This window comes from Paenisporosarcina sp. NPDC076907, from assembly GCF_050269735.1.
In the GTDB taxonomy this organism is placed as follows: domain Bacteria; phylum Bacillota; class Bacilli; order Bacillales_A; family Planococcaceae; genus Paenisporosarcina.
This window is the reverse complement of record NZ_JBNNIX010000001.1, coordinates 736,095-793,765: the sequence shown is the minus strand read 5'-3', so window position 1 is coordinate 793,765 and position 57,671 is coordinate 736,095. Positions and strand designations below refer to the sequence as shown.

51 protein-coding genes and 1 pseudogene (1 of these 52 only partly in view) are annotated in these 57,671 nt (G+C 35.3%); 9 read left to right on the top strand and 43 right to left on the bottom strand.

The window, feature by feature from the left end:
* From ACQKEV_RS03875 to ACQKEV_RS03835, 9 genes are all read right to left on the bottom strand, one after another.
* Nucleotides 1-567, bottom strand: partial view of an ADP-ribosylglycohydrolase family protein gene (locus tag ACQKEV_RS03875; protein ID WP_427443540.1) — the 5' end (the start) only. The gene continues 699 nt to the left of window position 1, outside the view; only the first 567 of its 1,266 coding nucleotides appear in the window; its start codon is at nt 565-567; its stop codon lies off the left edge, out of view.
* 26 nt (nt 568-593) lie between these two features.
* Nucleotides 594-1,559, bottom strand: a complete 966-nt coding sequence (locus ACQKEV_RS03870; RefSeq protein ID WP_427457715.1) for a hypothetical protein — start codon at nt 1,557-1,559, stop codon at nt 594-596.
* Nucleotides 1,543-2,934 (bottom strand): SIR2 family NAD-dependent protein deacylase, encoded by a 1,392-nt coding sequence (locus ACQKEV_RS03865; RefSeq protein ID WP_427443536.1) that lies wholly within the window; start codon nt 2,932-2,934, stop codon nt 1,543-1,545. The genes ACQKEV_RS03870 and ACQKEV_RS03865 overlap by 17 nt, the downstream gene beginning before the upstream one ends.
* The gene (locus ACQKEV_RS03860) at nt 2,931-3,173 is read right to left on the bottom strand and encodes a hypothetical protein (protein WP_427443534.1); all 243 of its coding nucleotides are present in this window, start codon (nt 3,171-3,173) and stop codon (nt 2,931-2,933) included. Before ACQKEV_RS03860 ends, ACQKEV_RS03865 begins: the two co-directional genes overlap by 4 nt.
* Before the next feature lie 122 nt (nt 3,174-3,295).
* Nucleotides 3,296-4,738, bottom strand: a complete 1,443-nt coding sequence (locus ACQKEV_RS03855; protein ID WP_427443532.1) for a hypothetical protein — start codon at nt 4,736-4,738, stop codon at nt 3,296-3,298.
* Nucleotides 4,739-4,788: 50 nt separating this feature from the next.
* A complete protein-coding gene (locus ACQKEV_RS03850) occupies nt 4,789-5,070 on the bottom strand; it encodes a hypothetical protein (protein ID WP_427443530.1) in 282 nt (93 codons plus the stop codon).
* Nucleotides 5,070-5,852, bottom strand: coding sequence for a hypothetical protein (locus ACQKEV_RS03845; RefSeq protein ID WP_427443528.1), 783 nt, complete (start codon nt 5,850-5,852; stop codon nt 5,070-5,072). The genes ACQKEV_RS03850 and ACQKEV_RS03845 overlap by 1 nt, the downstream gene beginning before the upstream one ends.
* Before the next feature lie 14 nt (nt 5,853-5,866).
* Entirely contained in the window at nt 5,867-7,090 is a 1,224-nt protein-coding gene (locus tag ACQKEV_RS03840) for a helix-turn-helix transcriptional regulator (protein ID WP_427443526.1), read from the bottom strand.
* Between the two features lie 427 nt (nt 7,091-7,517).
* The gene (locus ACQKEV_RS03835; RefSeq protein WP_427443524.1) at nt 7,518-7,739 is read right to left on the bottom strand and encodes a hypothetical protein; all 222 of its coding nucleotides are present in this window, start codon (nt 7,737-7,739) and stop codon (nt 7,518-7,520) included.
* 427 nt (nt 7,740-8,166) lie between these two features.
* Here ACQKEV_RS03835 and ACQKEV_RS03830 point away from each other — a divergent pair, with 427 nt between their 5' ends.
* Nucleotides 8,167-8,847: a carbonate dehydratase gene (locus ACQKEV_RS03830; RefSeq protein WP_427443522.1), complete on the top strand. Its 681-nt coding sequence runs from the start codon at nt 8,167-8,169 to the stop codon at nt 8,845-8,847.
* A gap of 183 nt (nt 8,848-9,030) precedes the next feature.
* Here ACQKEV_RS03830 and ACQKEV_RS03825 read toward each other — a convergent pair whose 3' ends face one another.
* The 3 genes from ACQKEV_RS03825 to ACQKEV_RS03815 all read right to left on the bottom strand — a co-directional run bounded on the left by ACQKEV_RS03825 (nt 9,031) and on the right by ACQKEV_RS03815 (nt 13,254).
* Complete coding sequence (locus ACQKEV_RS03825) at nt 9,031-10,317, bottom strand: ATP-binding protein (RefSeq protein WP_427457712.1); 1,287 nt, start codon at nt 10,315-10,317, stop codon at nt 9,031-9,033.
* A 609-nt stretch (nt 10,318-10,926) separates the two neighbouring features.
* Nucleotides 10,927-11,136 carry a hypothetical protein gene (locus ACQKEV_RS03820; protein ID WP_427443518.1) on the bottom strand — a complete coding sequence of 70 codons (210 nt, stop codon included), beginning with the start codon at nt 11,134-11,136 and terminating at the stop codon, nt 10,927-10,929.
* 306 nt (nt 11,137-11,442) lie between these two features.
* Nucleotides 11,443-13,254: an SEC-C metal-binding domain-containing protein gene (locus tag ACQKEV_RS03815; protein ID WP_427443516.1), complete on the bottom strand. Its 1,812-nt coding sequence runs from the start codon at nt 13,252-13,254 to the stop codon at nt 11,443-11,445.
* Nucleotides 13,255-14,246: 992 nt separating this feature from the next.
* Here ACQKEV_RS03815 and ACQKEV_RS03810 point away from each other — a divergent pair.
* A complete protein-coding gene (locus tag ACQKEV_RS03810) occupies nt 14,247-14,936 on the top strand; it encodes a hypothetical protein (RefSeq protein WP_427443515.1) in 690 nt (229 codons plus the stop codon).
* 127 nt (nt 14,937-15,063) lie between these two features.
* Here ACQKEV_RS03810 and ACQKEV_RS03805 read toward each other — a convergent pair whose 3' ends face one another.
* The 3 genes from ACQKEV_RS03805 to ACQKEV_RS03795 are packed head-to-tail and all read right to left on the bottom strand — an operon-like array spanning nt 15,064 to nt 17,957.
* On the bottom strand, nt 15,064-15,432 hold the full coding sequence (locus tag ACQKEV_RS03805; protein WP_427443513.1) for a cupin domain-containing protein: 369 nt from the start codon (nt 15,430-15,432) through the stop codon (nt 15,064-15,066).
* Between the two features lie 15 nt (nt 15,433-15,447).
* Nucleotides 15,448-17,013 (bottom strand): autoinducer-2 kinase, encoded by a 1,566-nt coding sequence (gene lsrK / locus ACQKEV_RS03800; RefSeq protein ID WP_427443511.1) that lies wholly within the window; start codon nt 17,011-17,013, stop codon nt 15,448-15,450.
* A gap of 5 nt (nt 17,014-17,018) precedes the next feature.
* On the bottom strand, nt 17,019-17,957 hold the full coding sequence (locus ACQKEV_RS03795) for a sugar-binding transcriptional regulator (RefSeq protein WP_427443509.1): 939 nt from the start codon (nt 17,955-17,957) through the stop codon (nt 17,019-17,021).
* A gap of 252 nt (nt 17,958-18,209) precedes the next feature.
* Here ACQKEV_RS03795 and ACQKEV_RS03790 point away from each other — a divergent pair, with 252 nt between their 5' ends.
* From ACQKEV_RS03790 to ACQKEV_RS03770, 5 genes are all read left to right on the top strand, one after another.
* Nucleotides 18,210-19,736, top strand: coding sequence for a sugar ABC transporter ATP-binding protein (locus ACQKEV_RS03790; RefSeq protein ID WP_427443507.1), 1,527 nt, complete (start codon nt 18,210-18,212; stop codon nt 19,734-19,736).
* Between the two features lie 8 nt (nt 19,737-19,744).
* On the top strand, nt 19,745-20,770 hold the full coding sequence (locus tag ACQKEV_RS03785; RefSeq protein ID WP_427444819.1) for an ABC transporter permease: 1,026 nt from the start codon (nt 19,745-19,747) through the stop codon (nt 20,768-20,770).
* On the top strand, nt 20,742-21,743 hold the full coding sequence (locus tag ACQKEV_RS03780) for an ABC transporter permease (RefSeq protein WP_427443505.1): 1,002 nt from the start codon (nt 20,742-20,744) through the stop codon (nt 21,741-21,743). The genes ACQKEV_RS03785 and ACQKEV_RS03780 overlap by 29 nt, the downstream gene beginning before the upstream one ends.
* 24 nt (nt 21,744-21,767) lie before the next feature.
* Nucleotides 21,768-22,832: an autoinducer 2 ABC transporter substrate-binding protein LsrB gene (lsrB, locus tag ACQKEV_RS03775; RefSeq protein WP_427443503.1), complete on the top strand. Its 1,065-nt coding sequence runs from the start codon at nt 21,768-21,770 to the stop codon at nt 22,830-22,832.
* 100 nt (nt 22,833-22,932) lie between these two features.
* On the top strand, nt 22,933-24,579 hold the full coding sequence (locus tag ACQKEV_RS03770; RefSeq protein WP_427443501.1) for a class II aldolase/adducin family protein: 1,647 nt from the start codon (nt 22,933-22,935) through the stop codon (nt 24,577-24,579).
* Nucleotides 24,580-25,279: 700 nt separating this feature from the next.
* On the opposite strand, the gene ACQKEV_RS03765 is transcribed toward ACQKEV_RS03770, so the two are convergent.
* The 3 genes and pseudogenes from ACQKEV_RS03765 to ACQKEV_RS03755 form a co-directional block, all read right to left on the bottom strand.
* The gene (locus tag ACQKEV_RS03765; protein WP_427443499.1) at nt 25,280-25,480 is read right to left on the bottom strand and encodes a hypothetical protein; all 201 of its coding nucleotides are present in this window, start codon (nt 25,478-25,480) and stop codon (nt 25,280-25,282) included.
* Complete coding sequence (locus ACQKEV_RS03760) at nt 25,477-25,788, bottom strand: hypothetical protein (protein WP_427443497.1); 312 nt, start codon at nt 25,786-25,788, stop codon at nt 25,477-25,479. The genes ACQKEV_RS03765 and ACQKEV_RS03760 overlap by 4 nt, the downstream gene beginning before the upstream one ends.
* Nucleotides 25,789-26,114: 326 nt before the next feature.
* Nucleotides 26,115-26,390 (bottom strand): annotated as a pseudogene (locus ACQKEV_RS03755) (recombinase family protein); the annotation flags it as partial.
* 268 nt (nt 26,391-26,658) lie between these two features.
* Between ACQKEV_RS03755 and ACQKEV_RS03750 the strand changes: the two are divergent.
* Nucleotides 26,659-27,141 (top strand): hypothetical protein, encoded by a 483-nt coding sequence (locus tag ACQKEV_RS03750; RefSeq protein ID WP_427443496.1) that lies wholly within the window; start codon nt 26,659-26,661, stop codon nt 27,139-27,141.
* 1,031 nt (nt 27,142-28,172) lie between these two features.
* Here ACQKEV_RS03750 and ACQKEV_RS03745 read toward each other — a convergent pair.
* Nucleotides 28,173-28,412: a hypothetical protein gene (locus tag ACQKEV_RS03745; RefSeq protein WP_427443494.1), complete on the bottom strand. Its 240-nt coding sequence runs from the start codon at nt 28,410-28,412 to the stop codon at nt 28,173-28,175.
* A gap of 611 nt (nt 28,413-29,023) precedes the next feature.
* The gene (locus tag ACQKEV_RS03740; RefSeq protein WP_427444816.1) at nt 29,024-34,582 is read right to left on the bottom strand and encodes a pullulanase; all 5,559 of its coding nucleotides are present in this window, start codon (nt 34,580-34,582) and stop codon (nt 29,024-29,026) included.
* Between the two features lie 339 nt (nt 34,583-34,921).
* On the opposite strand from ACQKEV_RS03740, the gene ACQKEV_RS03735 reads away from it, so the two are divergent.
* A complete protein-coding gene (locus ACQKEV_RS03735; protein WP_427443492.1) occupies nt 34,922-35,161 on the top strand; it encodes an IS66 family transposase in 240 nt (79 codons plus the stop codon).
* A gap of 823 nt (nt 35,162-35,984) precedes the next feature.
* On the opposite strand, the gene ACQKEV_RS03730 is transcribed toward ACQKEV_RS03735, so the two are convergent.
* From ACQKEV_RS03730 to ACQKEV_RS03620, 23 genes are all read right to left on the bottom strand, one after another.
* A complete protein-coding gene (locus ACQKEV_RS03730; protein WP_427443490.1) occupies nt 35,985-36,452 on the bottom strand; it encodes a hypothetical protein in 468 nt (155 codons plus the stop codon).
* A gap of 1,053 nt (nt 36,453-37,505) precedes the next feature.
* Nucleotides 37,506-38,315: a DUF4238 domain-containing protein gene (locus ACQKEV_RS03725; protein WP_427443488.1), complete on the bottom strand. Its 810-nt coding sequence runs from the start codon at nt 38,313-38,315 to the stop codon at nt 37,506-37,508.
* Between the two features lie 110 nt (nt 38,316-38,425).
* Entirely contained in the window at nt 38,426-39,391 is a 966-nt protein-coding gene (galE, locus tag ACQKEV_RS03720) for a UDP-glucose 4-epimerase GalE (RefSeq protein ID WP_427443486.1), read from the bottom strand.
* A gap of 407 nt (nt 39,392-39,798) precedes the next feature.
* Nucleotides 39,799-41,004: an O-antigen ligase family protein gene (locus tag ACQKEV_RS03715; RefSeq protein WP_427457709.1), complete on the bottom strand. Its 1,206-nt coding sequence runs from the start codon at nt 41,002-41,004 to the stop codon at nt 39,799-39,801.
* Nucleotides 41,005-41,153: 149 nt separating this feature from the next.
* A complete protein-coding gene (galE, locus tag ACQKEV_RS03710; RefSeq protein ID WP_427443482.1) occupies nt 41,154-42,167 on the bottom strand; it encodes a UDP-glucose 4-epimerase GalE in 1,014 nt (337 codons plus the stop codon).
* 109 nt (nt 42,168-42,276) lie between these two features.
* Nucleotides 42,277-43,398, bottom strand: a complete 1,122-nt coding sequence (locus ACQKEV_RS03705; protein WP_427443480.1) for a glycosyltransferase family 4 protein — start codon at nt 43,396-43,398, stop codon at nt 42,277-42,279.
* 64 nt (nt 43,399-43,462) lie between these two features.
* Complete coding sequence (locus ACQKEV_RS03700; protein ID WP_427443478.1) at nt 43,463-44,053, bottom strand: CatB-related O-acetyltransferase; 591 nt, start codon at nt 44,051-44,053, stop codon at nt 43,463-43,465.
* 16 nt (nt 44,054-44,069) lie between these two features.
* The gene (locus ACQKEV_RS03695) at nt 44,070-44,945 is read right to left on the bottom strand and encodes a glycosyltransferase family 2 protein (protein WP_427443477.1); all 876 of its coding nucleotides are present in this window, start codon (nt 44,943-44,945) and stop codon (nt 44,070-44,072) included.
* Between the two features lie 143 nt (nt 44,946-45,088).
* Nucleotides 45,089-46,216 (bottom strand): glycosyltransferase, encoded by a 1,128-nt coding sequence (locus ACQKEV_RS03690; protein ID WP_427443475.1) that lies wholly within the window; start codon nt 46,214-46,216, stop codon nt 45,089-45,091.
* A 24-nt stretch (nt 46,217-46,240) separates the two neighbouring features.
* Nucleotides 46,241-47,476 carry an oligosaccharide flippase family protein gene (locus tag ACQKEV_RS03685; protein WP_427443473.1) on the bottom strand — a complete coding sequence of 412 codons (1,236 nt, stop codon included), beginning with the start codon at nt 47,474-47,476 and terminating at the stop codon, nt 46,241-46,243.
* Nucleotides 47,477-47,643: 167 nt separating this feature from the next.
* Complete coding sequence (locus tag ACQKEV_RS03680) at nt 47,644-48,501, bottom strand: hypothetical protein (protein WP_427443471.1); 858 nt, start codon at nt 48,499-48,501, stop codon at nt 47,644-47,646.
* Nucleotides 48,502-48,629: 128 nt separating this feature from the next.
* Complete coding sequence (locus tag ACQKEV_RS03675) at nt 48,630-49,169, bottom strand: 4'-phosphopantetheinyl transferase family protein (RefSeq protein ID WP_427443469.1); 540 nt, start codon at nt 49,167-49,169, stop codon at nt 48,630-48,632.
* 66 nt (nt 49,170-49,235) lie between these two features.
* Nucleotides 49,236-49,913, bottom strand: a complete 678-nt coding sequence (locus ACQKEV_RS03670; RefSeq protein WP_427443467.1) for an MBL fold metallo-hydrolase — start codon at nt 49,911-49,913, stop codon at nt 49,236-49,238.
* Complete coding sequence (locus ACQKEV_RS03665) at nt 49,888-50,961, bottom strand: ketoacyl-ACP synthase III (protein ID WP_427443465.1); 1,074 nt, start codon at nt 50,959-50,961, stop codon at nt 49,888-49,890. The genes ACQKEV_RS03670 and ACQKEV_RS03665 overlap by 26 nt, the downstream gene beginning before the upstream one ends.
* On the bottom strand, nt 50,958-51,188 hold the full coding sequence (locus ACQKEV_RS03660; protein WP_427443463.1) for an acyl carrier protein: 231 nt from the start codon (nt 51,186-51,188) through the stop codon (nt 50,958-50,960). Before ACQKEV_RS03660 ends, ACQKEV_RS03665 begins: the two co-directional genes overlap by 4 nt.
* A 2-nt stretch (nt 51,189-51,190) precedes the next feature.
* Nucleotides 51,191-51,997: a GNAT family N-acetyltransferase gene (locus tag ACQKEV_RS03655; RefSeq protein ID WP_427443461.1), complete on the bottom strand. Its 807-nt coding sequence runs from the start codon at nt 51,995-51,997 to the stop codon at nt 51,191-51,193.
* Nucleotides 51,984-53,504 carry an amino acid adenylation domain-containing protein gene (locus tag ACQKEV_RS03650; RefSeq protein ID WP_427443459.1) on the bottom strand — a complete coding sequence of 507 codons (1,521 nt, stop codon included), beginning with the start codon at nt 53,502-53,504 and terminating at the stop codon, nt 51,984-51,986. Before ACQKEV_RS03650 ends, ACQKEV_RS03655 begins: the two co-directional genes overlap by 14 nt.
* Before the next feature lie 57 nt (nt 53,505-53,561).
* Nucleotides 53,562-54,323: an SDR family NAD(P)-dependent oxidoreductase gene (locus tag ACQKEV_RS03645; RefSeq protein ID WP_427443457.1), complete on the bottom strand. Its 762-nt coding sequence runs from the start codon at nt 54,321-54,323 to the stop codon at nt 53,562-53,564.
* Between the two features lie 38 nt (nt 54,324-54,361).
* Nucleotides 54,362-54,583 carry a hypothetical protein gene (locus ACQKEV_RS03640; protein ID WP_427443455.1) on the bottom strand — a complete coding sequence of 74 codons (222 nt, stop codon included), beginning with the start codon at nt 54,581-54,583 and terminating at the stop codon, nt 54,362-54,364.
* Between the two features lie 145 nt (nt 54,584-54,728).
* Complete coding sequence (locus ACQKEV_RS03635; protein ID WP_427443453.1) at nt 54,729-54,950, bottom strand: hypothetical protein; 222 nt, start codon at nt 54,948-54,950, stop codon at nt 54,729-54,731.
* Between the two features lie 28 nt (nt 54,951-54,978).
* Entirely contained in the window at nt 54,979-55,614 is a 636-nt protein-coding gene (locus tag ACQKEV_RS03630) for an acetyltransferase (protein WP_427443452.1), read from the bottom strand.
* Nucleotides 55,615-55,766: 152 nt separating this feature from the next.
* Nucleotides 55,767-56,405 (bottom strand): sugar transferase, encoded by a 639-nt coding sequence (locus ACQKEV_RS03625; RefSeq protein WP_427443451.1) that lies wholly within the window; start codon nt 56,403-56,405, stop codon nt 55,767-55,769.
* A gap of 2 nt (nt 56,406-56,407) precedes the next feature.
* Nucleotides 56,408-57,520, bottom strand: coding sequence for a DegT/DnrJ/EryC1/StrS family aminotransferase (locus ACQKEV_RS03620; protein WP_427443449.1), 1,113 nt, complete (start codon nt 57,518-57,520; stop codon nt 56,408-56,410).
* Nucleotides 57,521-57,671 lie beyond the last annotated feature (151 nt).

Genomic DNA, 57,671 nt, shown 5'->3' with positions numbered 1-57,671 from the left:
TTCCGTTAATATAGAAGTTTTCAGCTCTTCCCCAGCCAAAACCCGACAAGCTATCAGGTTATAAATGACACAAGCTTCTGCTGCTAGATCATCATAATGCGTCATTTTGGATTGCTGGATTGAGAGTTCTTTGATTCTATTCTTATCCGGATAGGCTAGAGCAATTGGCAGACATCTCATCAAACTTCCATTTCCAGCACTCATTCCATTCAGCTGTTGATGGGTGGCCTCTGCTGCTTCAAACCAATTTCCCTGAACTTGATCCAGCACTGTAAGAATGATGATCCCGATATCAACAGGATCAGATTTTCTCCAGTACAAAAATTGGTTGCCAATCTCATCAATTGGCTCTGCAGAGTTAGCCATGATTCCTTTTATCACAGCTATCGTCATCTCGGTATCATCTGTTACTTCACCTGGTTCCAGCTGCCAATACCCACCGCCAATGAAGTCTGTAACTTTTCCGTACTGATCCTGAATTTCATTCTGTGTCATAAATTCTGTTGTTGCTCCAAGTGCATCCCCAATGGCTACACCAAATAATGCCCCTTTGATTTTATTGAGCATCCTCAACTCTCCAATCTATCGTCATGTCATGTGAAATCTTGATTAAATGAATAAAAACCGGATTCAAGTACAGTTTGGATTTCTTGGCTAACTTGCTTCGGCATATGCTCGTTATACAAATCAATGGTTGTTCCAAACTTTCTTTCCAGAGCAGATCCTGATACCAAGATCGTACGATTGGAATAGCTTTGCAGTTTCATGATTTGCTGCATGATGCTTTCCATCCTTTTTCGTCCCTCAAAAATTGGAGGAGTCGTCACAATGGACACAACTTCACAGTTTAGCGAACGTATATGCTTTGCTAACAGAAATGATAGCTTGGATTCATATGGGTCATCAAAGTTTGTATGAAGAATAACCTTCTTAGCCTTTGAAAGCACTTGTAAAAGGGCAAAGCCGTCTTCTTGAGCATAAAGTGGTTCCTTTTGCTCGATCAACAAATTACTCACTGAATCAACAACATTCATTTTCGCCTTTTCGCCGACAAGGATCAGTAGCTCATCCGATTGATGGTCAATGAATTGGATCTTGCTAGTTCTAAGGATGATTTTCAGGAATTCATCTGAAGAGACTTCCGACTTTCCTTCTAACAAAGCCTGGCATGCAGGGCAAGGGATTTGTTGTGGACGATAAAGGATAGTCGCAGAATCTCCACAGTGGCTGCAAATTAATGGATGCAAATAATCTCCTGTCTTAGAATCATAGTAATCTTCTTGGTTATAACCATGTTTACAATGCCGACAAACAAGAAACCCGCTTTGACTGGTGATATGCGCACATGGTAATTCCTCTCTTAATATATTTCGATAGAGTTTTCGCCATGCAGCTTTTGCTGTTGGGTGAACTGCCTCCAATAGTTGCTGCTCAATTTTATCAAGCAAAGGGATTTGAACTCGGAATCCGCCACTCACCCATTGCCCGTTCCATCCACACTCACACTGATAGCTATATTCCCTTATCACAACCACATCACCTTCATTCCTTATGATCAAATCCCCACAACTCTTTTAGCTTGTGGAAGATACTTGGGATTTGCCCATATAGAGCGTAATCAGTCTCCAGATGCTCGATAGGTGAATCATTAATCAACACAACTTTTGCGTGTTCATTTTTCTCTAGAATCAGTTGGTTAAATGGAGCGACTTGCAAAGAAGTTCCTACTACTAAAATGAGATCTGCATTTTTCACTGTGTCCTTCGCCTCATCGTACCCTTGAACCATATCGCCGAAAAACGCAACGTTTGGCCGAAGCACTGCTCCACAATCACAGATAGGTGCCTCATTCTTTTTCAACACATTTACTAATGGGTACAATCGGCTGCATTCAGGACATACACATTCATGAATATTCCCATGCATTTCAATTACCTTTTCGCTGCCTGCTTTTTTATCCAGTCCATCAATATTCTGAGTGATGATGGTGACATCCTTTTGAAGTTCCTGCGCTATCCATGCAAGAAAACGATGGCCAAAACTCGGCTGGAGCGATTGGATCGTTGCGACCAAAGCTTCATGAGTTGGGAATGGTGTTATAGGTTCCAAGGTTTTCTCGATAAGCTCATACATGGCCTTCCAGAAGTCATCAGGATTGCGTTCAAAGCTTGCTTGATTAAGCTTTGACAATACATCCGGATTTTTTCTCCATAAACTTTCTACCGATGAGCGATAATCGGGAATCCCGCTGGCCGTACTTAACCCAGCCCCAGAAAGTACTGCAATCTTCGATAAAGGACGGATTTTGGCAATATCGGAAAGGTCCTCAAAGGAAGGATCCACTGACGATTGTTGTGCCCGCTCCCGCACCAGGCCAGATACAGCATGTCTCATACCATTTTTCAGTTGAGCCAATGCCGCCTTTGTAAAAGGAGCAAAGGGCTCACCCTCGGAATTATAGGCAGGGATTTTCCAATAGCAACTATCTAAAGCAGGAAGGCCATCCACTGTATCGATCAGCTGGGTGTGAAAATTATTCAAATGACTGGACGTGGCCAGAGCATTTCTTGCCCCTTCATGAAAGATGGCATTCCATGCCTGCTGATAAGACATGCCCAATACTTCATTTGAATCATGATTTTTAACAAAGAAACCAATTCCTCTCATCAGATTGCGATAACCTGGGATATGAATGGTGCCCACAATTTCTAAAGGGTTGCCAGCTTTTGGTGCGATGCCGTTCTTCTTGGTCCACTTCGTTTCAGTTCCTTCTTCTTTAGCTGTGTCAAAATACTCACATAAAATAAACGTTCCAAATTCATTTTCATGAGCAAGATCCAGCACCTTCAAACGGCCAACTAATTGACCCATTTCATCTCCCACTCGCAGATCTTTTTTGTAAAAATCATCAGACACCATCAATACATGTTTCATACTTTCATCCCCTTCCACCTATGTTTCCACTGTACACCGTCCCAGCTAAAAGCCCCTTTAACCGCAAAACAAACTCCTTTCAAATAGAAAGGAGTTTGGCGTTCATATTTTGGAAGGTTCCATTCTTCCATACGTGCAATTACTGCACTGGTGTTCTTTTGCTGCACAGGTAAAGCAGATTCTTCTGCCGCATTCGCTGCAAATATACCATCTATAATCTGAGGTGTCCCGGTAACCACATCCGCCTTGGCAGTTCATCCAGATGCTAATATGCTGGCACCTCCTTTTTCTCCAGAAAAAACAAACCGTATATCCGCTAAATGCAAAGGACACACGGTTTTGTATAGTATTCTTACTTTAACTAAATCTGGAATTCTAGAGTTTCTTGTTCACTCACTTTGTAATAAACACGATAAGCTTCTCGAAGGTTTTCTTTCACAAGATTCCAAGTTTCATTGCTTTCATCTTCGGCTAGGTTTTTCAAATAGATAAAAGCTTCATTAGGATATTCATAAATATGATTTACATTTCTATGCTGCTGCTGTTTAAGCTTACGATCAAATTCAAGCTGTTTTACGGCACCTAAATGATCACCCTCCGACTTCTTCCCAAAACGAAGGAGAAGAAAAGGATGATTTTCATTGCATAGTTTTGCGAAGCTAAACATACTTCGGTTCGGTTCAGGGTGATATGCCAAACCTCCTTTAACATTCAACAAGCGATGATTTGGTTCACTCATTCCATTTAAAATAAATTGATCGATTTTCTCCGCAACCTCTGCATATTCGCCGAAACTTTCATACCCATTGTCTATTTTTCGTTTGGGTTCTTTCTTCTTTTTTTCTACTTCATCATGTTTATCCACAATTTCAGTTGCTTGGACCGAATGAGGTGCTTTAAACGCGTTTATGACAGTTGTTACCATTTCCCTGATGTCCTCATAATCGTTCAACTTACCGCCGATTGTTCCCAAAAATTGGTGCAATAGAAGGACTTTTCGGCACTCGCCATTATATTCCCAGACGTAACCTGTATAAGCCTGGTCCCGTTGATCAAGGATTTTAGTAAAGCTGCCCTCAAGCATGTCGTTCTCAATAAATATTTCAAAAACAGCGCTTGCTCCGCTTCCATTTGCAATTAACCAGCCATCTAAGGCAAGATTGCTGGAGATGATTTGAAATAGCTCTGTTAAATAAGGTTTATACTCTCCGATTTCCTGAAATAGCTTCTGTACGGTTGCTTTATTATATGAACCAATTTTGGATGAATGAAGTGGTATGAATTCCCCGACTATAATAGGATCTTTTTCAACGATATTGAGATAAGTTGCCAGCCTCTCTTGAGCATTTCTGCAGCCGCTAACGATTTCATTCCATTTAACTAATTTTCCATTTTTCAAGGATTCCATTACAACGGTAAGTTTTCTATAAAAGCTTCCGATATCAGTACTATTCCTCTGATTGGTTGTATAAGAAACAGCGTACTCTTCCCATGTATTGCCGGCGTGCCGCTTTTCTTCAATTGTCGAGTCATTCTCTAAAAACAACTTTGGATTAAGCCCCATAATTGCAAATGCTAACGGTTTGCCATCATCATTTGTGCTCGCAAACGGAACCGGTGGAATCAAATAGTTCTCATTATCAAACATCATTTCCGTATGAAATTTCTCTTCTAGCCTTTTAATTTTTAATGCCTCATTAAACCGTTTACTTAAGTCATGCAATTTCTCTTGATCGTCAGCTATTAAACGGCTTGGTTCCTGATCAATTAAAATAGAAATCAACTTCAAAAACTCTTTTTCCATCCAAATTCCCCCTGTATATTAAATTTACTCTCCGATTGCAAGAATTACATTTAAAGCATCCGATTTCTCACGTCTTCGATAAACATTTCCTCTGTTTTATCATTGATAGACAGTGTAGCTAGCTTCACAATAATTAATCTAGGACTTAATTGATAATCAGGATTTTGCGACATAAGGTGAGCAACTTTGGTCACCAATACACCGTATGGTTCTGCTCTTCTTTCCATACATTTTTTGCAATACGCACAACTAACTGGAGCAATTCTAGACGCAAACACCCCCAACGCTATATTTTCACAGCAAACACTACAAACCATAGTTGTCTCTTTCATTAACTATTCTCCCAAATACTAGAATCAAAATCCCAAGCTTGATGTAGAGAACTCACCATATCTAGTAGTTGTTCTAATTGTTTATAGCATTCGTCTGGATCTGACTCTTTTAGTTCCAGAATTTCGTGATATTGTTTCAACTGATACTTTCGAACTTCAACTTGGAGGTCAAGATACTTTACGGATTCTTCTAAGTATCCAATTGCCTGAATCATGTCATTGTGACTTTTAGATACAAATGCTAAAAATTGATAGCCGTAATACAGCATACTGTTGGATGTATAATTCGAATTTCTCAAACTAGCCTCAGTAATTTTTTCACGACATACCTTCAACATTGCTTCTTCTCTTCCTAATTTAAGAGAGGATACCCAACGGTTGAACCATAACTGACCACGTACACCGAACGATAAATCACAATCAGCTACTGTCTGAAGCATTTCGATTCCTTTATTTGCAAAATGCAGCGCTTTCTCCATATCTTTTTTATAATTTGCATGCCAAACAGCAAGGTCATTGTATCCCCAAATAACTTGATCAAAATCAATTTTTCCGTCTTCATACTTTTCTTCGAACATTTTTTCAACAGCACCATTCAATAATTGAATAGCATCATCGATAACTTCCGGATGAGACTTATTAAAATGTATGATTAAACATCTTCCTAAAGTTGCGTGACTCCCTGAGTAATCGTAATGTTCATAAGTAAATGTCGGACGACCATTTGGATCATTTTCTTTCAGAAAAGCAACATAGTAATCAAAAGTGTTAATATCTACCACCCGAAATCTCCCCCTTAGTCGGTATAAAGTTTTAACATATCAATCAATAACTGTTTCAATGTTTCTCTAAGACTTATCGGATGAAGTACTTCTACATCAACCTTTTGCGAAAGAATCCAAAAAATAATCCCTTCTGTACCGGCAACTTCCACTTCTGCCACAAATGCATTCTCGTCTTCCCTTATAATTTTGCCCGAAGGAAATCTACGAAAAAAATATGGTCTAATGCCTGACTGAACTTTCAGAGTAACGGTTATAACTTCTCCGATAAACATATTAAATGATTGATTGGCATACTTCCCTGGCTGGAACCTGTCTTTGTCTCTACCGGGAATGAAGGTGTCATTCAATACTCGGATATCAAAGATACGGTCCATTCCAAAGTTGCTCGGAGAATCCTTTCCATTTTCTATTTCTTGTGCAACTAAATAATATGCTTTATCATGCAAAATAATCGTCAATGGTTTTACTTTACGAACTTTATATCTGCCATCATATTTCTTGTAAGTAAATGACACTAATTTATGTTGCTGAATCGCTATAAAAATCCTCTCAATATCTGGAAGAAGATCCCTTGAAACAAACTCGTGGTAGTAATACTCGTAACTCTGAAAAAATGTTCGAAGACGGTATTGCTCAGCATTCGAGAACTGATTGATGATTTTGTTTTGAAGGAGCTTCACTTCTTTTAAATTGAGGCTTTGGTTATGGTAGATCAGCAGTAATAATGCAAACGCATCACCGAAAGAAAACTGGTCAGATGCAGAAATTTCGTACGTGTTCCCTAGGTCGTTTGCCATGATATGGACGAAATCGTCTTCTAAAACTTCTCTCATCAAATAAACATCACTTTTAATCGTTTCTTTGTGTACACCATAATCCCTCATTGCTTGTTGGACATCAATGACTTTTTCTTTTTGCAAATGATAAAATAGGTCAAGAATTCTTAACTGTGAACTATAATGTGTTTTTGCACCGATTAACGATTTCCGGATGTCTTTTTCGAATTTGGTACATAATACCAGTTCAAGCTCATGCCATTTGTTAAAGTGAAGCTTTAACAGTTTTAATAATTCCGGGAATCGACTTACTTTACGAGTGAGGAACGAGGTCTCTCCCGTCACTTCAGATACGAATCCTTCTACGTCCGCATAATATAGGAAATTTTTATTATTAGGCTCGAGATAAATACTAATCACTCCCAAGCCCTTTCTTAATTTCGCTATTAACTCTGGCATTTGATCATCCCACAGTCTCAATTATTTTTTATTCAGTTGTCAAGGAACTATTTACAATATAACTGCCACTAACAGCACAATGTACTGTGGCCAATTATTAAAATTAAAAAAATAATTAAAATGGTTTTTTATGTTCATCCCTCGTCAAAGTTTCAAACAAAGCTACCCAAAGGATTGGATACAAATGAAAACTGCGTTTTCCGAGTATGCCAAACGTGTCTAGGGAAAGGGTATAAACCAACGAGTGTACATTAGGTTATTTCAGAAATTGAGAAGGACCTTGACTTAATGCCCTTTCGTGCTGTTTTTCTGTTTGCAGCAAAATTTCTTCCGATGTAATCTCATTTCCTGCATACCAGTATTGCTGCTTCTTTCGTTAACAACCACTTTGAATGTTCATTATGTATTTCTTTTGCAAGTTCTTCATTTATATTGAACTTAACCCCTTGTTAAAATCTTGTCTTACGGAACAAAACTTCCTATAAATAGCATCCGATATGCCATTTAATCTTCCCTCTTCTTCAAATACTTGTTCGTTAATTCTCATCATTTCATCACATGCATCTCGACTACTCACACTTGGATGCAAGTTTCTCACCGTGTTCAAAATTATTTCATGCCCCTTTGTTCCACTCCATCTTCTCGACATACGAAAACCCTCTTTCATTTTAATAACCATTACTCGGACGCAGACTACTTTTTACTGCAGTTTAAGAAGCACTCTCAATTTTCAGCTACTATTGTATTCATCTTTATACAAAAAAAGAACCCTGCAATTTCACTCAGGATTCTTATAGTTTTATATACTATTGTCTTTTATGCTAAATGGGATTCAATAAACCTTTAATGAAAGAAGTTGAGTTGCAATTCTTAAGCAACTTATTACCATTTGTATATTTGCCAGCCATTTCTTGAACAAAAAGGGTCATACTGAAGGAAAATGAAATTGCATCGTTGAAATTACTTTTCATTTTTATAATGGTCAGCTCTGTATGTCACCCACTGAATTCATTTATTCTATTTCATTTTCTTTCACATAAAATAACTAAATAGTAATCTGTGAAAGCGGTGAAAAATTGAGTAAGAACAACGGTTTTCAACCATTCTCAAATGACTCTTCCAATTGCTTCAAACCATTTATCAGTGCCAATCCCATCACTTCATTTAATCCGGTTCAACGTTATCCACGTATTGATGAAACCGCATTTATTAGTCCATTTTCCAGTGTCATCGGTGATGTTTTCATTAATGATAACGTCTATATTGCTTCAAATGTCAGTATCCGTGCAGATGAAGGAACACCCTTTCATATTGGGTCTAATGTCAATATTCAGGACGGTGTCATTTTACATGGCTTATTAAATAAACGTTATTTGGTGGGAAATCATAGCTATTCAATTTTTATTGGAAATGAAGTGACAATTGCACATGGATCACTTATTCACGGTCCCTGTTTCATAGGAAATCACGTATTTGTCGGATTCAGGGCGATGGTTTATAATGCCATCGTCGAAGATGGCGCATTTATATCTTACGATGCGATTATAACCAACGGTGTAAGAATTCCACCAAATCGATTCGTACCACCCGGAGCACATATTGATACACAAGAAAAAGCAGATATGCTATCGCAAGTACCAAAAGACAGCGAAGAATTTGCAATTGAAGTTCAGCGCGTGAACCAAGAATTCCCGTCCTCTTATCATCTATTATTCGGAACACATCGTTGTTCGTGTGGTCTGGCATTTACCCATTGAGTAACATTGCATTTGGTTATCTGTTTGGTCAACACGTCCCAATAAATAGAAAAAGCGGCCGAATCATTGTCGGCCGTTTTTACTTTCTCCAATATAGTGACGAGCATTAAACGTTCAATTGTCGTGTTTTTTCTGGATTGAAGAGAAGTGCCGACCAAAGAATGAAAGAGCCTAACAAAGTGACTATTTCACTTCGCTAGGCTCTTTTCTGATTGGTAAACTTGCGGTAGGTGTGTGTCCGTCGCTTCCCAGTAATTTTGAACACATCATAGGAAACCGTACGGTCACAGTAGTACCTTGATTCAATGCACTTTGGAACCTAATAGTTCCTTTGTATTTTTCAACAATGTTAAAGCAAATCATGAGTCCGAGTCCGGTCCCTTTACTTTTTAATGAGTAAAATGGCGTACCCAAGGCTTGTACTTGTTCTTCTGACATGCCAAAACCTTCATCGATTACTTTTATAATAATTTCTTTGTTTTTTTGCTCTGCCCTGATGACAACAAAATCTTCATTAGTAGAAACTTCAATGGCATTTTTCACTAAGTTCATGAATAATTGTTTAAATTCAATGGTGTTGGCAGTTATATATAAGTCTTCATCGATCTGCAAGTCAATCTTATTTTGATGGTAAAGTCCATAGGACATGAGCAAACCTGTCACACTTTGCAAGGCATCCCGGACATTTACGGTTTCAAGGTGTTGATGTTCATCCGGTTTTGCGATGGCCAAAAATTGGGATAAGACATGTTCCGCTGTCTTCAGCTCATCAATCATCAATGATAAGTGCGATTTCCCTTCCTTGCTGAATGAATTGTTTGTCTCATAAAACTGCAATAATCCCTTGACTACCGTGAGCGGATTTCGTATTTCATGTGCGAATGCAGCAGCTAATTGGCCCGTTGTTTTCAGTTTCTCGGATTGCTGTAATCTCTCATAATACATTTGCTGTTTTTTGATTCTCTTTGAAGTTAAATGAAAAATGAAATAGAGGATGACTTGGGTCCCCACAAAATTGTTGATATTCCCAAATGCATCCAGCTTGATATGCGCAAAATCATTTCCCTGGTCGAAGAAAATAATAAAAATGAACGTTAACGTAATCAACAGGAAATTGAAGAAAAATGAGAAATAAAACAACTTCGAATCAAAAAACAAGATCGAAAACGCCGGAATAAAACATAGTAACGTAAACGAAGACCATGTATCAGGATACAAAAAGAAAAGCATATAAAAGAAAATAGAGGCGATTGTAATAATGATCTTTCTAAAAAAATGGCTTTCATATTTCGGATAGATAAACAAACTCGATGACAATAATAAGACTAATACACAATGAAACATGTATCCAGGATCTGTTACGCCAGATCTCGGATTGAAGAACAAAACTCCAATCACCATTAGAATGGTGGAAACAAATGCGGTGAGGTAATATAGTTTTTGGTTCTTATGTTGTTTAAAATGCTTCACGAATACACACCTTTTATAGTAATTAATTCTTCAATCAATCTATTATAGTCTTTTTCAAACATTCTGACTATATAGCGATATCAAATATAAAAGGCTTTTAGGTTACCTACTTTCAATCCGTCTCCTCAAATGTAAAAATCTGCCTATGCTGTAATTCTGTTATATAATAGGATGATAACTCTTTCACCCCAATGCACCTTGCCTTCGCTACCCCACGATTCCCATTTATCAACCGGAAAAATTCAGGTCGAATTCGAAATGAACTCTTCATCCAAATTATGCGAATCTGCTCCGGGACTTGGGGGATTCACATGACACATGACAGTAGAAAGCTCTTCATGGTTAAAACTCTCCTCTAACCAAGTAAAAACGCGGTCGAATATTCGGCCGCGTTTTTCATTTCAATTTAATCTGAAATTGTCATGGGTGGCACCACATTAATTATGACAATTTACATGAATGAGAATTTATCCAAACCATTGAATAAGAAATCCCTCACCTATAACCTTCAGGTTTAATTCACATACAATTGTCGTGTATAATCTGAATTGTTTTTTACACAGGTACCCGATTGATTGAACCAACAAAAAAAGCCGACGAAGGTATCCGTCAGCTTTCTAATTTTAACTCCTCAAAGTTCCCTCTGATTCTACTATCATTCTTCAATTCTTTAGACATTCTCGCTTGATTTAACTTATTACTATGCATTTCAATTTTGTTGATAATTTTGATTCTCAGGTCTGGGCAGAGTGCCCCATTTAACAACGCTTTTTGATAACATAAACAACCTCTGTGCCACAACATTACCACTTGCATCATACCCAATCCCCTAACCCATCATATGTCTCTTTATTCCTATACAATGTAAATATCATATCATCCAATGGAAAAAATTATGGAATTATTATGTGGTTATATAGAATCGTTTTTATAGTTTTAAAGTTTGTATTTTGTTTTAGGAAATACGACTAAACAACCTATTCCATGTGTTCACAAAGAATCAAAATGCTACTTGAGTCCTATCTTCCGTGGATCGATGCCGTACCTTTTGCGTTTTCAACTAGGAAGGGTTGCTTATACCAAAAAGAAGTTAAGCGACGTAGTCACTTAACTCCTTTCAATTGTCTATTTTTTTGCCATAACCCAATGGAACAGCCAATGAATCAACTTCGCTTCATCTACATTTCCTGGTTCAATAGTGATCGATCTCGGAAATGGTCCAGGATTTCGATTTTCTGCAAGCAAGGTCTTCACATGACGGTTCAATTTCTCCGCACGTAACCGGGTCGACATATCCACTTCTTTGTATTCCAGTTGGTTAATCAGAATATCCATATAGTCCACTACGGCATTATCTTCTCCTGACGTGATGTTGTGCAACAATTCACGTGCATCATCATAACGGCCTAGCTTCACATACGCGCCTACCAACAACCAACTTGCTCCTTGATGATCACCTGGATTAAGTTCAATGAGATATTCAAATTGGTCCATAGCTTCGACAGCTTTCTGCTGCTGTGTCATCAACCAAGCCCCATAGGCAAAAAGCGCACGCATATATGGACGGTTCAAGACGTAGTTCCAAGGATGTTCATACGATTGTTTAAATTGTTTCCAACCTGAACGAATCGCTTTTAACAGATGTTTTTCAACGACGAGTGGATTCGTTTCTTGTTCAGCCAATAGCAAATGGACATCGGCTGCTTCTGGATTTATATCAGCCGCCATTTTCGTAAGCTTAATGCGCTCTTCTTCTGAATCGGCTTCATAAGCTCGATAGCAAAGTAGCTGAACCTTTTCCTCATCATTTGCCGGCACATAGGCTTCATTCATTTTCCCTTGCATAAACTCGTTAATTTCTTCTGCTGAATCAAACTCCTGGTGCTTAACGCGCATCGCCATTTCCCACATGAATCGCTCTGTTCCACGCGGATCCGTCCCCATGTCCATTAAGATGACTGGCGGTTCGTTTGAATGAGTGGCAGCAGCTTCGACTAAGAAATCTCCGATTTGGTCTCTGTATTTCGAGACGGTAGCGGATGATACGCCAAAATAAGTCGCGAGATCTTTCATCGTTGAGTAAACAGGACTCACCAGCCCGAATTCGTAAGCCACTTGAATGGCTCCAGCAGCCACAGCTTCCGGTTTCTTCGCTTTGACGCCATGTTCCAGCAAAAAGGCACTCAATAGTTTCTCAACCATTTCTTTATCATGACCGTACTGATCCATATATTGCGCAGCCATATGCATGATTCTATTTTGGAAAGGCGTGAATGAAAATTGAGCTTCGACGCGACCGAATGACGTATATAAATCCAGATAGTCTACGTCCTTCGCTGTCATCTTTCCGATTAATTGTTCAACTAATGATGATCTGGTTTTAGGGATGAACACAATACCACTTGTCCCGACCAGACCTCGCTCGCCTTCTCGAGGGTCAAGAAGCACAATGCCAAATAACCATTCTCCTATAACGGACTTCAAATCTCCCCCAGGCATTGTATAGTCTTCATTTCTAAGCTCGTCCCGCACGACCAACCGCTCACCTTGCACACCAGTCACTTTACCAAGCAACAAGAAAGGTTGTCTCCAATCTTTCAACACATTTATGACTTGCTGTCTGCGCTGTTTCGCAATTTGTTTATCTAAGTAGCCAGTCCATATGTCTGCATGCTCCAGATAATAGTAACTATCCATCGAGATCGCTTCGATTAATTCCGGTTCAAATGTAGACCGAAGTTCGGACATCCATTTTCGTACACGTACATCCATTTCACCGTATACACGTGGACTCAGTCCCTCGTTAGCGAAACCTTCCATAATGCGTTCAAGTTCTCCATCGATCACATTTGATAGATTAACAATATTCGTTTTACCACAACACTTTTTATATTTTAACCCGCTCCCACAAGGACAGGCATCATTTCTTCCGACCATAATACGCCACCCTTTTCCTACTTCATTCTATAAATAAGGGTAACATAGGTGCTTGCCCCTAAACAATTTGTTCATTAAAAAAGAAGCGGCCGATGCAATGTCGGCCGCTTTTTGATTTCGTATATAATTTCAATTGGATAGTCAACGTCAAGGTGCCACCCATTGGGAATTTGTAGTTGATATTTGCATGTGCACAACAGGAAAAAACAGAAAAAGGATAAATATCAAAGTTGTTCACCAATAATCTTCTCCAACATTTTCATGGGTGGCACCACTTAAATTATGACAATTTACAAGACTGAGGATTTATTCAGGCGTTCTTTTAAAAACGGCTTGCCTACAACTTTCAGGAAAAATAATATGCAAATTCTCGTTTATAATCTGAATAATTTTTTACGTAGTACCCGTTTTTATTTTTCATTGCTAGTATTACTAGTTGCTTCTTCACTTTCAGAGCAAGCTTATAGTAATTAGAAATAATGCTGTATAATAACAAGATAATTTCTATCTCATTGTAAATCTTCTTTTTTTTGATTCTATTTCTAAATTTTTAACGTAACAATTAATCTACCATATAATTACATCAGTAATTCTTCCTGAAAATACATATATATATATCCTTGTTTCACAATATTTTACTATACCAAATGGACCCCTAGTGAAATTTCCTATTACTTTTCGAACGACTATCTCCTACGTTCTATATTGTGTGTTTTCACCTACCAAGATAAAATAATCTGTGAATTTTAGATTAATTATAATATACTTATATAGTAAAAAAAACATATTATAAGGGAGTAATAAAGACTATGAAATTTTTAAACAAAATTGTTCGTTTTGTTGTGAAATGTCCTGATTGTGACTATCCAAATGGGATTGGTGATTATTATTGTAGTAAATGTGGGTCAAAATTAGATTAATTCTTTGTTGGAAAATTTAATGGATATATTTATAACTTATTTAAGGTTATTTATAAGAGGGAGTTTCAATTAATGTTTGGAAAACTAAAGGCTTTCTTAACAAAAGAGGAACCAAGTATAATTCTACCCTTTGGCTCAAATACAATAGCACAAAATAAAGAAGTAACGGATTCAATGAACGAGACTAACTCAGAAGAACAAATCGATTTCTCAAATTTAATAGATTATGATTATGTCGAATATTTATTTAATATCCGTAATATTCTTAAAGGTGAAACACCCGACACACATCGGTTGCTTGAAATTTCTTTCATTGATTTCTTAGTTGATGAAGGTTATATAAGCGAGCAACAACATCTTATACTTAACCATATTCGTTCAGCAATAAGTAGCGACTCTCTTGTGAATAGATGGGAAAAATACGTAAATTTTCACCTAGATAAAAGAGAATGGGAGAATACTTCAACTTTGTTAACAACTAAGGACATAGTAACTCAATTTGAAGATAGAAAGTTCGGAATTTGGAACAATATAGATAAAAGATATGTACATTACATTTTCAACCAGTTACGTGCTGGTAAGTGGCACGACGATGTGATGATATGTGAGTATGAGCGAGTTGATTTTACTTATATGAAAGGCTTTATATCATCAGAAGAACGAAACCTTAGAAGAATTATTATTAGTTCCGCATTTATAAAAGAGGATAAAGAAGATTACGTAAAATTCGAAGAATATATAAGTAGTCATATGCCGAGCTAAAACCATTTTTGAAATTTTTCGTATCCTTTGATTAATCGAGTAGGAGGGAGTGATTAACTCCCGTCCTCTCACAACACCGTACGTACCGTTCGGTATGCGGCGGTTCAATTAAGATAAATAAAATTCACTACTCCATAACATTTTTAACAACTGGATTTTCAACATTTACTACATCTCGTTCTGAAATATGTGGTGATTTAACAAATAATGCTTTAAAATCGAAAGCCGATGTATTAATCAAATAGTGTGTATCTCCAGGTGAACATTGAAGCATATCACCTGGTCTTACTTCTACTCTTTCATTATTAATATAGAAGTCAATTTCACCTTCCAAAATATAAAAAATTTCTTCACAAGTAGTATGATAATGATTTTGGAAATCTTGACTGGGTTTCAAGACTACAATGCCTACATCTACGTTAGGACCTTTTGTTAAGTACTTTGGACCGTGATCTTTAAAACGATATTCAAAATCGTTTTCATTCACTTTTTTCATTTCTATCATCCCCCCTCAAATATTAAGACCCGGTGCCTTCCACATATGCTCTGTAATATTTTTATCAGCTAATTTTAACTGTTCGATATACACATTACGCCAAGTCTCATATAATTCTTGATACTTTTTATGATGTTCCATGTTAGGTTCATATACTCTTTCCCATTGGACCACTCGTTGAACAGCCTCGGAAATACTCTCAAATACGCCACTAGCTACTCCGGCATATAATGCTGTTCCTAAAGCAGCGGCTTCCTTAATTTCCGGAACTTTCACCTTAATTCCTAGCACATCCGCAAGAATTTGACTCCATAACTCTCCTTTAGAGGCTCCACCTGCAAAAATCACTTCTTTCGGAAAGTATCCAGTGAGTTCTTCAATTATTTTAAAATTCCCCAACGTCACCATTGCGGCATTTTCCTGCAGTGCTCTAAATAACACGTGTTTTCCGGATTTTTTTTGATCCAGACTCAAATTAATAAAGGAAGGTGCAGCGTGTCTCCAAGAAATAAAGTTCATAATATCAGAAAAAATCGGGATGACTCCATATGAACCTACAGGAACATCTTTTGCCTTCTCTTCCATTACTTCATAAAAATCTTTTCCCATTATATTTGCTTCCTCTATTTCTTTGTCACAAAAACTATCTCTAAACCAACGAGTTACAACACCTGGGAAAAAAGCAATTGTTTCAATTTGCCATAAGTTTGGAACTGCATGACAATTAATACGAACTCGACTGTTGGAATCAACAATAGGTACATCGATGTTTACTTCCTGCTGCCAAAAAGAGCCCCCAGAAACAACTGCCTGACCTTTTTCAATCGCACCAACGCCTACTGACGCTAGTTGAGCATCTCCTCCTCCTGCCACAACCAATGTTTCTTCACTTAACCCTGTTGTTTGTGCTACAGAAGAATTAATATTTCCAATTATCGTTCCTGCTTCATTTACATTCGTGAAGATTTTTTTATCGATATCGCAAAATAAGGATATGTCATGGGACCATTTTCTTGATATTAAATCAAACATTCCAGTTGTACATCCATTTGAAGGATCTATTTGAAGTACTCCAGAAAGCTTATATAAGATCCAATCATTTATCATCGTAATGGAACATACTTTCTCAAATATATCGGGTTTATGGTTTTTCAACCACAATAATCTCGGAACAGCGCCTAAAGCAAAAGTCTGGCCTGACAATTTGTATATGTCTCTTTCCAATTGACCATTTTTAAATTTTAGAGTGGCTACCTCTTGATCGGCACGAGCGTCTACATTCGCACATGCCCATAATTCTCGTCCGCTTTTATCGTATAGCACAAATCCTTCTCGCATACTGGTGGAACTAACAGCTTTTATTAATTTTGGATCAATCGCTGCTTTTGTTAACACTTCTGTAATGCACTGAACAATGACATTCCAGTTATTAATATAGTCAAAATCCATTGAACCTGGATAATTCGAATCTGAGAGATGGGTCCATTCTTGCTGTGCCACACAGACTTGTTCTCCGTTGTTGTTATACAAAACAGCCCTAACGCTACCGGTTCCCGCATCAAATGCTAGAAGAAAATCCACTACTTTTATTCCCCCTTTAACGTAATCAATTGAACTGCTGTTTCTTCATCTGTAATTAATGTTGAGATATATCCTCCTTTTAATGCTCCATAAATTGCTAGTACTTTTTCTTGTCCCCCAGCAACTGCAATGACATTCATCTCTTTTAATTTACTAAGATGAGTACCTATTAATCTTTTGTGTAATGGAATATCCAAAAGATTCCCATTTCGATCATAGAACTGTCCTAAGATATCCCCAACACCATTTAGATTTTTTATAGTTGTAACTTCATTAAGTGTCAGCTTATTTTCTTGGAAAATCGTAGCTTCTTGAGATAAACTACCAACTCCAACAATTGCATATTTTGATAGTAAGGCAAGTTCAAGAATTTCTTTAACAGACGGTTCAGTTAAAAACTGCTCAGCGATTTCTTCAGTTGAAGTGATAAATGGAGATGGAATAGCGTAAATAGGGCCATTAAATCCCTGATTAATTCCACTATTACGTTTTTGGATGTAATTATTAACACCTCCTGTTAATGTTACAACCGAAATATTTCTTGATGATTCGATGTTGAGATTGTTTAACGTATGTGAAACAGCTTCTCCCCAACCCATCCCCACAAGTTCATTATCCATAATCATATCTTGAAGCAATTGTGCGGCTGCTTTTGCTAACGTTAATCGAATTTCTTTTTTGTTTTTTGGTGTAGGAACAATTATTGCATCATCTAAATTATATTGTTCAATCAATGACTTCTTACATTCCAAGCAGTTTACTTCAATCCCCTTAATATGAAATTGAACAATATTTTCCATTCTTGCTTTTTCTAATAACCGGACAACTTTAACCCGATTTAATCCCATAATTTCGGCAATTTCTGTTTGTGTCAAATTCTCTTTGTAATAGTACCAAGCCACTTTAGTCGCTAATGAATCAATGTATACTTCTTGAGTTAACATCATGCACCTCCTTTTGAACATTTGATTTTTTTTATTACAAATGATTAATTTTAAAATTTATTCTATTTTTACACATTTGTTAATATGCATAAAAATAAGGATTTCCCCAAATATTTCTTTTGGTTATTTACTTATGTAAGTGTTTTCCAAAACATAAAATTAAATTAACCGAAACAAATGCATACACTAATGACAGAACAAAAGTAATTCGTTTTTATTAAATGTTCAATTTGTGAAAGGAGACGGATTCACTTGGGAAATGAGTGTTTATTAGAAATCAAAGATCTTCATAAACAATTTAACGGCAATCATGTTCTACTCGGCGTTAACTTTGCTTTGAAAAAAGGCGAAATTTACGCGATGGTCGGTGGAAATGGTGCTGGGAAATCAACATTAATGAAAATTATTACTGGTCTTTATAAGGCTGATAGTGGAGAAATGCTGATTAAGGGAAAAGCCGTACGCTTTTCCAATCCAAGTGATGCACATAAACACGGCATTTACTTAGTTCCTCAAGAACCTTTAATTTTTCCAAATATGACGATTGAAGAAAATATCACGATTGGGCTTAAAGGAAAATTAAAAGAACAAAGAACTAAAATATTACAGGTAATCGAAAGGGTTCGGTGGGATATTGACATTAACCAATTAGGGTTATCCTTATCCATTGCAGAACAACAACTGGTTGAAATATTACGTGGACTTGTCCGTGACGCTCAAATATTAATTTTGGACGAACCGACGTCCACATTGACGAACAATGAAATTAATTCTTTGTTTGATAATATAAAGCAACTTTCCGATAACGGCATTGGCATTATTTATATAACACATCGTTTCTCTGAAATCTTTATGTTGTCTCACTCAGTTGCAGTATTAAGAGATGGTAAGATTTCTGCCCAAGGTCCTATTTCAGAGTTTACCTATGAGCGTTTGTTGGATGGTTTAGTCCCCACAAATATGAAACTTAATTTACTTAAGGATAATAAACGAGATAGTTCCACTCTTAATGAGAACAAAAACAGATTTGTAGAACAAATCGGAAAACCAATCTTGAAAGTAGATTCTCTTTGCGGAAAGAAATTTCAACATATCTCATTTTCCGTTCATGAAGGGGAAGTATTGGGAATAGCAGGTGTTGTTGGTGCGGGTAGAACAGAAATAGCTGAAGCAATCTACGGGATCGAACCATACGAATCCGGCACAATTGAATTGAACGGAACAAAAATAAAAAGACTTTCCATAAAAAAAGTAATTAATCTTGGGATGGCTTATGTTCCAGAAGATCGTCATGCTCATGGAATTTTCAGAATTACATCCGTTCGAAAAAATATAACCTCAACACTATTAGATCGGCTACAAGGAATCTTTATTTCATCTAAAGAAGAAGACACAATCACCAAGAAGTATGTTGAAGATCTCAAAATAAAAACAGATGGAACTAAGCAAGAACTGAGCGATTTATCTGGTGGAAACCAGCAAAAAGTAGTACTTGCAAAATACTTAGCCACCGAGCCTAAAGTGATTATTTTGGATGAACCGACACGTGGTATTGACGCTAGTGCAAGAGCGGACATATATGGCATTATCAATCAGTTGAAAGAAAAAGGATTAGCTGTATTGCTAATTTCATCTGACTCAGAAGAAATTGTAGAACTAAGCGACCGAGTACTTGTGATACATGAGGGGTTAATTGAGAAAGAAATTAAGAAAGGACAAATTTCGGTCGACAGCATAACTTCAGCAGCATTTGGAATAAAAAAGGAGTTGCCCTCATGAAGTCAATACTGGCAAAAGCGATTCAAGTGAGAGAATTATCCATCATCATATTAATGGTCATTTACTTTCTTTTTGTTGGATCTATCAATAGCGAATTTACATCCACGGACACGATCGTTTTACTGTTAAATGGAAGTATTATTTTATTGATACTGGCTATAGGGCAGTCTTTCGTCCTTCTCACATCAAATATTGATGTTTCTGTCGGTTCGATTATGGGTTTATCAGCAGCAGTTTGCGGAACTCTTCTTACAAGTGGAGCAAATTTAGGTTTTGTTATATTTATCGTCATTTGCGTTGGTGCAGGTATCGGTCTAATTAATGGAATTGGAGTATCTTATTTGAAAATACCCGCGATCATTATGACTTTAGGAATGTTGGGAATTGTACGCGGCATTATGCTCCTATATACAAAAGGAATGTGGATTGAAGATATACCTAATTACTATAAAAAATTTGCGAGATTAGAAGTATTGAGTATCCCCCTACCCATTTGGATTGGTGCATTATTAATTTTTATTTCGTATCTCTTTTTGTCAAAAACAAAATTCGGTCGATACTTTTATGCAGTTGGTGATAATGCAGATGGTGCAGAATTAGTGGGTTTACCGGTAAACATTGTTAAAGTTCTTGCTTATATTCTATCTGGTATATCAGCATCTCTCGCCAGTCTAATCTATGTAATGAATATTGGTTTCGTTACGAACCAAACTGGTAGTGGTATTGAACTTCAAGTTATTGCGGCGGCTGTGTTAGGAGGAGTTAGTCTATCTGGTGGAATTGGGAGTGTCGTAGGAGCTGGACTAGGAGCCATTTTCTTCACGATCATCAATAGTTCTCTTGTCTATATGAAAATGCCAGCTTATTGGAATAGTGCTATTTCAGGTTTATTACTCCTATTAATCGTCGTGGGAGATTCACAGTTCCAAAAACGACTTAAAAAAGGTACACATAAAAACTTAAAGAATTTGAGTCAAAAGAAAATCACTTTGGAGGAAAGTAAACATGAAAAGCAAACTAAAGCGCTTACTTAAATGGGAGCTTTTCCTGTTTGTGTTTTTAATAGGGGAATTACTTTTTTTCAGCATACTTACTCCAGGTTTCTTAAATTTACAAAACTTATTATTCAGTATGAATGACTTTGCTTATATTGGACTCGCAGCCATTCCTATGACTTTTGTTATTATCACTGGTGGTATCGATGTTTCTGTAGGTTCAATCATGGGGTTGTCCTCAATTACGATTGGCGTTCTTTGGCTGGGGGGTCTCAATGTCTGGATAGCTCTCATCATCGCCATATTTATTTGTGCTTTAGCCGGTTTACTGAATGGTTTAATCGTAGCATTTACCGATGTACAGCCTCTCGTTGTTACATTAGGAACCATGTTTTTGTTCGCAGGAATCGCCCTTGTCATTTCAGGCGGCTCCAGTGCTACAGGATATGAAGGGATTAGTGGATTTCCAACCTCGTTCGTTCAAATCGCGAACGGAATAACATTTGGTCTTCCAAATTCAATGTGGTTAATGCTATTTATCTTACTGTTTTTTGGTGGTTTACTCCACCTTACTAAGTATGGACGCAATGTATATTTAGTCGGCATCAATAGTAAGGCTGCTAAATATAGTGGTATTGCAACCAAATGGATCGTATTAAGCACCTACATTTTAGCAGGTTTAGGAGGTGGTATAAGCGGTGCAATATTAACATCTTATTTCAGTTCTGCAAGATCTGATTTAGGTACGCAAGCCATTTTACCAGTCATTACGGCAGTCGTGCTTGGTGGAACTAGTATTTTAGGAGGACGGGGTACAGTTTTAGGTACAGCAATTGCAAGTATTGTCGTTGGAATGATGAATTACGGTCTTCAACTCTCGGGAATGCCAAGCGAACAAACAACTATTGTTGTTGGAGTAATGCTAATAGTAGCCGTCCTAATGAGACAAATAGACTTAAATTATATTAAACAGCTATTTTACAAAAAAAAGTGCAGAGAACAAAGGAATTAAAAATATAAAGGAGGAAAGCGTTTTATGAAAAGAAATAAATTGCTTTTGATGTTCATCACCGCAATAATGCTGGTCATTATGTCCGGTTGCTTTGGAAATGATGCAACTCCGAAGGAAAATGAAACCATCAAGAAAGAGGATGTTAAATTAGCCTTCATTCCAAAATTAACTGGTGTTGGTTTCTTTACATCTGGTGGTATTGGCGCCAAGGAAATGGCGGATTCTCTAGATGTACAACTAAAATACGACGGTCCTAGTGAAGCATCTGTTGCGGAGCAAGTAAAGTATATTAATAACTTTGTCAATCAAGGTTACAACGCACTAATGATCTCTTCGACTTCTGTCGATGGGTTGAATCAAGCTTTGGACCGTGCAAAAGAACGTGGTGTGAAAGTTATCACTTGGGATTCAGATGTAAATCCTGAGCACAGATCTTTTTATATTAACCAAGGAACTCCTGAGCAATTAGGGGAACTATTAGTGAATATGGGTGCGGATCAATTGAAAAAAGAAAAAGCGAAAGTTGCCTTTTTCTATTCAAGTCCGACTGTTACTGACCAAAATCAGTGGGTTGAAAAAGCGAAGGCTTATATTGCCGAAAAACACCCAGGTTGGGAAATCGTTACGACACAATTTGGTGAAAATGACGCACAAAAATCCCTTACAGTTGGCGAAGGTATCTTGAAAACATATCCTGATATTGATATCGTTTTTGCTCCGGATGCCACTGCATTACCTGCAATGGCACAAGCCGCAGAGAACCTAAGTATGGATGGAAAAGTCATTATCACTGGATTCTCCACTCCCAATGTCATGAGAGACTATGTCAAACGGGATACAGTTAAACAATTTGGCTTATGGGATGTTAAAAAGCAAGGCGCTATTGCTGCTTATACAGCTTACTTAATGACGGTTGAGGGGAAAGAATTAAAAGTAGGAGATACATTTGAAGTGCCTGGTATCGGAGAAGTTACAATTGAGCCGAACTCTATTCAAGGATACGAGTATACCGCTGCTGATAGTGGGATTATTTTATTACCTGAACGCGTTATATTTACGAAGGAAAATGTTGACGATTATGACTTCTAAGTAAACTTGTTCGTAAGAGTAGAAATTTTATTTAATTAAAATTTCTACTCTTATCTTGTTTCAATCCCCTTAAATCAAATTCTATGAAGGAGGAATTTTCATGGGTACACAAGGATTTACGATACCAGGAGAAAATGAAATCAGCAAGTTGGTCAATCGATCAAGATTATTAGGTAGCGATCCAAATCTCGTATTATATGGTGGGGGGAATACCTCCAGCAAGATTATTGAAACAGACCACTTGGGTAAAAAACATACAATTCTACGAATTAAAGGAAGCGGATGTGATCTAAAAAGTATTACCGAACAAGACTTTTCCGGTCTCTATCTGGAAGAATTACTTCCCTTATTAGATCGAGATGATATGTCTGATGAGGAAATGGTGGACTACCTTGCAAAGAGTATGGTAAGCGCTGCTGAACGTAGACCTTCAATTGAAACATTACTTCATGCTTTTATTGAAGCTCTACATATCGACCATGTTCACTCGGATGCAATTTGTACATTAACAAATCACGGGAATGCTGAAGAAGTCATTCATGAAGCTTTAGGAAATGACGTTGCCTTTGTCCCCTATTATCGCCCTGGATTCATGCTTTCAAAGATTGTCCAACAGTTTTCAGATAAATATGCGGTCGTTTTGGAGCATCATGGACTTGTCACTTGGGGTAATACTCATGAAGAATCTTATTTAAAAACGATCGAGTTAGAAAAGAAAGCTCAAGAGTATATAAAGAATCATAAAACAAAAAAAGATACGACTATTCATCTTAAGTTAAAAACTGATCAAATCGAGAAACTTCTACTTCGTTTGCGTGGTCAGCTCTCTCTGAACCAGAAACAAATTATTACGATAGATGAGGAACAATTGAATTTAGCAAACCGAAATGATGTTATACAAATCGCAACCGGTGGAAGATCAACACTGGAACACATTTTAAGAATTGGAAAAGACTCACTTGTTATTTCAGAGGTCGACGATTGTAAAGAAACCATCCAATCCTTTCAAGAGGCGTATAAAAAATACTTTAATAAGTACCTGGAAAGACTCCCAAAAGGGTTTGATATGCATGGAAATATCAATCCAAAGGTGGGTCTAATTCCTGGCCTTGGGTGTTTTGGAGCGGGAATCTCTTTAAAAGAAGCCCAAAGAAATACAGAGATTGCAAAGCACTCTCACGAAGGTGCTGCAAATGTTCTCGACATGTTTAACTCTAGTAGAAACCTTACAGAAGAACAGGCATTCGATATCGACTATTGGCCACTAGAATTATACAAGTTAAGTCTTTCATCCCCTGTTCCAAATTTAGCTGGCTATATCTTGTTCTTTATTGGCGTAAGTGACCAGCAAGAAGAATCAGTGTTAGAGAAAGTGTTAGAAAAAGGTGCCCATGCAATTGTGTTAGCCAATTACACTGAAAGCCTTGGCATTATTCGTGACACATATCGTACTCAACTATTACTAGTCGATCATAATGACAGCATTGAACAATCCATTCAAAAAGCAATCCTGCAATATGGTGGATTAGACGGAGTGATCATGGGAAACAACTCTACTCTATCTAGTAATCAACTAAATAAGTTAAATGAAATATTCGAAATCCAAGAACTTACCGGTTTCGTTATTAAAACAAATGCTAGCAACTTGAATGTTTCTGATGACCTTAAGTTGACTTCTACTTGCATTATGAATGTTTGGTCAGATCAAACCGCATTAAAAGGGATTCTTTCTATCTTGGGCAATTAAGATCTCCCCATACGAAAGTTCTAATGGTCCTGCATAGCAATTGAGTCTTTTGGCTCTGAAATTCGCAATAACAATGGCGATCTAGCTAATCAAACTCTGGGAGGAGTATCAATGAATCTTCTTCTATAAGAATGTGTTCACTATTTGACGCTTACCACCATCCTCATTTAACCGTCAATCTCTGGACAGGCAAGGAATTCAGCAACGTTACATTATGAAACAGCATTAACAGGTTATAAAATGAAAAAATTTTTTACACACCCGATTAAAATCGCAGAAATAGTAAATGCCTTTCTGACAAAAAGTCGGAAAGGCATTTTCTTTGAAAAGAAACAATGTGTTCATTATTTGACGCTAACCATTAAGAAGAAGCGGCAGATGCAATGTCGACCACTTTTTGATTTCGTATATAGCCACTATCAAAGTGCCACCCATTGAGAATTTGTAGGCAATATTTGCATGTTCACAGAAAGAAAGAGCATAAACATGATAAACATCAAAATTGTTCACTAAAAATCTTCTCTGGAATTATCGTAGGTGACACCACTTAAAATATGACAATTTACAAGAATGAGTTTTTATTCAGAAGCTCTTTTAACAAACGCTTTGCTTACAACTTTAAGGGGAAATCATATACATTCGTCGTTAATAATCTGAATTGTTTTTTAAACAGTAACCCGATTTATCAAATGATTGGTAATCAATCTCCAAGTATACTGTCAATTAAACTCTCAGTTATTGTTTCACTGAAGCTTGGAGTTTCATATCCTTCAACATAGGTATCCTCTTGATTCAAATTATTTGCAGTATCTTGGTCGGGGTCAGAACGTTTATAACCTTCGACTCCCCCTCTTCTATATCCTTCTACATATGTACCGTCACTTCTATAGTATCCATTCACATCATGGGGGTCCACATGATGGATATTATAGTCAGATGAATCAGAATCTGAATAGTCTTCAAAATAGTTGTTTCATTCCCTGGACTATAAGGTTCCTGTATTTCATTTTCAGATTGAAAAATAGAATACTTTTTATATCCATCATCTTTAATCATATTTTCATAGAAACCATAAATACAAGCGTAAATTATTAATGACCACCATGAAATGATAATTACTATAGGAATGTATCTCTTAATAAAAAATAAGAACACAATGATTAATATAACGATTATTATTTTGTCTAATAGTTCATTTCCTGTTGTCATAGTGGTAATCCCCTCTTAAAAAACCAAGTGCCCAAAAATCAACTGCTTCTTGTTAGTATCACACTTTTCCTCTTGCATAATCGTATACAATTCGCAACGTTTTGCTGTTCTTCAGCAATTAGTGTGTGTAAGCGTAAATTGACTTTACGGATATCCCAGAATATTTGTTCCGAGTGTTTCGTTGTTGCCATATCATTTAAACCATGTAAATATTTTTTTAGAATTCTTTCTCGTTTCTCATCTGCCCTCCCAGTAAGAATCTATTCATTATGTTTTTTTGTAATGTCCTGCCACTCGTATAGAATCTCTAAACTTATATAATGAGATTACTCACGGCTTTCTGCCACATCTTTGATTGGTGTACCACCATCAATAAGATTTTTCATCATCTCAATATCCTTTAATCCGTATTTGCCTGGACGACCGCCACGTCGTCCCCTGGCTCTTGCTGCCATTCGCCCGGCAGCTGAACGTTCTTGAATAAGATTTCGTTCGAACTCAGCAAACGCAGCAAAGAGATGAAACATAAGTTGACCAGTAGCGTTACTACGATTCATAGTTACATTCTATTGAAGACTGTGAAAACCAATATTTTGATCATTCGTACTTTAACATGTACCTGATTTGTTATTTTGGTTTTATATAGCCAGCTTTACCGGCATGTCACTGAAGAAGACAAGAAACTGGACCTCCTGCTCAGTGACGATGCGTGGTTATAACTCATATCAAGAGGATGGTACATTATGTTTGGGTGGCACCTTTTCCCTTTTTCGACCCTACATTTTTATGAATATTGATCCTTTTACTTTAATTGTTTACTTATAAATCATAGTCTTTTTTAAAAAATCATATTATAAGATGTTCAAAAGTATGAGGAAGGGTAGAGTGATTAAATTGCCAGATTTATATGTATTAATCGGAGAACAAAATACTCGTAAATCGTCAACCATAAGGGCATTAAGTGGATTTCGAGATCGGAGCGGGGGAGGTCTTGCACGACCACATTATATTACTTTTAGCAATGGTCAACAAGAGGCATTTTATATAGAACCAACGTCGTTACAAGAAAAGAAAATTCCTTCAATAAATGTAATAAATGAAGCAAATAACTATGATAATGTCCTACTTGCTCTTAGAGAAAAGTCTATTAATAATTATCCAGACTACTACGAGTATCTTGATGATTTTATTACCGCCGGTTGGAGAATCGTAGGTCTATTAGTACTTGGAACTAACACTTTGCAAAGAGGATTGCCATCAACAATAAGCAACGTTCTTTACGAACCTAATTCAAAAAATAAGTCGAGTAACGCATTGGCCGCTCAACTTCGAAACTCTTGGCAATGGTTATAAAATGATTTACTTTTCAACTATCTCCGAACAGTAGACGCGGTTTTGAGCATACTTTAAACTGAAATCCCTAGAAGCCCCTTCCAAGCCCCTTCCAAGCCCCTTCCAATCTAATTCAGCAGCAGATTGGAGAGGCATCTTTAGGTATTATTTGCATGTGCACAGATTGAAAAAGCAGAAATATGATATACTTCCTAAAAAAACTTCTCTGGAATTGTCGTGGGTGGCACCACTTAAATTATGAAAATTTACAAGAATGAGGATTTATACAGTTGCTCTTTTAAGAGATAGCTTGCCTACAGCTTTCAGGAAAAAACATATGCAATTGTCGTTTATAATCTGAATAGTTTTTTACACAGGGACCTGATCAAATAAATCAACAAACCAACAAAAAAAGCCGACGAAGATATCCGTCAGCTTTCTAATTTCAACTCTTCAAAGTTCCCTCTGATTCTACTATCAATTTTCAATTCTCTAGACATTCTCGCTTGATTTAACTTATTACTATGCATTTCAATTTTATTGATAATCTTGATTCTAAGGTCAGGGCAGAGTGCCCCATTTAACAACGCTTTTTGATAACATAAACATCCTCTGTGCCACAACATTACCACATGCATCATCCCCATTCCCCTAACCCATCATATGCCTCTTTATTCCTATACAATGTAAATATCATATCATCCAATGGAACAAATTATGGAATTATTATGTGGTTATATAGAATCGTTTTTATAGTTTTAAAGTTTGTATTTTGTTTTAGGAAATACGACTAAACAACCTATTCCAAGTGTTGACAAACAATCAAAATGATACTTGAGTCCTATCCTCCCTTGATCGATGCCGTACCTTTGCGTTTTCAACTAGGAAGGGTTGCTTATACTAAAAAGAAGCTAAGCGACGTAGTCACTTAACTCCTTTCAATGATTTATTTTTACGCTTCTACTAACCTTTATAGATAATATACTTCTCCGATCAAATACATTTGGTCTTAAAAACAAAAATGAGTAGATTCATTCCTACTCATTTCCCACTTATCCTAATAAACTTTTTTGTTTCTGTTTGTTTTGGAATTCAATATATCGTTTAAGTGTGAGGCGATAATGAGAGTCTTCTGGATACTCCCTATCAACAGCTGCTGTCAAAGAAGGAGTAACCTCTGTTTCTCCATTATATAAACCTTTGTTAAGGATTCCGTTCCACCGACTAATATAATCTTTTACGGATTTGTCTCCCAAATGATAATTTATTCTTAGAAAATCCCCAAATTCCATACCATATTCCTCCCTCACTATTATTTTCTAATATATCTATTCCCTACCATCTGCTTCTTTTCCTTTTCAAAGGGAGCAGAAAAATCATTAATGAAGAACTTTACTGTGCAGTATCAGTCAACTACGTAATACAAGAGTTAATCTGGACCGTTTGCAGAAGACTGATCTTATTGGAAGTCAATCAATTTTTTATAACATTTTGATGCTCAAAACTATGGTTTTATATCTTTTATCACCAGATAGATTGCAGTGGTAAACAGTCTGTCATTCGGTGGTAAAAACTATGTCAGAGGTGGTACATTTCAATGGCCATAATCAATACCCGCACGCATATAGGGACGGTTCAAGTACCACGCGACGATTAATGCAACCATTTTACACTGAAAAAACGCGGCCGAATATGCTACTTCGGCCGCGTTTTCATTTTTATCTTATCTAATTTGATATTGTCATGGGTGGCACCACAATAATTATGACAATTTACATGAATGAGAATTTATCCAATCCATTGGATAAGAAATCCTTCACCTATAACCTTCAGGTTAATTCACATACAATTGTCGTGTATAATCTGAATTGTTTCTTGCACAGGTACCCGCTTAGGTACCCGCTTACTTTCCTTTCCCACCAACCTTCGGTTTTTTCGGTAATTTTTTATCTAGTTTAATCACCACTGTTGTTAACGGATCAAGTGTTAAAGTCGTTTTCGACAGTGTAAAGCCTGACTTTTTGGATACAAGTTTTGTTCCAGCTTCATCATTGTCTACTACGACAACTCCTTTAGAGAAGTCATAATCTCCTAATGTTAAGGTGCGCGATTTGTTATCGGCATTGACAAATACGTAGTAAGTACCTGTTTGATCTGTCGATACATTTTCGTAGGCAATCACTAAATCTTGATCGTTCATTTCAGGGAAATCTAGTAATGATACGTTTGTATCAACCAGCTCTTTTTCGCCTAAACGGAACGCATTTGTTGATTTTCTTAATTCAATTAATCCTTTTGTGTAAGCACTTGTCGTTGTATTGACGGCAAATGCTTTTTTGTTTGTTGCTTTTTGCCAATCAAATTTATTGATGGCATCTGAGGAGTCATAGGAATCATGGATGAAGTAGCCAAATGACTGACCATCCAGATCTGTTAATTCATGATATTTTTGTTCAGGTACACCTTCGCCGAACCACTGCTTCGTTCTGCCATACTCCTGGCCAGCATGAAGGAAGGCAGTACCTTGAGATGTCAGCACCATAGCGTTACCGATTCGAATTCGTTTATGAATCTCCAGGTTGTTCGCAACAATGGACGGATTCTTTTTAATGGACTGCGCAATGACATCATATAAAGGCAAGTTATCATGTGCTTCAATGTACTGGACCATATCGCCCGGGTCATCGTCAGCCGTGTTCGAAGGCTGCCCTTTAATGTTATTGAAAATCGTTTCGATATTTCGTGCGCCGCCTGTAATGAATCGAGGCTCCCCTTCAGAACCGAAACCAGATTTCAGTTCATTGCGGATTTCGTCAGAGAATACTCCGACATCGTCCGTTTTATCCATCCAGTCTTGGTCAGCACCCATTCCAGCAAGTTCTGGATCAGCTAGATGACCGGCAAATGTTCTCCAGCCTTCGCCAATAAATAGTGCATCTGGATTTACGGAAGCCGCTGCGTTATACGCATTTTGGATGGATGGATACGTTGCGTCACCCATCATATCAAATCGCATGCCATCAATTTTGTATTCTTCAAACCAATATTTTACGGAATCGACCATTAACTTTTCAGCCATCGTGTGGCTTGTCGCCAGGTTGTTGCCAAAGCCGCCAAGGAAGTTGCCTTTAGCATCTTGATACGCGTAGTAATTTGGCACAATGTCATTTAATTGACTGGCTTTTGCCATATGCGTGTATACGACGTCAAACACAACACCCATATCTGCATCATGAATGGCATCGATTAATTCTTTTAATTCTTTTACGCGCAGTTCAGCGTCTTTTGGATTCTCTGAATACGCCCCGTCTGGCGAGAAATAACTGTGCGGGTCGTAACCCCAGTTATATTCATTGCCGCCAGCTGAGTACTCAAGCTCGCGTTCGCCCGCCTTCGTTTCATCGCCATAATACCAAGCCATGACCGGAAGTAATTGAACATGTGTAACCCCTAAAGATTTAATGTAATCGAGCTTGTCGATAAAGCCTTTATACGAGCCCCATCTTGACTTCAAATCCTTTGCAATGGACGGATCAGATGTAAAGTCACGTACGTGAACTTCGTAAATCACCGCATCTTCACGCTTTTCGTAACCATCAATCGAAGCATGACCGAATCCTTTAGGGTTCGTGCCGCTTAAGTCGACAATCGCTGCTTTCCCTACCGTATCTCCGTCAGGACCCGCATTTCCTTCTGTATTCACCGTAAAGGCTGCCATTGACTTCGCATAAGGGTCTAGTACTTTTTTCGTGACGCCGTCATTTGTTACTTCGTATTGATAGTAGTAGCCTTTAAGATCTTTTACACCAAGGTCTTTTGCTTTGATGTTTGCTGACCAGACACCTTGTTCACCACGCGTTAGCTCGACTGTGCCGATTGGTGCAGCTGCATCCTTTTTATCAAAGAAGTTCGCCACTACCTTACTTGCTTTAGGTGCCCATAATTTCAATGTCGCATTGCCTTTTTTGTAAGTTGCACCTAGATCATCACCATCATAAGCGTACATTTTATCAAGCATTCTCCAACCGGAAGATGCTGAAACAGTTCTGCCTGCATACGTAATGGACAATGGAAGTTTGTCTAAGTTCAGTGCTGCTTTTACTTCAACTGTCGTTGCGCCAGTGATTTCGACGCTTTCAACGGCAACATCTGCCCCATCAACATCTTTAATGACCAAATCAGCTTTCAGTTTGTCAGCTGTTAAGCCCTCTGTCATTGTATACCCGAGTAAAATCGTATCTTCTGAAATGACTTCACCTGATACAATGCCAGATGCCACTTCTCCGAACGGGGAAATGTAGACGTTATTGTCCCCTTGTTTAATCCATAAGTGATTGTACTTATCCAATAAATTGAAAGATTTATCGCCTGCATCTTTTTCTTGCGTTTGTTCGTTGACAATCAGGAAACCAATATCCTTCGCGCCTTCTTTTAGTTCGATATCCGCATAAGCGCCATAACGATCTGTGCCGTCGAAATCGACTGCGCCTGTTGGCCAACCGTCAGAAGGTGAAGCGGTATCGCCCCAGTTCCAAATGCCAAGATTGTCGTAGTCCCCATTGTCACGCGTATAGTGAATGCGAACCGTATTTGCTGGTAAATCGACCGGTTCGTACGTATAAACATGATCCGAACCTTGCTTGATCCAAATTTCATTCATTTCTGGTAACGCAATCGTAAAGCCTTTGTCGCCACCATCTTTACCAGCGTCGCCTTTCATGATATCCATCACAAGGAAGCCAATATTTTTCGCACTTTCAATTAGTGGAACGTCAATGTACGCACCATAACTGTCCGTTTTTTCAAACATCGTTGCTCCAACTGGCCAGTTAGCCGAAGGTGAAGCTACGTCATTCCATAACCATGCACCATAGTTGTCGTATACATTGTCGGTTCGGTTATAGTGAATGCGAATGGTGTTCGCTGGAATTGGTTCGACTACGTCTCCAACGTCACCTTTAGCAGCCGCACCTGTTATGTTTCCGCCTTCAACTGTTAGCAAGACAGTACCGCCGTCAGCTAAAGCTGGAAGTGTTACGTTAATTTCTCCTGCATCATTTGCTTCATAAACTTCTCCTGAATAATAATCGGTCACAACTGCCTCTGCCGAATCTACTGTTAACGTCACATCTTTTGCATTTTCCGCAACGTTGAGTCCGACGTAAACCGATTGATCTTGATAGTCACGAGAGAATAAGAGGAACTTATCTTTATCAGACCCACCTACGAATGTTCTTTCCCCTTTTGCAAACACTTTGGAATGCTCGCTTCGGAAGTTAAGAATCTTCGTGTAGTGATCCAATACATCATTAATTTCGACTTGATCCCACGCAAAGTTATAGCGGTTATCATATTGTGGGTAGTTGTTGGCGCCAGATAAGCCAAGTTCTTCCCCGTAATAAATCACAGGCTGTCCTTTTGCAGTTGCCTGCAGGGAAGCGGCAACTTTCAACTTACCTTCATCTCCACCTAATGAATAAAGGAATCCATCTTCATCATGACTGCCTAAAAACTGCCCTAATGTCGCGGCATTATCTATTTTGCCGTTACGATCAACAAGCGCTTCATTCGCCGCTTTCAATTGACCATTCACGAAGTTACGTGCTGTATTTTTAAACTCAAAGTCTAGTAAGGAATCCATCGTTCCTGTGTTTAGGTAACCGAGGGTATTGTTTGCATTTGCCCCCCATGCTTCCCCAATCATCTTAAAGTCAGGCTTTTTCTCAGCTAGCGAAGTTTTGAATTTCATCCACGTCGCATCTTCTACATGCTTCACGGTATCTACACGGAAGTAGTCAATTGTGTTGCCTTTAGCTGTCGTCGCTTCGTCAATCCAGCTTGTTTGCCAGTCAATGATTTGTTGACGAACGGCAGGGTCTTCCGTTTTCAAGTCAGGAAGTCCGGCTAATTCACCAACTACCTCATCCGTTCCAACGTCTGATCCTTGACGGACCGTATCGCTGAATCTAGTACGATCTTCATCTGTCGGGAAACCTGCTGGCTGGTTCGCCAACGTTCCATCGATTTCTTTCAACCCATAGCCGGTATGATTCAAAACAACATCCACCATGATTTTCATATCACGGTCATGTGCGGCATCAATCAGTTCATGGAAATCATCCATCGTTCCGAAGTGCGGATTCAATTTACCGAAATTATTTGCCCAGTAGCCATGATAGCCGTAATAAGGCTCATCCGATGTGCCAGTTTCAACAGAACGGACATCGTATTTGATATTTTCTACAACTGGACTGATCCAGATCGTATTGACACCAAGATTATCAAGATAATCTAGTTTACTCGTAATCCCTTTTAAATCCCCGCCTTGGTACGTCCCACGCTTAGACGTATCATAGTTCAGGTCGTAGGGGTCGTTGTTAGACGAATCTCCATCAAAAAATCTGTCGGTTAACATAAAGTAAATGACTGACTCGTCCCAATCAAAATCTGACGTTCCTGTCGATTGTCTCGTCTTCACTTCTACTTCCGCCGTTCCTGTGTAACTGTTTCCATAAGAATCTACCACTGTTAATGGAATCGTTTTGATGCCAGCAGTTGTGTCATCGTCAACTGCAATGGCAATCTCTTTTAAGGATGGATCAATCTCGAGCTTATCTGACCCACCTAAAGAAGTCGCATCTGCAGTAATTTTGCTGATGGTTACGTCGTCTGTCAGTCCTGCAATATCTACAGACAACACCGCGTTTTGATTATAATCAATTGCTGCCGGTACCACTGATCCAGAAACCGTCAAGTCCGCTTGCTTGAAGTCGATAAATGAAGCCCCATCGGTTGTATTGTAAGGATCTGTTACTTCTGTCGTCACACCATCTTTTGTGACCAGGAAGGTATATGGCGTTTTCCCATTTGGAATGTTTTCATATGCAACTACGAATCTTTCATTGTCTGGCTCATAATTCATTTCAGTCGTTTGTTCATTAAACTTCAACTCTACTTTTTCAATCGTGTCCATATCATCACTCGCGAAAAGAGCTTTGTCCCGGTAATAGAAAGTAGCGTTCCCTTGATCAATAACGGGAGCCGATCCATCTGGTACGATGCGAATTTGCTCAACACCACTTGTGATGTAAGCCTTTGTCAGTGAATCGTTCTTATTGACTTGAATAAAACGATCCCCAAACTCTTTTTGTGCCGTATTCCAGTCTTCCGTGCTGCGAAGAACAAAGCCAAATTGCTCGGTTTCAGGGGCAACTGCAATATGAACGGATGCCACGCCACCTTCATACGATTCAAAGTTGATTTGATCATTCTTCACACCTGTATTCCATGCCCATATATTCCAGGCACCATACGTTTGATCTTCGCGAATATACGTAAAACGAACTTCACGATTCGATGAATCTACTGTTTCATTGACAAATGTTGTATCAGTGGCATTTGCCTGTTGAGCTGGTATGAACGGCGGCCATAGACTCAAAACCAGTATTGAAACAATAAACATGGATATTCTACGTTTAACATCCCTTGCAATTTTCACTCATCATGTCCTCCTTATTCTTTCTTTGTGATTGATGAATAAATTAATGCCAGCACGACTCCCTTTCCTTGGTTAGAATAGAACCAAATGACTTCCTGTGAAACCGTTTGCACAAATAAATAGAAAGCGCTTACATATGCAATCTAAAAAGCTAATCTAGCTGAATGAAACCATAGAATACGATATGTAAGCGGTTGCAATACATGTAAAATTTTACTGTAAATCTATTTTTACAGCAATTAAAAAGTAAGAACATTCAGAAAAACACATCTGAATACCTAGCATTACGTACATAAGATAAAAATGATTGTTAATCTAAGACTCTTTTTGAATCATTATTTTTGGAACAGAATTTCCCTCGTCGCTATGGCAATTTCCTATATGCTGAAACAGTGGCCAAAATTAATTACATTCATGAGGGACGGACGCTTCGAAATCGATAACAACCGAGCTGAGAGATCAGCTATGGCAATTATTGTTATGACAAGAAAAGACCTACAGAAAACTGAGGAATACTTTTACTGGAGTGGTTACAAGAGTTAGTACCCCTTCTCCGAGGAACTAAAGTCTAAAATCTTATGGAGAAGAACCTTATCCGCATGGCTGGAATAAGCAGTATATATATGAAGGTTCCAGAAAAATGATTTTGATTACTTCAAAAATAGATCTAGTTTAATAAATCCATAAAAGATGCCCAACAGTGTATCAATGTGTGTTAATTTGTAGGGCAATTTCATTCGCTGGTAAATTCTTTGGCGAGCAATAGTAAAAAACATGGCACTGGTGGTGAATCACGTGGCCGTAATCACAAGATTCGAAAGATTTGAGAAACACTATGAGAAGGAACTTCACGGCGCAACAAAATTGCCTGTTCCAAAACATTTAATTATACTGGCATATGTTCTATTTTCTTTTGATGAGGAATAAGACCAGAGTACCCTATTTCCTTAAATGCCTGTACATATCTGGGACGTCTTCGGTATAATCACGCCAATGATTATACATATAGGAAGACGTCCTTTTCCTTTTCTAGAGATATTGAGGACATTATATCCGTCAATCTCTGGACAGGCAAGGAATTCAGCACTGATACATTTTCCGAAGTTGTAGTGTAATGTCAGAAATGTTTCTTTGCGTGGCACCCTGAAATTTATGATAACTTAATTATTTACATATTTATACAGAAAAGAATCCAACAATTGCTGAATTCTTGAAATTGCTAATGCAATTGTAGTTAATAATCTGAAGAGTTTTTTACACAGGTACCCGTTTTTCAAGGAAAAATCTTATGCAATTGTCGCTTATAAGCTGAATTGTTTTTCACATAGGTACCTGTTTTATTATGAAAGAACAGAGTAGACGTACTTCAAAATAAGTCATCCATTTTTTTAGCACTTAATAACTTAGCCATGGTCGTCTCGCGATTGACGATAATTCGCGGATGATTGATGTAGTCCTTTGTCAAAGGAAGTGGCTTCTCCAGTTTTACTACTTCAGAAAGAACCACGATCTGATGCTTTTCCCACTCCATAACTTGATCTTTAAAACGAGTATCTGAAATAATTCCCTGAACTTCAGGTATATCAATTAAGTCATTCTTTGTTACATGACGATAGATGTGGGATACCTTGCCGTACCGACTAATGCTTTTGGCAGGTGAACAATCCGAATCTCCGTAGAATAATAAAGAAGACATCGGTGAAACGATTTTGTTTGTGGAAAAAAAATAGATTTTGTACTCATCTAATATTGTCATATACCAAGGGTTTTGAGTAACAACGACTGCTTCCCTTACTTCTTTTTGTAACATCTCACCGACAACTATTTTCTCCATCTGTGTGATCTTCCCTTCAACATGAAGTATGTGTTCATCTAAGATCCTATTAATGTACTCATTTAGACTTTTTTCTTTTACAGACATATTCACCAGTGTTCCGTATTTTTCCGGGGACATTCTTAGTAAGAACTTCTTTTGCATCCTTCCACCAACTTCCATTACATGGAATTAAACCTATTGAAGTGATGATATCATTTACTCAAGCATCCTGCAACAAAAAAGAACAAGGAAGTTACTCCCTGTCCTTACAAGCGATGTAACAATTAGTTTTATACATAGTTGGTATCTTTTAATAGACGGTTCTCAAGCTTCGTATTAGAACACCGTTAATTAATTTACAAAGAAAGCGGCCAATACAATGTCGGCCACTTTTTGATTTCGTATTTAGTTACGATTGGCTAGCCACCATCTTAAGTGCCACCCACTAATAAATTGTAGGCAATAATTGAATGTACACAGAATGAAAAAGCAGAAACATGATATACATCAAAATTGATCACTAAAAATCTTTTCCGGAGTTTTCATGGCTGGCACCAATTAAATTATGACAATTTACAAAAATGAGAATTTATTCAGAAACTGTATTAAAAAACCCACTTCCTACAACTTTCTGGAAAAATCATATGCAATTGTCGTTTATAATCTGAATAGTTTTTTACACAGGTAGGTACCTGATTTTTAAAAAATACATCATAAGCTTGACAGAGTAGCCCGTCAATTTTTTGACATTTCAAGAAGAAATAGAAACAATGTGTTCATTATTTGACGCTTACCTTACACAGTTACCTGATTTAGAAATTAGCCACTTTTAATCTAAGGTGCCACCCATTGATATATGCAATTGTAGTAAATAATTTGAATAGTTTTTTACACAGGTACCCGATTTATGATCGTAGCTACGTCAACGAGGAAAGAAGTCAAAATCGGTTAGGTTATAAGAACACCGAAAGCCTTCTTAGAAGCGCACTTGATGTCTTAAAACTACCATTTTAACTATGTCAGAAAAAAAGGGGTTAAACCACTCACACTATATAAGATGGACTCGAATTTTTAACACAGTGGTGCGTTTACGTCTTCTTCCCAGATTGTTTGAAATTCACATTGTTCTTCTTGAAGTCGGTTATAGTATTTGACAGAATCTCTATCGATCATTGATTCTAGTGTTAAGTCCTCTTCAATATTATTTTCATTAAAAATTGAATTACTTATTACAATTAGATATTTGCTGCTAAATGGAAAGGCTATTTCTCCATTCTCTGCTACTACAACAGGATTATCTGATGTTTTAAAAGGAATTGATGTTTCATTAACATAAATCTTCCACAATCTATCATATAAACTGTTTCCGAAACTTTTCAACTTATCTTTATCGTTTAATAAGATAATGAAATGTATTAGTGGCTGGTACTCTTTTTCTATTTCAAAAGATGAAAAATAATCCTCCAAAGTCTTCCTTTTATTTCTTGTCCGTAAATACTGAATGGTTATATATAAACTAAATACAACTTTAAAAGGAATATAATCTAAACGGTCATTGGGTGCATATCTTTTAGAAAAAAACTCATTAATCATATTTACATATGGTATCTCAAAATTTTTGTTAAAATATTCTTCCACAAAATCCGTCTTAAAAAAATCCTTGTATTCAGGAAACTTCTTCACAAATCCTTCTACGAATTCTAATGGGATTTTATAAAAGTGGTTTTCTACAGTTACATCTTGTACACTAGCGATAAACAATTTGTCTCGCTTCTTGTCATACACCTTAACTTTAGGATTACCTTCTTTCGGATTTGTACTAAATTGCTTCAAATAAGCTTTTTGTACTGTATGACTTCTTTTCGTTGGTTTTTGTGTCATTCTTCAATCCTCCGAATTTTTCTATAAATCTCCAAACTTTACAACATTTTTAAGGTATCCTTTAGAATTCGAAAGAGAAAACTTACTATTTTTCTCCTATAGTTTATTAATTATTTCGAATGCCATCTCCAAGCACTTACAATAATATCCTTCAACTGAAACTTAGGCTCCCAGCCTAATGCCTTATTAATCTTCTCTGAAGAAGCCACCAATACAGCTGGGTCTCCATGACGACGATTGGCATATTCAACAACGGCCGATTTACCTGACACTTGTTCACATACTTCAATAATCTCTTTAACAGAGTACCCCGCACCGTTTCCGAGGTTATATACTTCATTATATACATCCCCACTAACTAATCCTTCATAAGCTAGTACATGAGCATTAGCCAGGTCAGTTACATGAATGTAGTCTCTTACACAAGTGCCATCTGCTGTGTCATAATCAGTGCCAAATACAGAAATTCGATCTCTTTGTCCTAATAAATGCTGCAAAACAATCGGAATTAAGTGTGACTCAGGTTCATGACTCTCCCCAATTTCACCAGACTCGTGCGCTCCTGCAGCGTTGAAATATCTCAAGACTACATATCGTAAATCATGTGCATGAGCAACATCAGCTAGAATATGTTCTACCACAAGCTTTGAACGCCCATAGGTATTAATCGGATTTGTAGCAGTGTCCTCTGTAATCAATTCTGTGTTTGGTATGCCGTAAGTAGCGGCAGTAGAAGAAAAGATGAATTTCCCTACTCCATATTCAACCATTTTCTCTAGTAAGGTTATAGTTGAACTGACATTATTACCATAATACATCAATGGCTTTTTAACAGACTCCCCTACTAAACTATTTGCTGCGAAATGGAAAACTGCATCAATCTTGTAAGTAGTAAATACAAAATCAAGAACAGCTTTATCTCCTAAATCACCATTTACAAATGTTACATTGTCATCTAATAAAAAGGGATACCCCGTTGATAAGTTATCCAATACTACCACTTCATAGTTCCCAATTAGTTCTTTCACCGTGTGGCTACCAATATAACCAGCGCCACCACATACTAAAATCGACATGTTTTCCCCCTTTAATCAATGATTCTTCTAATTTTTTCTCAAATAACTCTAACAGTTGTTCTCTCAATTCTGGTCCTGTCAAAGCAAATTCAATAGTCGTTTCAAGGAAATCAAACTGTGGCAGGTAAGAATCGAGTTCCTAAACCTGCTGCTGGAATATTTGTTTTTTTATTTGCACTATGTAGACTTACTGCCCTATTCTGGTAAGATTTTCTTTCTTATCCGCTAATTTTTTAAAAAAATGATAAGAAATTGAGCGAACGGATAAATGCTGAATCTCAAATTCATTGATAATTTCACTCAATTTTCTTTCCCAGTAAAAACGGAATAAGTTACTTTCACTATAATATGGAACATCAAAGATAACACAAAAAAAACGAAAAGGCGTTTTTCTAGAGTGTCTACTATTAGGGGTTCAGTTCAACAGTGACTTTTTGAGTGTTTTTATTGTAATACAGAGCGGTGCTGAAAAATAACATCAAATAAAAAATATAAGTTGATCCGTATAAGAAGCCTTCTGAATATAAATGGAAAAGATAAACGAGGAGCCCACCAAGAATAGACCATAATTTCTTTTTTAAAAGAACGAAAATAGAGGTAATAATTATTCCAATAATTAGTCCGAATCCTATGAGCCCGATTTCTGCTAATAAACTAACGTAACTATTGTGGGCTGTAACCCAGCCTAAAGTTTCAGAATTTATATAAGCTGTTTGTCTGAATCCAAGTCCAAAAAGTTTATTTAGAAAATTACTTTCTTCATATTGTAACAAGACGTGTTTGGTATAATTAACACGATTAGAACTGTCATTAATAGCAATTGATATGAAGTTCTTCAATAAAAATATTAGTCCAACAAACAAACCCATTAAAAAATATAGATTATACAATTTTTTTAATGAAACGTTAAACAAAAATTGGATAAATACTAGAACTCCAAAGCCTAATAAAAAAGCAAGAAATCCACTTTTGGACTGAGTTAATATTAAAGTAAGCCCAAAAACAAAAATAAGATATGTTTTTTTAAAAGGAAGCCACTCTTTAGGGGATAGAATAGTAATAATCAGAAATATAGCCATTGATCCAGCTAGTCCATTAGCGCTTCCAGAAGTACCTATAGCTCTGAATACGTTGAAACCATAACGTCCATCATACCAACCAACAGCATAACTATAAAATGGGCCAGTAAAAGAAGAAATAATTCCTGTTATACCTAAAAGAAAATGAAGAAAAATAGTACTCTTTAGTAATTTATTTTGTAATTCCTGGTTTTGAAATATATCAAATATTAGGAGAGCTAATCCTAAAAAGTAAACAATCCATTGAATCTCATATAAAAATACATTGATATTGTGTACCAATAATAAAAAATATAAGCTATGAATTATTATGAAGAATACTAAACTACTCACAAAAAAACCGTATGGCTTAAATGGTGTGAGAAACTCAAATTTTAATTTTAGGGTTCTCCAAACAATGAACAAAGTAATTACGAAAATTCCAAAAGAAATAAAACTATCTGAATTTCCAATACCTATAGGAATTGGTGGAGCAAATAAAGAGACGATTAAATAAAAAACAAAAAATTTATAAGTGGTTACGCTGAAATTCACCCTACTCAGTGAAGGCAATATTAATGTCTTGAAAGGAAACACCTCCAATTAAATAAGTAAAATAAAATGCAATTAATGAAGAGTACGTAAGAAAGTAAAGTTAAAATAACTCAAAGATTATTAATTTCCTTATATTTTTTGGGGATTTTTTAGATCTCATACCCATTTGGATTTTTTTCTTGCCACTTCCAAGAATCTTGACACATTTCATTTATTCCTCTTTTTGCTATCCAGTCTAGTTCGTTTTTTGCTTTTGTAGAATCTGCATAACAGATTGCTACATCCCCATGTCTTCTATCTACAATTCGATAAGGAATGTTAATACCAGAAGCTTTTTCAAAAGCTTCAATGATTTCTAAAACACTATAACCAGTTCCTGTTCCCAAATTAAATGCATCAACCCCATTTGAAAACATTACTTTCTCTAATGCTTTTAAATGTCCCTTTGCTAAATCTACTACATGTATATAATCTCTTACTCCAGTACCATCAACAGTTGAGTAATCACTACCAAAAACTTGTAATTCTTTCAATTTTCCTATCGCAACTTGTGTAATAAATGGCATTAAATTGTTAGGAACTCCATTTGGATTCTCTCCAATCTTACCGCTCTCATGCGCTCCAACTGGATTGAAATAACGTAATAAGATAATGCTCCAACTGTTATCAGAGCCATACAAGTCACGAAATATTTCCTCTATCATCAGTTTTGTCCGACCATAAGGATTTTCTGCGCTCAATTGAAAATCCTCTGAAATAGGAACTTGACTTGGAATACCATATACTGTTGCTGATGAACTAAAAACTAGATTTTTTACACCGTATTTTTTCATCACATCGCAAAGAATAAGTGTCCCAGTAATATTATTATGGTAATAATGAAGAGGTATAGAGACAGATTCCCCAATTGCTTTTAATCCGGCAAGATGAATAACAGCTTCGATTGCATTATTAGAAAACACCATCTCAAGCCCATTTCGATCAAGGAGATTAATATCATAAAACTTAATGTCTTTTCCTGTAATCTCTTTTACTCTAAGTAATGACTCTGGTTGGCTATTTGAAAAATTATCAAGAACTACTAATTGATAATTTGCTTTCAACAGTTCCACACAAACATGAGTACCTATATATCCAGCGCCTCCAGTTATTAATATAGACATCTGAAGAAAAACCTACTCTCTAATATTTACTATTTGTCTTTTTCCCCTTAGGATATTAAAAATTTTGCCTAATTGTTTTTTATTGAATAAATAAAACAATATAGAATAATTAAAATTTCTGGTATATTAAATCCATTTTCTTAAGTACTTTATACAGTGAGTATTTTTCTAATACTAACTTTCTCGATTTTTCCCCTAATTCAATTGATAATTCTTGATCTTTTAATAGTTTTAAACAATTTTCAGCTATTTTATCAGGAGATTTCACAGGTACTAAAAATCCATTGTACCCATCAATAACCAAATCCTTATTCCCTCTAATATCTGAAAGTATTACTGGAATTTCCATACTCATCATTTCCATTACTGATCTTGGTAATCCTTCTCTAAGTGAAACTAATAAACCTATATCGGTTATGCTTAAAATTTCCGGAATATTTTTCTGATAACCTAAACAAATAATATTATCTTCTAGTCCTTTTAGTTTTATCTCACCCTTGATGGAATCAAAGTTTAATCCATCCCCAACAAGCAAAATGGTGAATTTTTCATATTCTTTTTTAATAAGTTCACATGCATTAACAATATCAATTTGACGCTTATTTCCATTGAATTCTGCTATATGAGATATAATTTTATATTCATTTGGAATATTTAGATTTGATTTTAAATTATTTTTCTCTTCAGTGGATAATTGTTTTGGAGTGTATTTGTCTGTATTAACTCCTACGCCTTCTATATAATTAACTTTACTTTCTTTAAACATTTTTTGTGCCACTTTTAAATCGTCTCTATTGATAACAATAATTTGATTAGTTTTTAAAGCAGCTAATTTCTCAGCTAAAAAAAAGCAAAAATTCGTGAATTTTTTTCCATTTTCATTAAAATGAAAACCATGAGCAGTATAAATTAATTTTGTGGATTTCGGGGCTACAAGTCGGCTAATAAATGAAGCTATTGGTGTGTGAACATGTAAAATATCGTAACTTTTATTTTTTAATAGTATCCACATACTAAAAATCGACTTAATATTATCTATAGATAATAGATTACGATTAAATGAAACGTTATGACTATGGATTCCAAGTACTTCTTGTTCTAATTTAGCTTTATTTTCAATTCTTGTTGCAATTTCCACTTCAAATCCTTGCTCTTTTAGTCTAATAATATGCGGAATTAAAAATGCAGAAATTGTCTGTTGAACTGTTGTAACGATTAATATTTTTTTCATTATTTACCTCTTTAGTCTATTTTCGTACCAATTTTCTTTAGATTGAAACATATATCCCAATTGATTAATGTCCTCTAAAGACACACCACTTTAAATCTAATAAAAATTTGATTTTATCCTCGCTAAACCTCTTTTTTATTATTTTGGAAGGAACACCACCGACAATTGTATAAGGTGGTATGTCTTTTGTGACGATTGCTCCTGCAGCAACGATTGCCCCGTCTCCTATAGTAACACCTTGCATAATAACTGAATTACTACCTATCCAAACGTCATTTCCTATTAAGGGTGGTGTGTTTAATTCATCAAAATAAGGACTACTCTTAAAAATATTTCCTTCTCCATATGTAAATGGAGATGTTGATATATAATTTACCGGATGTTGATATAAACCTATTTGGCAATTATAACCTATTGAACAATACTTCCCGATTATTCCGGACATTACTATACTACCATCATTTATATAGGAGTAATCAGAAATCGTTACATCTTTTCCAATTAAAACATTCTTATTAATTCTACATTTTTTTCCCAAAATAACATTTGCGCCAATTAGGTCCGAGTAAATTATTCTTCCTGGATATTTCTTGCGTTGGATTTGAAGTCGAATGTATGCCTTCATAGATGTTGGTACAAAATCTCTATAATTCAATTGAACATACCTACTTTCAAATATCAATGCCAGGCAATGGAGTATTTATTATTGATAATAAAGTTTGAGAAGCTAGATTTTTTTCTTCACTAATAAGATTAAAATTTCTTTTCTTAACCAACTGATTTTCCATATTTAATTTAACGCAAAACTGATAAATTTTTTCCTTACAAAAAGATTTGAAAATTAATTTTCGTGAACAATAATCCCCAATTATTTCCCTTCCATAAGTTTTTATTATTTTTCGATCTGTTTTACAACTTAATGTATAATTATTAATATTTATCTTATTATTTTCTCTATAAAAAAAGAGAGGTTCATTTAATTTTGAAAAAGTAGATTTATTTAATGTTCTTATCCAAATTTCATGGTCTTCTGCACGCGGATAATCTTCAGAATATGAATTTTTTATAAACCAAGATGCTTTACCAAGAACGGTAGGATGAATATATAAACCCTTTTCTAAAATACTTTTAGGTTTCAGATCCAATTCTGAAGTAGCTCTTTTCCCTGTCACTTCGCTTTTTTCATTTATAATATACGTTGAGGTACCAACTAAATCAATTTCTTTATTTCTTTTCAAATAATTTATTTGCTTCATTATTCTATCAGGATGCATTAGATCATCTGCATCCATTCTTGCAATATAACTACCTTTTGCAATTTTAGTAATTTCATTAAGTCGGTAGGGAAGACCTCTATTCAAACCATCACTAATTACTTTTATTCTTTTATCTTTTATTGACTTTGCAATTTCCAAGGACGAATCTGAAGATCCATCATCAATCAAAATTAATTCCCATTCTTTATATGTTTGTGCAAATACAGATCTAATAGAATTTAGAAGTGTTTTTTCAGAATTATAAAAAGGTATACCAATAGTAACTAACATATATTCACTCCTTAAAGTAATCCGTATTAATTGGATAAATCATTTTTCTACCTAAATCTCGAATAATTTTCTTAACGAACTGACTAACTAATTATTTTGATTTAATACAATTAAAGTTACATTGCTAACATAGAAAATATATTTTATTTTTTCTTATAAAGACTGTTAAATATACTTTCAATCTTAGGTATAATTACAAGCGGACTAAATTCACTTGCTCTACCTTTAGCTTTAATTGAATAATCCTTCATTACTTTTGGTTTTACAAATAAATTTTCAATTGCTTTACTTAAATTCACAGAATCTTCAACAGGCACCAATATACCATATTCTCCACTGTTTAATAATTCCTCTGGTCCACTTGGACAGTTAGTCGAAATTACGGGTACTCCTAATGACATTGCTTCGCCTAATACCATTCCGAACCCCTCAAATCTTGAACTTAATACAAATAGGTCTGCCTTTTTCATCCAAGAATATGGATTTGATTGGAACCCCGGCAAAAAAACAGTATTGGAAACTCCCAACTTTTTAACTAATGATTCTAAATGAGATCTTTCTTCTCCTTCCCCTAGGATAATTAAATTATGTTCGTAACCATTTTTAATTAAATTCGCATGGGCAGTAATTAAATATTCAAAACCCTTTTGATAAGTAAGCCGTCCCATTCCTAGAATCATAGGTATACTACTGTTGATATTAAAATTAATATCAATATCTTCATCAGCAAGTTTAGATATAACATCCATAGGAAGTGGGTTATAGACTGTCACTATTTTCTTTTCTAGCGATGGAGAGATTTCAATTAGTGAGTTTCTAGCTCCATTAGAGACAGCAATCACTACATTTAATAAGGGATACAGTAACTTTATAAGAATTTTATGTGAAAACTTTTTAGCGTGTGGAAACTCCTTCAAGTTAATGTGTAACCAACCTACTCTTGGTTTATTTAATAAGGTTCCAGCAATAATTGCTAAATAAGTTGCAGTTAACTCTAAAGCACCAATAATTATGTCATTATCTTTTGAAAATTTAATAACTTGTTTTATAATTCTATATAGATTTTTAGTAATACTGTCATTTTGGTTTAATATACTTATTAATTTAATATGATCTGGCACTAAATCCCAATAAACACCTTCTTTTTTAATTAATAGTAATGTTATATTAAATTTTTCCTTATCTAAGTCTTTTATTATATTTAGAGTTACTTTTTCCGCACCTCCTCCTTGTAAACTTGGAAGAATAAATAATAAATTCTTTTTAGACATTTCCACACTCCTAAAGAAACTTCATTAAGATTTCATTTTTTTTAAATGGATATTTAGTACAAAGAAAGATATTAAAAACTGTACAATTACAGAAATAGTTATAGAAATTCCAACTCCAAATAATCCGAATTTTGGAGTCAATACTAAATTAGCAAGAAGATTGAATAAAATTACTACTAAGACTATTAAAGGTTGAATTTTAAATAATCTAGCAGTGGTTAGACCAAACCCAATAAACGAATTTATATAAGTAATTGTTGAGGCTACTATTAATATAAGGAAAATATTATTATAGTTAGCGAATTCTTGAGTATAAAGATTAACGAGAATGCTTTCACCGAATAATAGAGCAATTAATAGGCCAGATAAACCAATAATAAACCCAATAAACCCCAGTTTATTTAATAAGTTTTGAAACTTATCAAATTCATTATTTGAATAATATTTTGCTAATTTCGGGCTCACAGACTGCCCTATAGAATTAATTATAAAGGTTCCGGCTATCATAATATATGCAATAGAAGCAAAAACACCTAACTCTTCTATCCCTCTATATACTTCAACAAAATATCTGGGAATATTTTCATTTAATGATATTAATAGCATTACACTGCCCAATGGTAATCCTTGCTTAACAATTTCAATAATCTGGTTCCTGTTAAATCGCAATGAAAATTCAGTGAATTTATTAATCTTTGGTAAATCAATAAAAATAAGTATCATTATCCAAACTAATGATATTCCAAAAGTTGCCAGAATAATATTGCCGGTCAGTTTAATCACAATAGTCACAATTAGCAAAGAAGAAATTCCTTTTACCAGAATTGATTTTGCAATCAAATCCATTCTTTCATTTTTTTGAATTAAACCGAAGCTAACATCACTAATGGACTCAATTGCTTTTGAAACCCCTATAAAAAAGATAATCATCTTTGTTTCTAATTGGTGATTGCTAAATAATAAAATAAAGATAATTAAAACCATGGAAATACTTACAGTAACCAACCTAAGCATAAAAAACGAATTAAATTCATTTTTATTCTTATAATCGGTAATTACCAATGATCTTAATTGTAGATTAGTAAACATATAAAAAGGTGCAGTTATGGCCAATGCAAGTGCATATTGACCGACCATTGATGGGTTTCCTATTTTAGATAAAACTGATATTATTCCCCATTGGCTTGCAGCATAAATTAAATTCGAAAAAAATGTCCAAGAAATGTTTCTTCTTAATGAAAGAGATTTATTACTCTTCATCACATATTACCTAATTTCCATGTAAAATTTTATAGAATATTACTACTCTTCTTAAAATAAAACATCTTTATTGTAGTTAATTGTTGTTAACAAAAGCCACAATTACTGAATTGATTGAGTAGTTTTATTTTAAGATTCACTGAGACGAAACGTTATGTTGTTTTGATCTACTTGAAAAAATTTTTATAATTATCGAATATCACTCCATAGTCTTGATTAATGACTATATTTTTTATTAAATCACTATTAACATCCGTTTTTTCTAAAAAAATAGAATCTTTTAAAATTGAAATTTTATTTTTTTTATTTTCTTTCCCTAATATCCTAATAATCAATGAATACATTTCCACCAGTGACGTTCTTCTACCTGAACTATAGGAGTAATAAATATTTTTATCATTGGTGATAAAAAAATCATTGAAACATCTATTAATTACAGAATCAACAAATAAAAAATCTCTTTTTGTTTCTATTAACTGTAAATCTTCATGATTTAATATTTTTGAGAAAATAGTACTTATTATTGCCTGATTAGATTCTCTTGGACCAAATACGTTTGGAAGTAATATTATCTTAATATCTATTGACATAGTCTTTGCGACAACTTCAATATATTTTAAATAAGTATCATTCAAACTATTAAACATAGACTCATAAAAAGTATTTATACTTCTATATCGATTTACATGAGTTAAAATTAGCAATCTACAGTTGATTTTCCGAACAATTTCCAACAACTTGTTTATTACTGACATTAATATATTGTCACTGCTCTTACTTAAATTTATTGAGTATAGATCAAATAAATCATAAAAATTAAATACTATATAATCAGGTCTATAATCTTCTAATGCTTTGAAATTAATCTCTGATAAAGAATAGAACATATCATTCGCACTTAGATATATTCTTATATTTTCGCGGGGATAATCAATAATAACTGGAGAATGACCAAATTCGATAGCTAATTTTTTTTTCATCCAATGACCTATAAAAGTTCCGCCACCTAGAATTATACCTCTCATTTTATCACTCACTTTTTATGTACTATGTCTTATAGTTATATATTCAAACTAATTCTGTTAAAGTAAATAAAACAATATACAACAAAAATTTTGTTCATTATGTTGAACTAAATTTACACATTACGAGTTTAAAATAAAGTCTCCGGTCCTAGCTCGATAAGACAATATTTATGAATAGCGGATTTTTGTTTAAATTCTTTATTACATACAGATATTGTATATACTCCATATGAAAAAGTGTATATATTTTCGATAGAAAGTACATCAAATGAATCCAACGGCATTTCTAACCCTTTTCCAATCCATTTTACATATGCTTCTTTTCTTGTCCATACCTCAAAAAAACGGTTATTTTGATCTTCTTCTCTACTGTAGATATAATTTTGCTCATTTTCAGTAAAAAATCTTTTTGGGATACGTTTATTAAAATTCTTAATTCTTTCAATATCAATACCTACATAACATGCTGAAATAGCGCAAACCATAATTCCTTTTGTGTGCGAGATATTATAATGAATATTAGGGGAGTTCACTAAAAATGGTTTTCCATACTTATTTTTCTGAATTAATACACTACCCTGTATTTTTAGGTATTTTTTTAATATATATTTAATAAATACCTCTGATGAAATCTTGGACTCAATTTTTGCTATAAATATAGTCACCATTTTTCGATAAACCTTAGTTTAAATTTATCTGCTATGCCAGCTATCTGTACCCCTAGTTTTTTTATACTATAAGAGAAATTCATGAATATGCCCTGCTTCTCCATGACCTGGAAATATAATAGACGCCTGAGGTAAAGACTTTAAAAATGGTAACGTAATTTTTTCATACTCCTTTTTACTACCACCTGGTAATCTTGTAATAGTCGGCACACCTTTTATTAAGCTGTCTCCTGTAAATATATATATATCATCTATTATGATACAAACGCTGCCTTGAGAGTGACCAGGAGATTTTATTATTTCAACTTTGTGATTTTCCCATTTAAAGCTCTTATACTCTTGAAAAACCTCATCTGCATTACAGCTATAGGGTTGAATATTTTTATCTGCAATCTTGTCCTGAATCTCTTTCGCTGAAAAAAGAAAGAGTGCCTCAAAGTGGGCTGAAGCATTATACCTTGGGCTTGGTAAATTTTTTGCACACTGCTCTATAGCAATCACCCTGCAATTTAAATTATCCTTTAGCCAGTTAATCCCTGATATATGATCATAATGTTCGTGAGTAGGCAGTACAATTACATCTACTACCTTCCTATCATTCAACAATTCTAAGGCATCTACATCAACACAAGGGTCTACAATCAACGCCTTTTCATTTGAAATTATCATATACATCCTTGAATCTATTGGATCAAATGTGAAACTATAAAGTTCACAATTAACAATCTGAAATAAGCATTTCACAAAAATCCATTCCCCCAAGTTCGATAGTCATAGCCCCCCAGGACAAACCAGAACCAAAAGCAGATAGGCAACAATTAAATGTGTTATCAACGACCTTTTGTTTCAAATTATGCACGATATTTATTGGTATAGATGCACCACTTGGATTACCATAGTTCTCTACAATGTTCATTGGAACCTTTTCATAAGGTATATCTAGCTTTTCTGCAAGTTTTTTAAGCATAAACTTATTTGGTTGATGAAATAGGTACCAATCTATATCTTCTTTGCTTTGTCCAGAAAATTGTAATGTTTCCTCAATTAACGGTGGCACTTCAGTCTGAACAAACGTAAAAACATCAGATCCATTCATCTTTAAGTTATCAAGACTTCGTAGATTCCCATCGTTTTCTAAATCATTCATTACAGCAGTTTCAGCTGAACTAGCTAATCTTGAACCTCCTGCAGGGATTTTTAGTGCTTCTCCTCGACTTCCATCATTGTAAAGATAAAAATGTATATCCTTTGCATTTGAATCATTTTCTACAATAGTAATCCCTGCAGCATCTCCTATTAGTGGATAACTGTTTCTGTCTTTCGTTGAAACCTTTTTACTTAGTGTATCCACATTAAACAAGACAACCTTTTTATCACCAAGATGCTCTAACTGCATAAAGGACTGTATCAATCCATACAAAAACGCAGTACATCCTTGACTGATATCCGTGCATAACACACTTTTATCTAAACCACACTTACCATGGATTATATTACTAACATGAGGTATAAAATGGTCAGGAGTCGTTGTTACTACTACAATAGCTCCTATTTCCTCCTTTTTAATTAAACCTTTTTCAAACATATGATTTAAACCAAATACACATAAATCAGAGCTTGCAGTGCTATCTTTCACAACACGGTGTTTTTCATATCCCATAACCTTTTTTAGACGCATAGTCTGTTTTTCAGGGAAGGTATAGTTCTGCACTTCATCTTCAAATCTTATTTCATTTTGCGGAAGTACGCCTAATAAACCTGTTATTTTCTTTCCTTGAAAAATGGTTTTCATACAGTTCCACCATTTTTACTAATAACATTAGCTATCGCTTTTACACTACTAAAGTTTTCAGGAAGAATGTCTAATGCATCAATTAATATATTGAACCTTTCTTCCACTTCTGAAACTAAAGAAATGATGTCAAATGAATCTAGAAATCCATCAAATATAAAATCATCGCTACTCTTAAAATCATTTTCCGGACGTAATTCAGTTAGAATTTCATAAATCTTTTCCATAGTTAAACTCCTTCGAATATCATAATATAATCAACAAGTCCATCTTCTACAAAATTATACTTGTGATATTTATCTATTGCATATTGATTATTTATTTCCACCCATAATTGGCAAGCAACATCTTTAGGTGAATGTTTAAATTTATAAATTAGTAAACTGTCTGCTATACCTTGTCCCCTAAATTTCTGATCAACAACTATTTGATAAAGGTAATTCAAACGTTCTCCCAATGACTCAAAATATGCAAGGCCCACAATCTTATCTTGTTCAATAACAACTGCAATTTCTTGATTTTTGATTGAGGTCAATAACTTCTCTTTAGTTGGTAGATGAGATGTGTATATATCAAATTCACCATATAAAATGTCCATTATTTCAGAAACCTGGTTTTCAATTGCTATTGAAACATTCGATATATTTTTTTCTGAGTATTCTTGTCCTACTCGATTCATTCTAATTAATTTATTATGTTGTTTAAAATTAACTTTTCTTAATTCAGTTAGAACATTCTCAATTTGAGTACCTTTTCCGATAATTTCTGCAACAACTGGCTTATTAAAATTTCCAGGTAGAATATTTCTAATTTGTATAAGTGATTCAAGAGATGTAGCATAAAAATACAAACGAATTAATTGTTCTTCTTCATTTAAGATAATGATCACATCTTCTGATTTCTTTACATTTATACTTTCCATATCGAGCATCGATTTTAGTTGTTGCATATTAAAGAAGGAATTGGTAATGAAATTTTTTTTATTTCTTCTCCTAAGTTCATTAATATCATCAACCAATTTCTTATATATGCTCATTAACTAACTCCTTAAGCTTCAATCTATCAATTTTCCCATTATTATTTAATGGCATCTCAGTTATTTGTATGAACTTATTTGGTATCATATATTTTGGAAGTAAGAGTCTACTCCCTTTAATAATATAGTTTTTATCTACTTGACCTTCATAAAAAAGAATAATTTTACTACTAACGGCATCATAAACACAACAACATAAGTTAATTTCTTCAAGCGAATTAATGGCAGTTTCTATTTCACCTAATTCAATTCTATGGCCCATATGTTTTATTTGAAAATCCTTACGAGAGAGATACATAACTTCCCCATTAATATTATACTTTGCAATATCTCCAGTTCTGTATATTAATTCAGGATAGTGTTTATTAAGTGGGTTTTGCACAAAAACTTCTGCAGTTTTTTCTGGATTATTATAATATCCTAATGCTAGTGATGTACCTCTAACACAAATTTCGCCTGATTCTTCTATTTCAACTAAATTATTTTTTTCATTAAGTATCAAAATATCACTATTCCTACATGGAATACCAAGTGGTAAAGGTTCATCATCTCTAAATTCTCTATCAACAATATAATAGAGACAATCCACTGTAATTTCAGTAGGGCCATATAGATTAGCGTATAATGCACCTTGGACATATTTCCTCCATGTGTTCAGTTGTTTGTTTGGCATTACTTCTCCGGCAAATAAAATTTTTTTCAAATAGTGAGGAATAACACCCTCAAAGGTTCTCAAATTTGCAACTGAACATATAATCGACGGTACCCAAAAAACGATGTTTATTTTATTTTCATTTAAGTATTCTATTAACCTAATAGGGAAAGAGAATACTTGTTTAGGTACAATAAACATAGTACTTCCATTACGTAAAGTGCAAAAAATATCTAACACTGAATTATCAAAATAAAATGGAGCCTGATTTGCAAAACGTTCATCTTCTGTTATGTTGAACGTTTGACTAACCCAATCAATATAATTAATCACAGAACGATGACATATTGTAACGCCTTTAGGAGTCCCCGTTGAGCCTGATGTAAATAATACATAAAGTGGGTCTGTATCGATCATATTATTACGAATTTTCGTTAATAGTGCATCATTAACTTGTGTTTTTAAAGCTTCCTCAAATACAATTATCTCAGCATTAACAATAGAATTAATTTGTTTTACAGTTTCCAAAGAAGCTTTATCAGTTAATATTGCAAAAGGTTTTAAGGTATTCATCACATTATTTATACGTTGATAAGGCATATCATAATCAATTGGTGAATAAAAATTGCCGCTATATGCTGTGGCTAAAAATGAGACTATACAATTAACACCTTTTTCCATAAAAATCGCTACCGGACGTTTGGTTTTGTTTAAATCGGCAATTTTTGTTGCAATTGCTTTTGACTTTTCCTTTAATTGAAAGAATGAAATATCGGAAATAGAATCCACGTAAGCTAATTTATCTGGAAAATTTTCAACCGACTCCTCTAAATATTCAATTACATTTATTCTCACAAAAGACACTCTCCATTTTCTAATAATTATTCGTTTCGTAATTTACAACTCGAATATCTACAAAAATCTTCCACCGTCAACAAAAAGTCGACGACCAGTAATAAATTTTGACATATCGCTAATTAAGAAAGTAATTGCCGCAGCAACATCATCAGGTTGGCCTATTCCCATAATTTGAGCTTCTTTAATTTTATTACTATCAATTGAATTTTCTTCTGACCTCTGTGAATTTTCTGTTGCAATTGCTCCTGGTAGTACACTATTAATTCTAATGTTTTTCTTTGCTAGTTCAATAGAAAGTGCTTGTGAAGCAATATCCAAGGCTGCTTTTGAAGCAGAGTAATTTGTTTGGCATTGTTCTGCTTTATCGCCTGCAATTGATGATATACCAACTATACTACCTCCATCACTGAATTTCTTTTTAGCATATTGACGAACAAGTTCAATGAATGAAAAATAGTTTATATTCATTTCAGCAATCATCTTTTTCTTTGTCAGTCCATTTAATGGTATTACTTGCGCAATTCCAGCGCAATGAACTAGACCATTCAGCTTAATCCCATCTTCTATTGCTAGATTAAATATAGTGCTCATATCTTCAATTTCTGCAAGATCAGCAAGAATCTTGATATGACTACTTCCTTCTAATTGTTCAAACGTTTCATTTAATCTTACTTCGTTTCTTCCAATAACGACTAGACTAGCTCCCAACTTTGATAAATACACACATGTCGCTCTTCCTATTCCGGATGATGCTCCTGTTACAAGTATTTTTCTATTAGTTAAGTCTAGTGGGTTAAATTCATTTTTATTATTCACTATCTAATCACTCCGATTTAAAAGTTCATGCTAACAATTTAGCTCACCATTACACAAAGTGCGTCTTCAATTGTCTTGAATTCTTTAATTTGAAAACCTTTAATTTGTATATTAAACTCTTCATCCATCAATGCAATAAAAGAAATAATTGCTATACTGTCCCATTCTTCTAAATCAGCTAATATTATTTCTGGTACGAGTGTACCCTTCTCTAGTTCCATCATTTCCTCAAGCATTTCTAACTTTTCTTTTTCTGTCATTTTAGTAACCTCCAATTAAATAAATTGCTTATTATTGCGGATGATGCACCTGTTACAAGTAGTTTTTAGTTAGCTACTAGGTTAATGGTTTAAATTTATTTTCCCAATATCTGAATACACTGCTTCAAACCGTTCACTTAACAAATTACTTCACCATTACAACAAGTGCATCTTCAATTGTCTTAAATTCTTTAATTTGAGAACCCTTAATTTGTTTATTAAATTCTTCATCCATAAGTGAAATGAAAGAAATAATTGCTATACTGTCCCATTCTTCAATATCAGCCAATAACTTTTCTGAGGTAAGTGTCCCCTCTTCTAGTTCCATCATTTCCTCAAGCATTTCAAGCTTTTCTGTTTCTGTCATTACAAAAACCTCCAAATTAATAAATTTTTTATTTAAGTATCATTGCTGGATTCCCAATCATCGTCTTACCAGGCTTTACATTCGTAAAAATTACTGCACCTGCACTTATTTTTACATAATCACCAATCTTTCGACCAGGAATAATTAAAGAGTTTGCCCCCATAAACACGCACTTGCCTATTGTACAATTACCATTAACAGAATTCCCACCCATTAAGGAACAACCATCACCAATAACACAATCATGTGCTAAACCTGAATTTGAGTTTAGTAAAACGAAGTCTCCTACAGTCACGTCAGGATTTATGCTGGAGTTAGGACAAATAATATTACCAACACCAAATTTTACCCTCTCTCTAATCTTTGCTGATGGGTGAATAAAATTGATAAACTCGGCACCCTTCTTTTGGAATTTTCTTCCTATATCTAATCTGAATTTACCATCCCCAATTGCACAAACATAGACTGCATTTACTTCAATTTTATGCTCAGATATTGTTCCGAGGATAGGATAACCAGTATCAATACCGTTAAATGCATTCAGATTGTCATCAATAAACCCCTTAACTATCCAATTACAATCTCCATACTCCATAATCTCAATGGCATAACTTAATAACTCTCTCCCAAAACCTCCAGCACCTATAATAATTAAATTCTTCATTTCGCTTTTCCCCTCGACTAACTTAATATTTTCTAATAAATCATAAATTACAGTACAAGTTTATCTAGATATAAAATGGTTATATTAAAAGTTCATTTCCATACCTAATACCTTAAAAAATATATTACTTATTTAATATTTATATATTACACTCACCGAATTGTTCTATCACTGCCTTTAAATGCCTCCATTGTTGCAGAAGTTTCTGAATTAATACCTTCTCTTACAAAGACCTTTTTAAGAGTTAGAAAAATAATCTTCCAATCTCCAATAAAACTTACATGATCCACATATTTTATATCGAAATCGAATTTATCGTCCCATGTAATAGCATTTCTACCACTAATCTGCGCTAAACCTGACAAACCTGGTCTAACCTTATGACGACGCTTTTGATGCTCATTGTAAAGCGGTAGGTACTGTACCAGTAAAGGTCTTGGTCCTACAATTGACATATCACCTTTAATTATGTTAAAAAGGCCAGGAAGTTCATCGAGAGATGTAGAACGTAAGAATATCCCAAACTTAGTCAATCGAACACTGTCTGGGAGCAACGTCCCCTTCTCATCTTTCCCATCCATCATCGTTCGAAACTTATACATCATAAAAATTTCTTCATTCATCCCTGGTCGTTTCTGCTTAAAAAGCACCGGACTCCCAAGCTTAGTTCTTACAAGAAAAGCAACCATCAAAAAGACTGGGCTTAGAAAGATAATAGCCATCAAAGAAAGTACGAAATCCATCGGCCTCTTAATAAAACTTCTATAAATGCCGCTGTTAAAATCCTTCATTATTAATTCCACAACCCTTTAATTATTTCCACTACTCTTTTCAAATCTTCATCCGTCATCTTCGTATCACTTGGCAAACAAACCCCATTCTCAAACAACTTCTCTGATACACCTTCGCCAACAAAATCATATTTCTCAAAGAACGGTTGCATATGCATAGGCTTCCAAACAGGTCTTGATTCAATATTCTCTCTTTCAAGAGCATCCATAATGTCAAAAGGTCTTACCCTGCTATATAAAGTCATTGAACTTAACCAATAATTAGGATCATCCCATTCATTACTAGGCATCATTTCAACACCCTCTAAATAACCAAGTTCTCTCTTATAAAACTCATAAATATATTTCTTCTTTGCAACTCTTTGACTTAAGACTTTTAGCTGTCCTCTGCCAATCCCAGCAACAACATTACTCATTCGATAGTTAAATCCTAATTCACTGTGTTGATAATGTCTTGCTTGATCTCTACTTTGAGTTGCCCAAAACCTAGCCTTAGCAATTCTTTCTTCATTATTAGAGACCAACATCCCACCGCCAGATGTAGTAATAATCTTGTTGCCATTAAATGAAAAGATTCCATAGTCCCCAAAAGTTCCTGTATGCTTCCCTTTATAATAAGTTCCTAAACTTTCAGCAGCATCTTCAATTAATACAACATTGTGTTTCTTGCAAAGGTCTACTATTTTATCCAGATCTGCAGACAAGCCATAAAGATGTACCACTATGACTGCCTTCACTTCCGGATATTTTACAAAAGCCTCTTCCAAGGCTTTAGGACACATGTTCCAAGTAGCGTAATCACTATCGATAAAAACTGGTATGGCATTTTGATAGATGATTGGATTGGCTGTCGCTGAAAATGTTAGCGTAGGACAGAAAACAATATCTCCTTCACCCACACCAGCTGCTCTTAAGGCTAAATGTATTGATCCTGTACCAGAAGAAAGAGCCGCTGCTGCGTTTGATCCAACCATAGTTGCCAGTTCTTTCTCAAATTCATTCACATTCTCCCCAAGTGGAGCGATCCAATTAGTATCAAAAGCTTCCTTTACATATTGCAATTCAAAACCTTCATCACTCATGTGTGGTGATGAAAGAAAAATTCTTTCTCCCATTTGTTAAACGTCCCTTCGTTGTAAGGTTACTCTAAATGTAAAGAGCATTTAGAAGTTTAATACTAAATTGGAATTCAAATGCTCTTTCATCCAATTAACTACTAATCCACTAACATAAAAGTAAAAGATACTGCCCTAGTTCATACTAGAA

Coding starts and splice junctions, on each gene's coding strand:
- ACQKEV_RS03865 (WP_427443536.1), bottom strand. CDS start 2,934: ATGAAACATGTATTGATGGTGTCTGATGATTTTTACAAAAAAGATCTG.
- ACQKEV_RS03855 (WP_427443532.1), bottom strand. CDS start 4,738: ATGGAAAAAGAGTTTTTGAAGTTGATTTCTATTTTAATTGATCAGGAA.
- ACQKEV_RS03850 (WP_427443530.1), bottom strand. CDS start 5,070: ATGAAAGAGACAACTATGGTTTGTAGTGTTTGCTGTGAAAATATAGCG.
- ACQKEV_RS03840 (WP_427443526.1), bottom strand. CDS start 7,090: ATGCCAGAGTTAATAGCGAAATTAAGAAAGGGCTTGGGAGTGATTAGT.
- ACQKEV_RS03835 (WP_427443524.1), bottom strand. CDS start 7,739: ATGTCGAGAAGATGGAGTGGAACAAAGGGGCATGAAATAATTTTGAAC.
- ACQKEV_RS03820 (WP_427443518.1), bottom strand. CDS start 11,136: ATGATGCAAGTGGTAATGTTGTGGCACAGAGGTTGTTTATGTTATCAA.
- ACQKEV_RS03815 (WP_427443516.1), bottom strand. CDS start 13,254: ATGGTCGGAAGAAATGATGCCTGTCCTTGTGGGAGCGGGTTAAAATAT.
- ACQKEV_RS03810 (WP_427443515.1), top strand. CDS start 14,247: ATGTTTGGAAAACTAAAGGCTTTCTTAACAAAAGAGGAACCAAGTATA.
- ACQKEV_RS03805 (WP_427443513.1), bottom strand. CDS start 15,432: ATGAAAAAAGTGAATGAAAACGATTTTGAATATCGTTTTAAAGATCAC.
- ACQKEV_RS03795 (WP_427443509.1), bottom strand. CDS start 17,957: ATGTTAACTCAAGAAGTATACATTGATTCATTAGCGACTAAAGTGGCT.
- ACQKEV_RS03780 (WP_427443505.1), top strand. CDS start 20,742: ATGAAAAGCAAACTAAAGCGCTTACTTAAATGGGAGCTTTTCCTGTTT.
- lsrB (WP_427443503.1), top strand. CDS start 21,768: ATGAAAAGAAATAAATTGCTTTTGATGTTCATCACCGCAATAATGCTG.
- ACQKEV_RS03770 (WP_427443501.1), top strand. CDS start 22,933: ATGGGTACACAAGGATTTACGATACCAGGAGAAAATGAAATCAGCAAG.
- ACQKEV_RS03760 (WP_427443497.1), bottom strand. CDS start 25,788: ATGACAACAGGAAATGAACTATTAGACAAAATAATAATCGTTATATTA.
- ACQKEV_RS03750 (WP_427443496.1), top strand. CDS start 26,659: ATGAGGAAGGGTAGAGTGATTAAATTGCCAGATTTATATGTATTAATC.
- ACQKEV_RS03745 (WP_427443494.1), bottom strand. CDS start 28,412: ATGGAATTTGGGGATTTTCTAAGAATAAATTATCATTTGGGAGACAAA.
- ACQKEV_RS03740 (WP_427444816.1), bottom strand. CDS start 34,582: ATGTTTATTGTTTCAATACTGGTTTTGAGTCTATGGCCGCCGTTCATA.
- ACQKEV_RS03735 (WP_427443492.1), top strand. CDS start 34,922: ATGATTGTTAATCTAAGACTCTTTTTGAATCATTATTTTTGGAACAGA.
- ACQKEV_RS03730 (WP_427443490.1), bottom strand. CDS start 36,452: ATGGAGAAAATAGTTGTCGGTGAGATGTTACAAAAAGAAGTAAGGGAA.
- ACQKEV_RS03725 (WP_427443488.1), bottom strand. CDS start 38,315: ATGACACAAAAACCAACGAAAAGAAGTCATACAGTACAAAAAGCTTAT.
- galE (WP_427443486.1), bottom strand. CDS start 39,391: ATGTCGATTTTAGTATGTGGTGGCGCTGGTTATATTGGTAGCCACACG.
- galE (WP_427443482.1), bottom strand. CDS start 42,167: ATGTCTATATTAATAACTGGAGGCGCTGGATATATAGGTACTCATGTT.
- ACQKEV_RS03705 (WP_427443480.1), bottom strand. CDS start 43,398: ATGAAAAAAATATTAATCGTTACAACAGTTCAACAGACAATTTCTGCA.
- ACQKEV_RS03695 (WP_427443477.1), bottom strand. CDS start 44,945: ATGTTAGTTACTATTGGTATACCTTTTTATAATTCTGAAAAAACACTT.
- ACQKEV_RS03690 (WP_427443475.1), bottom strand. CDS start 46,216: ATGTCTAAAAAGAATTTATTATTTATTCTTCCAAGTTTACAAGGAGGA.
- ACQKEV_RS03685 (WP_427443473.1), bottom strand. CDS start 47,476: ATGAAGAGTAATAAATCTCTTTCATTAAGAAGAAACATTTCTTGGACA.
- ACQKEV_RS03680 (WP_427443471.1), bottom strand. CDS start 48,501: ATGAGAGGTATAATTCTAGGTGGCGGAACTTTTATAGGTCATTGGATG.
- ACQKEV_RS03675 (WP_427443469.1), bottom strand. CDS start 49,169: ATGGTGACTATATTTATAGCAAAAATTGAGTCCAAGATTTCATCAGAG.
- ACQKEV_RS03665 (WP_427443465.1), bottom strand. CDS start 50,961: ATGAAAACCATTTTTCAAGGAAAGAAAATAACAGGTTTATTAGGCGTA.
- ACQKEV_RS03660 (WP_427443463.1), bottom strand. CDS start 51,188: ATGGAAAAGATTTATGAAATTCTAACTGAATTACGTCCGGAAAATGAT.
- ACQKEV_RS03655 (WP_427443461.1), bottom strand. CDS start 51,997: ATGAGCATATATAAGAAATTGGTTGATGATATTAATGAACTTAGGAGA.
- ACQKEV_RS03640 (WP_427443455.1), bottom strand. CDS start 54,583: ATGACAGAAAAAGAAAAGTTAGAAATGCTTGAGGAAATGATGGAACTA.
- ACQKEV_RS03635 (WP_427443453.1), bottom strand. CDS start 54,950: ATGACAGAAACAGAAAAGCTTGAAATGCTTGAGGAAATGATGGAACTA.
- ACQKEV_RS03630 (WP_427443452.1), bottom strand. CDS start 55,614: ATGAAGAATTTAATTATTATAGGTGCTGGAGGTTTTGGGAGAGAGTTA.
- ACQKEV_RS03625 (WP_427443451.1), bottom strand. CDS start 56,405: ATGAAGGATTTTAACAGCGGCATTTATAGAAGTTTTATTAAGAGGCCG.
- ACQKEV_RS03620 (WP_427443449.1), bottom strand. CDS start 57,520: ATGGGAGAAAGAATTTTTCTTTCATCACCACACATGAGTGATGAAGGT.